General features: G+C 71.9%; 51 protein-coding genes, 1 tRNA gene and 1 riboswitch (1 of these 53 only partly in view). Of the genes, 26 read left to right on the top strand and 26 right to left on the bottom strand.

Features of this window, described 5'->3' with window-relative positions; all coding sequences use genetic code 11:
- Nucleotides 1–93 precede the first annotated feature (93 nt).
- On the top strand, nucleotides 94–1,344 hold the full coding sequence (locus ABZO31_RS15160) for a sensor histidine kinase (RefSeq protein WP_406861745.1): 1,251 nt from the start codon (nucleotides 94–96) through the stop codon (nucleotides 1,342–1,344).
- Nucleotides 1,341–2,021, top strand: coding sequence for a response regulator (locus ABZO31_RS15155; protein ID WP_406861744.1), 681 nt, complete (start codon nucleotides 1,341–1,343; stop codon nucleotides 2,019–2,021). The genes ABZO31_RS15160 and ABZO31_RS15155 overlap by 4 nt, the downstream gene beginning before the upstream one ends.
- Nucleotides 2,022–2,311: 290 nt before the next feature.
- Here the strand turns inward: ABZO31_RS15155 and ABZO31_RS15150 are convergent, their stop codons facing one another.
- Nucleotides 2,312–2,938 (bottom strand): DUF461 domain-containing protein, encoded by a 627-nt coding sequence (locus tag ABZO31_RS15150; RefSeq protein ID WP_406861743.1) that lies wholly within the window; start codon nucleotides 2,936–2,938, stop codon nucleotides 2,312–2,314.
- Between the two features lie 564 nt (nucleotides 2,939–3,502).
- Here ABZO31_RS15150 and ABZO31_RS15145 point away from each other — a divergent pair.
- From ABZO31_RS15145 to ABZO31_RS15120, 6 genes are all read left to right on the top strand, one after another.
- Nucleotides 3,503–3,985 carry a CarD family transcriptional regulator gene (locus tag ABZO31_RS15145; RefSeq protein ID WP_003953493.1) on the top strand — a complete coding sequence of 161 codons (483 nt, stop codon included), beginning with the start codon at nucleotides 3,503–3,505 and terminating at the stop codon, nucleotides 3,983–3,985.
- Between the two features lie 282 nt (nucleotides 3,986–4,267).
- Nucleotides 4,268–5,014 carry a 2-C-methyl-D-erythritol 4-phosphate cytidylyltransferase gene (ispD, locus tag ABZO31_RS15140; RefSeq protein WP_406861742.1) on the top strand — a complete coding sequence of 249 codons (747 nt, stop codon included), beginning with the start codon at nucleotides 4,268–4,270 and terminating at the stop codon, nucleotides 5,012–5,014.
- Entirely contained in the window at nucleotides 5,004–5,510 is a 507-nt protein-coding gene (ispF, locus tag ABZO31_RS15135) for a 2-C-methyl-D-erythritol 2,4-cyclodiphosphate synthase (RefSeq protein ID WP_406861741.1), read from the top strand. Before ispD ends, ispF begins: the two co-directional genes overlap by 11 nt.
- A gap of 199 nt (nucleotides 5,511–5,709) precedes the next feature.
- Nucleotides 5,710–7,113, top strand: coding sequence for a cysteine--tRNA ligase (gene cysS, locus ABZO31_RS15130; protein WP_406861740.1), 1,404 nt, complete (start codon nucleotides 5,710–5,712; stop codon nucleotides 7,111–7,113).
- A 108-nt stretch (nucleotides 7,114–7,221) separates the two neighbouring features.
- The gene (rlmB, locus tag ABZO31_RS15125; RefSeq protein WP_406861739.1) at nucleotides 7,222–8,184 is read left to right on the top strand and encodes a 23S rRNA (guanosine(2251)-2'-O)-methyltransferase RlmB; all 963 of its coding nucleotides are present in this window, start codon (nucleotides 7,222–7,224) and stop codon (nucleotides 8,182–8,184) included.
- 170 nt (nucleotides 8,185–8,354) lie between these two features.
- Nucleotides 8,355–9,899 (top strand): DoxX family protein, encoded by a 1,545-nt coding sequence (locus ABZO31_RS15120; protein ID WP_406861738.1) that lies wholly within the window; start codon nucleotides 8,355–8,357, stop codon nucleotides 9,897–9,899.
- Between the two features lie 209 nt (nucleotides 9,900–10,108).
- On the opposite strand, the gene ABZO31_RS15115 is transcribed toward ABZO31_RS15120, so the two are convergent.
- The 4 genes from ABZO31_RS15115 to ABZO31_RS15100 form a co-directional block, all read right to left on the bottom strand.
- Nucleotides 10,109–10,825, bottom strand: a complete 717-nt coding sequence (locus tag ABZO31_RS15115; protein WP_406861737.1) for a nucleotidyltransferase family protein — start codon at nucleotides 10,823–10,825, stop codon at nucleotides 10,109–10,111.
- A 93-nt stretch (nucleotides 10,826–10,918) separates the two neighbouring features.
- Entirely contained in the window at nucleotides 10,919–11,332 is a 414-nt protein-coding gene (locus ABZO31_RS15110) for a hypothetical protein (protein WP_406861736.1), read from the bottom strand.
- Between the two features lie 196 nt (nucleotides 11,333–11,528).
- Nucleotides 11,529–12,626, bottom strand: a complete 1,098-nt coding sequence (locus tag ABZO31_RS15105) for an ABC transporter ATP-binding protein (RefSeq protein WP_406861735.1) — start codon at nucleotides 12,624–12,626, stop codon at nucleotides 11,529–11,531.
- Between the two features lie 347 nt (nucleotides 12,627–12,973).
- Nucleotides 12,974–14,377 (bottom strand): RNA-guided endonuclease InsQ/TnpB family protein, encoded by a 1,404-nt coding sequence (locus ABZO31_RS15100; protein WP_406861734.1) that lies wholly within the window; start codon nucleotides 14,375–14,377, stop codon nucleotides 12,974–12,976.
- Between the two features lie 160 nt (nucleotides 14,378–14,537).
- On the opposite strand from ABZO31_RS15100, the gene ABZO31_RS15095 reads away from it, so the two are divergent.
- Both ABZO31_RS15095 and ABZO31_RS15090 read left to right on the top strand, forming a co-directional pair.
- Nucleotides 14,538–14,613: transfer RNA gene (locus tag ABZO31_RS15095), tRNA-Thr, on the top strand.
- A 92-nt stretch (nucleotides 14,614–14,705) separates the two neighbouring features.
- A complete protein-coding gene (locus ABZO31_RS15090) occupies nucleotides 14,706–16,814 on the top strand; it encodes a restriction endonuclease (RefSeq protein WP_406861733.1) in 2,109 nt (702 codons plus the stop codon).
- Between the two features lie 70 nt (nucleotides 16,815–16,884).
- On the opposite strand, the gene ABZO31_RS15085 is transcribed toward ABZO31_RS15090, so the two are convergent.
- Nucleotides 16,885–18,282 carry an NAD(P)/FAD-dependent oxidoreductase gene (locus ABZO31_RS15085; RefSeq protein WP_406861732.1) on the bottom strand — a complete coding sequence of 466 codons (1,398 nt, stop codon included), beginning with the start codon at nucleotides 18,280–18,282 and terminating at the stop codon, nucleotides 16,885–16,887.
- Between the two features lie 161 nt (nucleotides 18,283–18,443).
- Here ABZO31_RS15085 and ABZO31_RS15080 point away from each other — a divergent pair, with 161 nt between their 5' ends.
- A complete protein-coding gene (locus ABZO31_RS15080; RefSeq protein ID WP_406861731.1) occupies nucleotides 18,444–18,572 on the top strand; it encodes a hypothetical protein in 129 nt (42 codons plus the stop codon).
- Between the two features lie 25 nt (nucleotides 18,573–18,597).
- Nucleotides 18,598–19,077, top strand: coding sequence for a GNAT family N-acetyltransferase (locus ABZO31_RS15075; RefSeq protein ID WP_406861730.1), 480 nt, complete (start codon nucleotides 18,598–18,600; stop codon nucleotides 19,075–19,077).
- Nucleotides 19,078–19,160: 83 nt separating this feature from the next.
- Here the strand turns inward: ABZO31_RS15075 and ABZO31_RS15070 are convergent, their stop codons facing one another.
- The 6 genes from ABZO31_RS15070 to ABZO31_RS15045 form a co-directional block, all read right to left on the bottom strand.
- Nucleotides 19,161–20,144 (bottom strand): zinc-binding dehydrogenase, encoded by a 984-nt coding sequence (locus ABZO31_RS15070; protein ID WP_406861729.1) that lies wholly within the window; start codon nucleotides 20,142–20,144, stop codon nucleotides 19,161–19,163.
- 80 nt (nucleotides 20,145–20,224) lie between these two features.
- Nucleotides 20,225–21,421 carry an FAD-dependent oxidoreductase gene (locus ABZO31_RS15065; RefSeq protein WP_406861728.1) on the bottom strand — a complete coding sequence of 399 codons (1,197 nt, stop codon included), beginning with the start codon at nucleotides 21,419–21,421 and terminating at the stop codon, nucleotides 20,225–20,227.
- Nucleotides 21,422–21,786: 365 nt separating this feature from the next.
- Nucleotides 21,787–22,287: a hypothetical protein gene (locus ABZO31_RS15060; RefSeq protein WP_406865361.1), complete on the bottom strand. Its 501-nt coding sequence runs from the start codon at nucleotides 22,285–22,287 to the stop codon at nucleotides 21,787–21,789.
- A gap of 35 nt (nucleotides 22,288–22,322) precedes the next feature.
- Nucleotides 22,323–22,832 (bottom strand): hypothetical protein, encoded by a 510-nt coding sequence (locus ABZO31_RS15055; protein WP_406861727.1) that lies wholly within the window; start codon nucleotides 22,830–22,832, stop codon nucleotides 22,323–22,325.
- 92 nt (nucleotides 22,833–22,924) lie between these two features.
- On the bottom strand, nucleotides 22,925–23,554 hold the full coding sequence (locus ABZO31_RS15050; RefSeq protein WP_406861726.1) for a response regulator: 630 nt from the start codon (nucleotides 23,552–23,554) through the stop codon (nucleotides 22,925–22,927).
- Nucleotides 23,551–24,699 (bottom strand): sensor histidine kinase, encoded by a 1,149-nt coding sequence (locus ABZO31_RS15045; RefSeq protein WP_406861725.1) that lies wholly within the window; start codon nucleotides 24,697–24,699, stop codon nucleotides 23,551–23,553. Before ABZO31_RS15045 ends, ABZO31_RS15050 begins: the two co-directional genes overlap by 4 nt.
- Before the next feature lie 246 nt (nucleotides 24,700–24,945).
- Here ABZO31_RS15045 and ABZO31_RS15040 point away from each other — a divergent pair, with 246 nt between their 5' ends.
- The 3 genes from ABZO31_RS15040 (at nucleotide 24,946) to ABZO31_RS15030 (ending at nucleotide 27,741) form a co-directional block, all read left to right on the top strand.
- On the top strand, nucleotides 24,946–25,488 hold the full coding sequence (locus tag ABZO31_RS15040) for a GlcG/HbpS family heme-binding protein (RefSeq protein WP_406861724.1): 543 nt from the start codon (nucleotides 24,946–24,948) through the stop codon (nucleotides 25,486–25,488).
- Nucleotides 25,489–25,645: 157 nt separating this feature from the next.
- The gene (locus tag ABZO31_RS15035) at nucleotides 25,646–26,248 is read left to right on the top strand and encodes an ankyrin repeat domain-containing protein (RefSeq protein ID WP_406861723.1); all 603 of its coding nucleotides are present in this window, start codon (nucleotides 25,646–25,648) and stop codon (nucleotides 26,246–26,248) included.
- 53 nt (nucleotides 26,249–26,301) lie between these two features.
- Nucleotides 26,302–27,741: a M1 family metallopeptidase gene (locus tag ABZO31_RS15030; protein ID WP_406861722.1), complete on the top strand. Its 1,440-nt coding sequence runs from the start codon at nucleotides 26,302–26,304 to the stop codon at nucleotides 27,739–27,741.
- Nucleotides 27,742–27,796: 55 nt separating this feature from the next.
- Here ABZO31_RS15030 and ABZO31_RS15025 read toward each other — a convergent pair whose 3' ends face one another.
- Nucleotides 27,797–28,372: a TerD family protein gene (locus tag ABZO31_RS15025; RefSeq protein WP_406861721.1), complete on the bottom strand. Its 576-nt coding sequence runs from the start codon at nucleotides 28,370–28,372 to the stop codon at nucleotides 27,797–27,799.
- A gap of 125 nt (nucleotides 28,373–28,497) precedes the next feature.
- On the opposite strand from ABZO31_RS15025, the gene arfB reads away from it, so the two are divergent.
- Nucleotides 28,498–28,923 carry an alternative ribosome rescue aminoacyl-tRNA hydrolase ArfB gene (gene arfB / locus ABZO31_RS15020; RefSeq protein ID WP_406861720.1) on the top strand — a complete coding sequence of 142 codons (426 nt, stop codon included), beginning with the start codon at nucleotides 28,498–28,500 and terminating at the stop codon, nucleotides 28,921–28,923.
- A 66-nt stretch (nucleotides 28,924–28,989) separates the two neighbouring features.
- Here arfB and ABZO31_RS15015 read toward each other — a convergent pair whose 3' ends face one another.
- Nucleotides 28,990–29,556 (bottom strand): flavin reductase family protein, encoded by a 567-nt coding sequence (locus tag ABZO31_RS15015; RefSeq protein WP_406861719.1) that lies wholly within the window; start codon nucleotides 29,554–29,556, stop codon nucleotides 28,990–28,992.
- Nucleotides 29,557–29,903: 347 nt separating this feature from the next.
- Here ABZO31_RS15015 and cdgB point away from each other — a divergent pair, with 347 nt between their 5' ends.
- Together cdgB and ABZO31_RS15005 are read left to right on the top strand one after the other, a co-directional pair.
- The gene (cdgB, locus tag ABZO31_RS15010) at nucleotides 29,904–31,655 is read left to right on the top strand and encodes a diguanylate cyclase CdgB (RefSeq protein ID WP_406861718.1); all 1,752 of its coding nucleotides are present in this window, start codon (nucleotides 29,904–29,906) and stop codon (nucleotides 31,653–31,655) included.
- Between the two features lie 121 nt (nucleotides 31,656–31,776).
- Entirely contained in the window at nucleotides 31,777–32,736 is a 960-nt protein-coding gene (locus ABZO31_RS15005; RefSeq protein ID WP_406861717.1) for a CBM35 domain-containing protein, read from the top strand.
- Between the two features lie 3 nt (nucleotides 32,737–32,739).
- Here ABZO31_RS15005 and ABZO31_RS15000 read toward each other — a convergent pair whose 3' ends face one another.
- From ABZO31_RS15000 to ABZO31_RS14980, 5 genes are all read right to left on the bottom strand, one after another.
- Nucleotides 32,740–33,582, bottom strand: a complete 843-nt coding sequence (locus tag ABZO31_RS15000) for a class II fructose-bisphosphate aldolase (RefSeq protein WP_406861716.1) — start codon at nucleotides 33,580–33,582, stop codon at nucleotides 32,740–32,742.
- 31 nt (nucleotides 33,583–33,613) lie between these two features.
- Entirely contained in the window at nucleotides 33,614–34,540 is a 927-nt protein-coding gene (locus ABZO31_RS14995; protein WP_406861715.1) for a 1-phosphofructokinase family hexose kinase, read from the bottom strand.
- Between the two features lie 101 nt (nucleotides 34,541–34,641).
- A complete protein-coding gene (gene nagA, locus ABZO31_RS14990; RefSeq protein ID WP_406861714.1) occupies nucleotides 34,642–35,787 on the bottom strand; it encodes an N-acetylglucosamine-6-phosphate deacetylase in 1,146 nt (381 codons plus the stop codon).
- Complete coding sequence (locus ABZO31_RS14985; protein WP_406861713.1) at nucleotides 35,787–36,761, bottom strand: ROK family protein; 975 nt, start codon at nucleotides 36,759–36,761, stop codon at nucleotides 35,787–35,789. The genes nagA and ABZO31_RS14985 overlap by 1 nt, the downstream gene beginning before the upstream one ends.
- Before the next feature lie 97 nt (nucleotides 36,762–36,858).
- On the bottom strand, nucleotides 36,859–37,749 hold the full coding sequence (locus tag ABZO31_RS14980) for an SIS domain-containing protein (RefSeq protein WP_406861712.1): 891 nt from the start codon (nucleotides 37,747–37,749) through the stop codon (nucleotides 36,859–36,861).
- Nucleotides 37,750–37,887: 138 nt separating this feature from the next.
- Here ABZO31_RS14980 and ABZO31_RS14975 point away from each other — a divergent pair, with 138 nt between their 5' ends.
- Genes ABZO31_RS14975 through otsB form a run of 3 tightly spaced genes read left to right on the top strand, consistent with a single transcriptional unit; the run spans nucleotide 37,888 to nucleotide 40,300 of the window.
- Entirely contained in the window at nucleotides 37,888–39,156 is a 1,269-nt protein-coding gene (locus tag ABZO31_RS14975) for an ABC transporter substrate-binding protein (RefSeq protein WP_406861711.1), read from the top strand.
- Nucleotides 39,157–39,178: 22 nt separating this feature from the next.
- Nucleotides 39,179–39,415, top strand: coding sequence for a DUF3263 domain-containing protein (locus ABZO31_RS14970; RefSeq protein ID WP_406861710.1), 237 nt, complete (start codon nucleotides 39,179–39,181; stop codon nucleotides 39,413–39,415).
- A gap of 45 nt (nucleotides 39,416–39,460) precedes the next feature.
- Nucleotides 39,461–40,300, top strand: a complete 840-nt coding sequence (gene otsB / locus ABZO31_RS14965) for a trehalose-phosphatase (RefSeq protein WP_406861709.1) — start codon at nucleotides 39,461–39,463, stop codon at nucleotides 40,298–40,300.
- On the opposite strand, the gene ABZO31_RS14960 is transcribed toward otsB, so the two are convergent.
- From ABZO31_RS14960 to ABZO31_RS14945, 4 genes are all read right to left on the bottom strand, one after another.
- Nucleotides 40,301–42,589, bottom strand: a complete 2,289-nt coding sequence (locus ABZO31_RS14960) for an immune inhibitor A domain-containing protein (protein ID WP_406861708.1) — start codon at nucleotides 42,587–42,589, stop codon at nucleotides 40,301–40,303.
- 209 nt (nucleotides 42,590–42,798) lie between these two features.
- Nucleotides 42,799–44,172: an alpha,alpha-trehalose-phosphate synthase (UDP-forming) gene (locus tag ABZO31_RS14955; RefSeq protein ID WP_406861707.1), complete on the bottom strand. Its 1,374-nt coding sequence runs from the start codon at nucleotides 44,170–44,172 to the stop codon at nucleotides 42,799–42,801.
- A gap of 64 nt (nucleotides 44,173–44,236) precedes the next feature.
- Nucleotides 44,237–44,392, bottom strand: a complete 156-nt coding sequence (locus ABZO31_RS14950) for a hypothetical protein (RefSeq protein WP_406861706.1) — start codon at nucleotides 44,390–44,392, stop codon at nucleotides 44,237–44,239.
- Between the two features lie 53 nt (nucleotides 44,393–44,445).
- Nucleotides 44,446–45,396, bottom strand: a complete 951-nt coding sequence (locus tag ABZO31_RS14945) for a glucosyl-3-phosphoglycerate synthase (RefSeq protein ID WP_406861705.1) — start codon at nucleotides 45,394–45,396, stop codon at nucleotides 44,446–44,448.
- A 146-nt stretch (nucleotides 45,397–45,542) separates the two neighbouring features.
- Nucleotides 45,543–45,691: riboswitch (SAM riboswitch) on the top strand.
- A gap of 17 nt (nucleotides 45,692–45,708) precedes the next feature.
- Between ABZO31_RS14945 and thrC the strand changes: the two genes are divergently transcribed.
- The 4 genes from thrC to groL all read left to right on the top strand — a co-directional run bounded on the left by thrC (nucleotide 45,709) and on the right by groL (nucleotide 49,923).
- Nucleotides 45,709–46,998 carry a threonine synthase gene (thrC, locus tag ABZO31_RS14940; protein WP_406861704.1) on the top strand — a complete coding sequence of 430 codons (1,290 nt, stop codon included), beginning with the start codon at nucleotides 45,709–45,711 and terminating at the stop codon, nucleotides 46,996–46,998.
- Nucleotides 46,999–47,028: 30 nt separating this feature from the next.
- Complete coding sequence (locus tag ABZO31_RS14935) at nucleotides 47,029–47,304, top strand: MoaD/ThiS family protein (protein ID WP_406861703.1); 276 nt, start codon at nucleotides 47,029–47,031, stop codon at nucleotides 47,302–47,304.
- A 415-nt stretch (nucleotides 47,305–47,719) separates the two neighbouring features.
- The gene (locus ABZO31_RS14930) at nucleotides 47,720–47,923 is read left to right on the top strand and encodes a cold-shock protein (protein ID WP_005315736.1); all 204 of its coding nucleotides are present in this window, start codon (nucleotides 47,720–47,722) and stop codon (nucleotides 47,921–47,923) included.
- A gap of 377 nt (nucleotides 47,924–48,300) precedes the next feature.
- Entirely contained in the window at nucleotides 48,301–49,923 is a 1,623-nt protein-coding gene (groL, locus tag ABZO31_RS14925; RefSeq protein WP_406861702.1) for a chaperonin GroEL, read from the top strand.
- 92 nt (nucleotides 49,924–50,015) lie between these two features.
- Here the strand turns inward: groL and ABZO31_RS14920 are convergent, their stop codons facing one another.
- On the bottom strand, nucleotides 50,016–51,638 hold the full coding sequence (locus tag ABZO31_RS14920; RefSeq protein ID WP_406861701.1) for a hypothetical protein: 1,623 nt from the start codon (nucleotides 51,636–51,638) through the stop codon (nucleotides 50,016–50,018).
- Entirely contained in the window at nucleotides 51,628–53,283 is a 1,656-nt protein-coding gene (locus ABZO31_RS14915; protein WP_406861700.1) for a hypothetical protein, read from the bottom strand. The genes ABZO31_RS14920 and ABZO31_RS14915 overlap by 11 nt, the downstream gene beginning before the upstream one ends.
- A 194-nt stretch (nucleotides 53,284–53,477) precedes the next feature.
- On the opposite strand from ABZO31_RS14915, the gene ABZO31_RS14910 reads away from it, so the two are divergent.
- The gene (locus ABZO31_RS14910) at nucleotides 53,478–54,041 is read left to right on the top strand and encodes a GNAT family N-acetyltransferase (protein ID WP_406861699.1); all 564 of its coding nucleotides are present in this window, start codon (nucleotides 53,478–53,480) and stop codon (nucleotides 54,039–54,041) included.
- Nucleotides 54,042–54,080: 39 nt separating this feature from the next.
- On the opposite strand, the gene ABZO31_RS14905 is transcribed toward ABZO31_RS14910, so the two are convergent.
- A protein-coding gene (locus ABZO31_RS14905) for a protein kinase domain-containing protein (RefSeq protein ID WP_406861698.1) crosses the window boundary here: on the bottom strand, nucleotides 54,081–55,059 show its 3' portion. It continues 878 nt past the right edge of the window; the window shows 979 of its 1,857 coding nt (coding positions 879–1,857); its start codon lies beyond the right edge, outside the window — the gene reads right to left on this strand; the stop codon is at nucleotides 54,081–54,083.

The raw sequence follows: 55,059 nt of genomic DNA, 5'->3' as shown, positions 1-55,059 counted from the left end.
GACCGTCCCCACGGTGAACTCTGGGCGACGACTGTTCGAGCAGCCACTCGGACGGCTGGGAGAGTGTCCGCGACCCCGCATAACCTGGATGGCATGGACGTGAACGCGGCGGTCGCCGCATTGGCTGCGATCGCCGGTGTCTGCACCGGCGTGATCGCCATGCTGGCGTTCCGCTGGAGCGAACGCGACCAGGCACGCCCGACCCGTACCTCCCTGCACACCGACGCGGTCCTGCCGCCCGGTGTGGACACGGTGCTGTCGGTGCTCCGCTCCTCCGCCGTCGTCCTCGACGAGAGCGACTCCGTCGTCAAGGCAAGCTCCGCGGCGTACGCCCTGGGGCTGGTCCGCGGCGGCAAGCTCGCCGTCGAGCCCATGCTCAACATGGCCCGCGACACCCGCAGGGACGGCGAGATACGGCAGGTCGAGCTGGACCTGCCGAGACGCGGCACCGGACGCGGCGAGGCGCTCGCCGTCTCCGCCCGCGTCGCCCCCCTGGGCTCCCGCCTGGTCCTGCTGCTCGTCGAGGACCTGACGGAGGCCCGCCGCATCGAAGCCGTGCGCCGTGACTTCGTCGCCAACGTGAGTCACGAGCTCAAGACTCCGGTCGGTGCGCTCTCCCTGCTCTCCGAGGCCGTCATGGACGCCTCGGACGACCCCGAGGCGGTCACCCGCTTCGCCGGCCGCATGCAGATCGAGGCGACCCGGCTGACCAATCTGGTCCAGGAGCTCATCGACCTCTCGCGGGTGCAGGACGACGACCCGCTGGACGACGCCGAGCCGGTCCGGGTGGACGAGCTGGTCGCCGAGGCGATCGACCGCTCCCGGCACACCGCGACCACGAAGCAGATCACCGTGGCGTCCGGAGGAAGTGCCGGGCTGCACGTCTGGGGCCACCGCGGGCAGCTCGCCGCGGCCCTGGGCAACCTCGTCGAGAACGCCGTCAACTACTCACCGGCGCGGACCCGGGTCGGTATCGCCGCCCGCCGCGTCACCGCACCCGGCGGAGACCTGATCGAGATAGCCGTGACCGACCAGGGCATCGGCATCTCGGAGAAGGACCGCGAGCGGATCTTCGAACGCTTCTACCGGGTCGACCCGGCCCGCTCCCGTGCCACCGGCGGCACGGGTCTGGGCCTGGCCATCGTCAAGCACGTGGCCGCCTCGCACGGCGGGGAGGTCACGGTCTGGAGCACCGAGGGTCAGGGCTCCACCTTCACCCTGCGACTGCCCGAGGCGGGTTCCGTACGGAACCGCGACGACTCCGACGCGGACAGCGCCGGCGACGTCGACCACGCCCCCGACACCACCACCGAACCACTCCCTGCCCCGGAGGTCCTTCCGTGACCCGAGTGCTTGTCGTCGAGGATGAGGAATCCTTCAGCGACGCCCTGTCGTACATGCTCCGCAAAGAGGGCTTCGAGGTCGCCGTGGCGACCACCGGGCCCGACGGACTCGACGAGTTCGAGCGCAACGGGGCCGACCTCGTCCTCCTCGACCTGATGCTGCCGGGTCTGCCCGGTACGGAGGTCTGCCGCCAGCTGCGCGGGCGCTCCAACGTCCCGGTCATCATGGTGACGGCCAAGGACAGCGAGATCGACAAGGTCGTCGGCCTGGAGATAGGAGCCGACGACTACGTGACCAAGCCCTTCTCCTCGCGGGAGCTGGTCGCCCGCATCCGCGCGGTGCTGCGCCGCCGCGGGGAGCCGGAGGAGGTCACCCCCGCCGCCCTGGAGGCCGGCCCGGTCCGCATGGACGTCGACCGCCATGTGGTGACGGTCGCCGGCGGCAAGGTCGACCTGCCGCTGAAGGAGTTCGACCTCCTGGAGATGCTGCTGCGCAACGCGGGCCGCGTCCTCACCCGCATGCAGCTCATCGACCGCGTCTGGGGCGCCGACTACGTCGGCGACACCAAGACCCTCGACGTCCACGTCAAGCGCCTCCGCGCCAAGATCGAGCCGGACCCGGGCGCGCCCCGGTACCTGGTGACGGTGCGGGGTCTCGGCTACAAGTTCGAGCCGTAAAGAGCGGGGAGCGCCCCGGTCGGCGGACGGAGTCCGGCGCAGCGTCCCGATGCCTGGGAGGCCCCTCGGGGCCGAGCGGTGCGAGGGGCGCACGCGGGACCGGGCTCGAACCGGACCCGGGCGCGCCGCGCTGCCTGGTGACGGTGCGGGGCCTGGGCTACACGTTCGAGCGGTGAGGAGCGGCTCGCCCCGGTCGGCGGATCGGGCGCGAGGCTCGTGCGTATGCGGCTCGTGCGTATGCGAAAGGGCGCCCTGCCGGATTGCTCCGGCGGGGCGCCCTTTCGCGTGTGTCAGTGACCCGCGCCGTGGCCGGCGTCGCCCGTGGGCTCGCCGGTCTCGGGGGCCGTCGGCTCGCCGGTGGGCTTCTGCGTGGGCTTGCCCGGCTTCGCCGGCGGGGCCGGGATCTCCGTCGGGCCGTAGCCCTCGAAGTAGCTCGTCGCCGGGACGACGAACGCCTGCAGGCCGACGTCGCCGGTCTTGCTGAGCTTGAAGACGACCTCCTGCACGTCGCCGTTCTTGCGCTCCGGCACGCCCTTCTGGATCACGGCGGTCGCGTTGCCCTCGCCGCCGATGACGACCGAGCCGCCGGCCGGTACGACGACCGGGCCCGCGCCCTTGGCGGGGGTCAGCTTCACCGTGGCCGCGGTGCCCGGCAGGGTGATCGACTCGAGGGTCTGCTGCCCCTGACCGTTGTTGAAGATCGTCGCCGAGACGACCGCGGGACCCCGTCGGCCGGACTCGGGCTGGGTGATCACCAGCACGTTCTGGATCTGGACGTCCTCGACCGTGACGGCCGCGTTGTCCGGCTTGACGCCGAGGGTCTGCGCGTTGTTGCCAGCGCCGCAGGCGGTCAGCGAGGCGATCGAGATCACGATGGCGGTGGCGGCGAGGGCGCCGCGTCGAAGGCTGCGGCTCACGGCGGCGGCAACTCCTAGGACGTACGGACGGGCTAAGGAACAGCTAAGGGTGTGTCAGCGCGCTTAGGTTACCGAGCCTCACTCTCGGTCCCGCACCCGACCCGCCCCTTCCGCCCCCGACGTCCCACGGGGGACCCCTTCGGACCGGCGCCCCGGCCCGCCCGGCCGCGTTCGGGATTCGCCTCCCGTTCACATATCCGCCTTGATCAATTCGCCATTTCCGCAGGAAATCCCGGAAGCCCCCGTGATCAATTCAGGAAAGTGTCACGGGCACCCCCGTACGAGTGAGCGATCCTCGAACGGAGCGCGCGGAGATCGGTACACTGAACCGGACAAACCTGGGCATCCCTCGCCTCTTCCGGGCTTCCGGGCAGCTGTGACACGCGCGTTTCTCTCCGTTCACACAGCCCGTCCGACCTGCGAATACCGCCCTCCGGAAGCCCGCCGCAGCACGTTCGCGTCGCTGTTGTCAAGCCCCGAGATATGCCCTGACCTGCGAAAACGCCATTCAGAAGAAGCCGTATCCGTGTTACCCTGGATAGCCACGGAAGGGGTACCTGTCACATGACGTTCAAGGTTGGCGACACCGTGGTCTATCCCCATCACGGGGCCGCGCTGATCGAGGCCATCGAAACTCGCCAGATCAAAGGCGTGGACAAGACCTACTTGGTGCTCAAGGTCGCTCAGGGCGACCTGACGGTTCGTGTGCCGGCGGACAATGCGGAGTTCGTCGGTGTGCGTGACGTAGTCGGTCAGGACGGGCTGGACCGGGTCTTCGAGGTGCTGCGTGCACCGTACGCCGAGGAGCCGACCAACTGGTCCCGTCGCTACAAGGCAAATCTCGAGAAGCTCGCCTCCGGCGATGTCATCAAGGTCGCCGAAGTAGTGCGCGACCTGTGGCGCCGGGAGCGCGAGCGCGGTCTTTCCGCAGGCGAGAAGCGCATGCTCGCCAAGGCTCGCCAGATCCTGGTGAGCGAGCTGGCCCTCGCGGAGAACACGAACGAGGACAAGGCCGAGGCTCTCCTCGACGAGGTCCTCGCGTCCTGACGCGATCGCGATATCAATGCCGCGGTGCCCGCTGACGCTCTGTGAGCTGTGACTCACAGTGCCGTCGCCGGGCACTGCGGCATGTTCGTCTCCTGAAACACCCCCACCACACTCGGCCTCATGCCGCCCACTCGTCCCGTGGAGCGCATGCGTACGCACGGCGCCGGCGCGACCTCACCTGACCAAGTCGTCACGGAAAGGGCCCGGTCAAGGCGTCGCGCCCGGCACGATGGAGGCCATACCCACAAGGGCCGAGGAAACAAACCTGCCGGAGTGCAACCGATGTCAGACGAAACGCGTCCTCTCCGCACCGCCGCCGTGATTCCCGCGGCCGGCCGGGGCGTCAGGCTCGGCCCCGGGGCCCCCAAGGCGCTCCGCGCGCTGAACGGCACCCCCATGCTCGTCCACGCCGTCCGCGCCATGGCCGCCTCCCGCGCCGTCTCGCTGGTCGTCGTGGTCGCCCCCGCCGACGGCGTCGGCGAGGTCAAGCGCCTCCTCGACGAGCACGCCCTGCCCTCCCGCACCGACTACCTGGTCGTCCCCGGCGGCGACGCCCGCCAGGAGTCCGTACGGCTCGGGCTCGAGGCGCTGCCCGAGGGCATCGACATCGTCCTCGTCCACGACGCCGCCCGCCCCCTCGTCCCGGTCGACACGGTCGACGCCGTCGTCGAGGCGGTCCGTGACGGCGCCGTCGCCGTCGTCCCCGCGCTGCCGCTGGCCGACACCGTCAAGGAGGTCGAGCCGACCGCGCCCGGCGAACCCGAGCCCGTCGTCGCCACCCCCGAGCGCGCCCGGCTGCGCGCCGTCCAGACCCCCCAGGGCTTCGACCACGACACGCTGGTCAACGCCCACGCCACCATCGCCCTCGCCGGCGACGGCGCCACCGACGACGCCGGCATGGTCGAACGCCTCGGCGCGCCCGTCGTCGTCGTGCCCGGCCACGAAGAGGCCTTCAAGGTGACCCGCCCCCTCGACCTCGTCCTCGCCGAGGCCGTACTCGCCCGCAGGAGGGCCAACGATGGCTTCTGAGAACCACGCGCTGCCGCTGATCCCCCGTACCGGCATCGGCACCGACGTCCACGCCTTCGAGCGGGGCCGCGAACTGTGGTGCGCGGGGCTGCTCTGGGACGGTGAGGAGTACGGGCTCGCTGGGCACTCCGACGGCGACGTCGCCGCCCACGCCGCCTGCGACGCGCTCTTCTCCGCCGCCGGCGTCGGCGACCTCGGCGCCCACTTCGGCACCTCCCGCCCCGAGTGGTCCGGCGCCGCCGGCGTCACCCTGCTCGCCGAGGCCGCCCGCATCGTCCGCGCCGAGGGCTACGAGATCGGCAACATCGCCGTCCAGGTCATCGGCGTCCGCCCCAAGATCGGCAAGCGCCGCGACGAGGCCCAGAAGGTGCTCAGCGAGGCCGCCGGCGCGCCCGTCTCCGTCTCCGGCACCACCACCGACGGGCTCGGCCTCACCGGCCGCGCCGAGGGCCTGGCCGCCATCGCCACCGCACTGGTGTACACCGCCCCGCGGTAGCGGGCCGTGCGTGTACGGGCAGCCGGCTCGTACACGTACGAGCAGCCTGCCCGTACACGTAAGGGCGGTCGGCTCGTACGCGTAAGGGCGGTGTGCCCGTACGCGCATCGGGTAGCCAACCTGACACGTTCCGAAAAAGTCGCCCCGCGAACCGGGAATCGGGCGCGGGGCACTCACACGCGCCCACTACCCTGGAGTGGTGACCATTCGCCTGTACGACACCAGCGCCCGGCAGATCCGCGACTTCACCCCGCTCAAGCCGGGCCATGTCTCGATCTACCTCTGTGGCGCCACCGTGCAGAGCGCCCCGCACATCGGCCACATCCGTTCGGGCCTGAACTTCGACATCATGCGCCGCTGGTTCGCCTACCGCGGCTACGACGTCACCTTCGTCCGCAACGTCACCGACATCGACGACAAGATCATCACCAAGTCCGTCGACCAGGGCCGCCCCTGGTGGTCCATCGGCTACGAGAACGAGCGGGCCTTCAACACCGGCTACGACGCCCTCGGCTGCCTGCCGCCCACCTACGAGCCGCGGGCCACCGGCCATGTCACCGAGATGGTCGAGATGATGCGCGGCCTCATCGAGCGCGGCCACGCCTACGAGGCCGACGGCAGCGTCTACTTCGACGTCCGCTCGTTCCCCGACTACCTGTCGCTGTCCAACCAGGACATCGACGACCTGCGCCAGCCCACCGAGGAAGGCATCACCGGCAAGCGCGACCCCCGCGACTTCGCCATGTGGAAGGCCACCAAGCCCGGCGAGCCCGACTGGGAGACCCCCTGGGGCCGCGGCCGCCCCGGCTGGCACCTCGAGTGCTCCGCCATGGCGCACAAGTACCTCGGCTCCGCCTTCGACATCCACGGCGGCGGCCTCGACCTGATCTTCCCGCACCACGAGAACGAGATCGCCCAGGCCAAGGCCTTCGGCGACGACTTCGCCCAGTACTGGGTGCACAACGCCTGGGTCACCATGAGCGGCGAGAAGATGTCCAAGTCGCTCGGCAACTCCGTGCTCATCGAGGAGATGGTCAAGCGCTGGCGCCCCGTCGTCCTGCGCTACTACCTCGGCACCCCGCACTACCGCTCCATGATCGAGTACAGCGAGGAGGCGCTGCAGGAGGCCGAGGCGGCGTACGCCCGCATCGAGGGCTTCATCCAGCGCGTCGTCGAGAAGGCCGGCGAGGTCGCCCCCGCCGACGAGGTCCCGACCGCCTTCGCCGAGGCCATGGACGACGACCTCGGCGTCCCCCAGGCCCTCGCCGTCCTGCACACCACCGTCCGCCAGGGCAACAGCGCCCTGGCCGCCGACGACAAGGAAGCCGCAGTCGCCCGGCTCGCCGAGGTCCGCGCCATGCTCGGCGTCCTCGGCCTCGACCCGCTCGACCCGCACTGGGCCGGCGAGGCCGACCGCGGCGCCGGCGCCGAACTCCACGGCGTCGTCGACAGCCTCGTACGCCTCGTGCTCCAGCAGCGCGAATCCGCCCGCGAGCGCAAGGACTGGGCCACCGCGGACGCCATCCGCGACCAGCTCAACCAGTCCGGGCTCGCCATCGAGGACAGCCCCGACGGCCCTCGCTGGTCGATCGCCCACCGCTGATGATGTGCCGCCCGGGTCCCCGGGCGGCACACTTCAATTGCAGACTTCGTACGCGCGCGCCACGCGCCGTACGCCCGCAGCAGTACGCAGTAGAGGAAACAGGTAGTCATGGCCGGGAACAGCCAGCGCAGGAACCGCCGCACGTCCAACAAGAAGGGCGCGACGGTCGGCAGCGGTGGCCAGCGGCGCAAGGGCCTGGAGGGCAAGGGCCCCACGCCGCCCGCCTCCGCCCGCAAGGGACACAAGAAGAACCGCATCGCCAACGCCCAGGCCAAGCAGGCCGCCCACCGCCGCCCCGCCCCGCGCCGCGGCGGCCCCAAGGGCAGCAGCGAGATGGTCGTCGGCCGCAACCCCGTCTACGAGGCCCTGCGTGACGGCGTCCCCGCGGTCACCCTGTACGTCCAGCAGTTCATCGACAACGACGAGCGCGTCCGTGACGTCCTCAAGCTCGCCGGCGAGCGCGGCAACATCAACCTGATGGAGGCCCCCCGCCCCGAGCTCGACCGGATGACCGGCGGCCTCAACCACCAGGGCCTCGTCCTGCAGGTCCCGCCCTACGAGTACGCGCACCCCGAGGACCTCACCGAGGCCGCGTACGACAACGGCGAGGACCCCCTGATCGTCGCCCTCGACGGCGTCACCGACCCGCGCAACCTCGGCGCGATCGTCCGCTCCACCTCCGCCTTCGGCGGCCACGGCGTGGTCATCCCCGAGCGCCGCGCCGCCGGCATGACCGCCGGCGCCTGGAAGTCCTCCGCCGGCACCGCCGCCCGCACTCCCGTCGCCAAGGTCACCAACCTGACCCGCGCCCTGGAGGGCTTCCAGAAGGACGGCCTGACCGTCGTCGGCCTCGCCGCCGACGGCGAGCACACCGTCGAGGACCTCGAGGCCCTGGACGGCCCCGTCGTCATCGTCATCGGCAGCGAGGGCAAGGGCCTCGGCCGCCTCGTCGGCGAGACCTGCGACTACCGCGTCCGCATCTCCATGCCCGGCGGAGCCGAGTCCCTCAACGCCGGCGTCGCCGCCGGCATCGTCCTCTACGAGGTCGCGCGCCGCCGCAACACCCGCTGACGCAGCGCATCGCACCGCACCGCACGGCGTCACACCGCACACCCCGGACCGGGCCCGGCTCTCTGAGCTGGGCCCTTTCCGTACTTCCCGCCCATACCCGCCGATCTTGACGGGTCTCGGACATTCATCGGCCGTCAAGGCAGTGTCCTAAACCCACATCACTCGGTTAGATGAGTGTGGACACAAGAACTCCCCGGCCGGGATTCGACGATCAGCCCGCGCTGAGCATGATCAAAGTGGATTCCGACCCCGCGCAGGTCATCGTGAACCACGCCAGCTTCCGCGTCCGGCTCGGCCCCGCCCAGCAGCCCCGGTTCGCCGTCCCCCGCGCCGCCGCGGCCGGCGCCGCACGACGACGCACCCCCGTCGTATGGACCGGCAAATCCTCCCCGGGCGCCACCGGACTCCTCCAGGCCGTACGGGAATCCTCCGTCTCCACGCTCGAACCCCCGGACACCGGCGCCACCCAGACCATCCCGCGCATCGACCAGACGATGCCCACCCCCATCGTCCCCGCCGCCCCGCTGCTGCCCCCCATGCGGCGCGCGGAAGGCGCGTACGACGAGGTCTACGAGACGGAACCGGCCCGCGGCGGATACGGCGACGGCGACTACAGCGACTACAGCGACTACGGCAACCACGACAACCACGGCGACGGCACCGACGAACGCGCCCGCCGCCACGCCGCCGATCCCCTCCGGCACGCCTACTACCCCGGCCGCCGCATGAACCTCGGCGTGGTGCTCCTCCCGCTCCGCGTCTTCCTCGGCTTCATCTCCATCTACGCCGGCATGGGCAAACTCTGCGACCCCGTCTACTTCGACGGCGGCGAACGCGGCTCCATGGTCAAGTGGCTCAACTCGCTCCACCCCTGGGGCCTCGCCGAACCCCTGCGCGACTTCGCCCTCGCCCACCCCGTCGGCGCCGGCCTCACCGTCGCCTTCCTCCAGGTCGTCGTCGGCGTCCTCACCGTCCTCGGCCTCTGGCAGCGCGTCGCCGCCGTCGTCGGCGCCCTGCTCTCCGCCGCGCTGATCCTCACCGTCAGCTGGAAGACCGTCCCCGTCTACGACGCGCCCGACATCATCTACCTCGCCGCCTGGTCCCCCCTGATCATCGCCGGCGCCCCCGTCTACTCCATCGACGGCCGCCTCGCCGGCGAAGCCTGGCGCACCCTCGGACCCCGCTCCGAACTCTGGGACCTCCGCCGTCGCGTCCTGCGCCGCGGCGCCGTCGTCACCGCCGTCGTCATCGGCCTGACCCTCCTCATCGGCTCCATGCTCGGCGGCGCCGTCCGCTCCACCGAGATGGTCACCGTCCCCGGGCGCGACGACGACCCCATCAACCACCTCCCCGGCCAGCCGCTCCCGCCCGAGCCCGGCGAGCGCAGCCCCTCCCGGACCGCCGAGTCCCGCCCCTCGCCCTCCCGCACGGGCGGCGAGGGCACCGAGGACGACGACGAGCCGAAGGGCGAGTCCTCCCCCTCCGAGACCGTCCGCGAGTCCGGCTCCGTCGAGCAGCGCCCCACCGCCACCCAGGGCTCCGGCGACGACGCGCCCGGCCAGTCCGGCCCGGCCGACCCCCCGCCGCCCCCGCCCGGCCCCACCGGCACCGGCGGCGCCGGCGACGGCGGCTCCTCCGACGGCGGCGGCAACGAGGAGGGCGGCTCGTCCTCCGGCGCGGGCAACAGGAACCCGATCGGCGGGCTCCTGGGCTGAGCCCGGCACGAAGAGGGGCGGCGCACCTGCCGGGTGCGCCGCCCCTCTCGTACGTACGGGACTCGGGTACGGGACGCAGGTACGGGACTCAAAGGCACCCCGTCTCCGTACCTGCCTCCCGTCCCGTACGTGCCTCAGGTACCCGTCCCCGTACGTGCCTCAGGTACGCGTCTCCGTACGTGCCTCAGGTACGCGTCTCCGTACGTGCCTCAGGTACGCGTCCCCGCCAGCTCCTTCGCCGCCTCCGTGAGGTCCTTGGCGGTGTCGATCGCCCGCCAGTACGCGCCCTGCGGCAGCGGATAGCCGGCGAGCCGCCGCTCCCGGGCCAGCCGGGGGAACGTGGTGCGTTCGTGGTCCCCGCGCTCCGGGAGCTGGTCGGTGAAGTCCGCGGAGAAGACGTACACGCCCGCGTTGATGAGGTACGGGGAGGGCGGTGCCTCGATGAAGTCCGTGATGTGACCGAAGGCGTCGGTCTCGACGGCGCCCCACGGGATGCGGGGGCGGGCCAGGGCCAGGGTGGCGGTGGCGTCCCGCTCGGCGTGGAACTCGGCCATGTCACGCAGCGAGAAGCGGGTCCAGATGTCGCCGTTGGTGGCGTACCAGGGCTGCCCCGGCTCGGGGAGATGCGCGGCGGCGTACTTGAGGCCGCCGCCGCGGCCCAGCGGCTCCGACTCGACGACCGTGGTCACCCGGAGCGGCAGCTCGGCGCTCTCCAGCCAGTCCTGGAGCACCTCGGCGAGATGGCCGCAGGACACGACGGCGTCGGTGACGCCCTCGGAGGCCAGCCAGGAAAGCTGATGGCCGATGATCGGGGTCCCGGTGCCCGGGATCTCGACCATCGGCTTGGGGCGGTCGTCGGTGTAGGGGCGCAGACGCGAGCCCTGGCCACCCGCCAGGACCACCGCCTGCGTCGGAGAGGTATGCATACGGCGAACGATATGCGCCCCCTCGCGGAGGGACGGGGACGGCGCTCAGGGGGCGCCGCGGGAGGCCGCTCGGGAGCCGGCCTGCGGGGCGGCTCAGGAGGCGGCCATGACGCCGGTCGCGAAGGACGTGTCGCAGACCGGGCGCGAGAAGGACTGGGCGCGCGTGGGGCCGTACTGCTTCACGGCGGCGCGGCCGAGGGCGCGGGCGATGTCCATGCAGTGCCTGGCGAGCGACGGACGCGCCTCGACCTCGCGCTGCAAGTGGGTCAGCGCCGTCCCGGGGTCCTTCTGCTGAAGCTCTGCGAGCAGCCGGTCGCGCAGAATATCCTGCGGCGCACGGGACTTGGCGGGCGTCGAGACGTCCGCGGAGGACGCGCTCAGCATCTGGGTCCCCTGGGCCTGTCCGGCCCACGGAACGGCGGACACCGCGAGCGTTCCGGAGAGCACCAGGACGACGGGCAGGACGAGTGCGAGAGAGCGGCCGATGCGGCGGGCTGTGTGGGTCACGGAGCGAGCGTAGCGGCCGGTAGTGATATGGCGACATTTAGTCACTCTCGCGGGGGACGGTTCGAGGTGGTTTTTCGAATCCCGTGTTGACGCGCGGCGGCGGGATCGCCCGGTATTCGTCGACTCGGGCGGAAACGCACGGCGGCCCCGCACCTGCAACAGGTACGGGGCCGGGTGCGGCTGTCGCTCGGGCGGGTCAGTCGCTGAGACGCTCGCCCGTGGAGGTCGAGAACACGTGGATCTCGCCCGCGCGCGGTACGACGTGCAGCTCGGAGCCCTTCTCCGGGACGTTGCGGCCGCCGACGCGGACCACGAGGTCCTTGTCCGCGCCGCCGACACGCGCGGAGCCGTACACGTAACCGTCGGCGCCGAGCTCCTCGACGACGTTCACGGAGACGGCCAGCCCCTCGTCGCTGTCCGCACCGGACACGTCGAAGTGCTCGGGACGGACGCCGACGGTGACGGTCTTGTCGCCGTTGGCGGACGCGGCGGAGAGCGCGTCGCGCGAGACGGGGACGACGCTGTTGCCGAACTTGACGCCGCCGTCGGTGATCGGCACCTCGACGAGGTTCATGGCGGGGGAGCCGATGAAGCCGGCGACGAAGAGGTTGGCGGGCTTGTCGTACATGTTGCGCGGCGTGTCGACCTGCTGGAGCAGACCGTCCTTGAGCACGGCCACCCGGTCGCCCATGGTCATGGCCTCGACCTGGTCGTGCGTGACGTAGACGGTGGTGATCCCGAGCCGGCGCTGCAGCGACGCGATCTGCGTACGGGTCGACACACGGAGCTTGGCGTCCAGGTTGGACAGCGGCTCGTCCATGAGGAACACCTGCGGCTCACGCACGATGGCCCGGCCCATGGCGACACGCTGGCGCTGACCGCCGGAGAGCGCCTTGGGCTTGCGGTCCAGGTACTCGGTGAGGTCGAGGATCTTCGCGGCCTCTTCGACCTTCTGCCGGATGGTGCCCTTGTCGACGCCCGCGATCTTGAGCGCGAAGCCCATGTTCTGGGCGACGGTCATGTGCGGGTACAGCGCGTAGTTCTGGAACACCATCGCGATGTCCCGGTCCTTCGGCGGCAGGTGGGTGACGTCACGGTCGCCGATCCGAATGGACCCGCCGTTGACGTCCTCGAGCCCCGCGAGCATGCGGAGCGAGGTGGACTTGCCGCAGCCGGACGGCCCGACGAGCACGAGGAACTCGCCGTCCTCGATCTCAATGTCGAGCTGGTCGACGGCAGGCTTGGTGCCACCCGGGTAGAGCCGGGTGGCCTTGTCAAAGGTGACAGTGGCCATGGTGATGCGTCCCTTCACCGGCAGGAACGTGCCGGACGATCCGTTGTAAAGGAAGATGGGTCTAGTCCACCGCAGTGAACTCTCGGTGACGGTACCTGGCCGGTGTCCGATCTGTCAGTAGGGGAGGGGCGTGAAATTCGTCGGGAGCCGGCTCGGCGGAGGAGCCAGAGCACTCCACTTGTGGCTTCTGCCTGCACGGTCAGAGCCACGTTTTTTGACCTTGCGCAAGCTTCCTGCTTCAACACCCATCGCCTGTCCAGAGCACCGCTGAGGGGCACAAGGAACAGGTCTTACGCGGGCTCCACAGGCATTCCGGCCGACGGCCCGTCGGTCCGTGGTGCTGCTCCCTAGGCGGCGATCAAGACGTCCGGCAGTTCTGACGCCTTGATCAGAGCAGGCACGGCCCTGCCTGGCGGCAGCGCCGCTGCCACCAGCCAGTACAGCCGCATCCCCTCGTCTCGCAGGTTCACGGCCGCGTTGTGGTCCCGGCCGTGAATCGCGCCGCACTCCGCGCAGACCCACTCCCGGACCGACACATCCAGGCGCGGTCCCTTCGCGTGGCAGGCCGAGCAGCGGCGGGTCGACGGAAACCACCGGTCCACGATCACCAGGGTCCGCCCGTACCACTCACACTTGTAGCGCAGCTGACGCAGCAGCTCACCCCAGGCCGCATCCCTGATGGCCTGGTTCAGCTTTGCCTTCCGCCGGCGCCCTTTGCCTCGAGCCGGGCGCATGAGATTTGCGATCGGAAGATCCTCCACCACGAGCACTTGGTTCTCGCGCACGAGGCGGGTGGTGAACTGATCCAGGAGATCTCTCCGTACGTCACCGATGAGCGCGTACAGGCGGGCGATGCGCTTGCGCGCCTTCCCCCGGTTCTTCGACCCCTTCTGTTTGCGGTGCAGCTGCCGCTGCCGACGAGCCAGTTCCTCTCCGTGTTTTCTCAGCAGCCGCGGATGTTCCAGCACCGACCCGTCGTCCATCGTGACCAAGGCCGCCAGACCGAGATCAAGACCCACGGCCTTCGGCGCGTACGTGCCGGGGAGGAACACCGGCTGCAGTGGCTCGATGCGTTCCTCGACCAGTACGGAGAGGAAGAACCGCCCCGCTCTGTCCCGCGTGACATTCAGACGTACCGGTACCTGCCCGGCCGGCAGAGGGCGGGACCAGCGGATGTCGAGCGGCACAGTCTGCTTCGCCAGCGTCACCAGACCCGTCCCCGGCCGCTCCGGATCCTCCACCCACTTGAAGCCTGTCCGGACGTAGATCGCAGAGTCCCGCGACCGCCCCTTCTTCTTCCGCTTCGGGTACTTCGCGGACTTCCTGAAGAAGCGTGAGAACGCACCGTCCAGATGCCGCAGCGCCTGCTGCAGCACCGTCGACGAGACCTCACGCAGCCACTCCCGTCCCTCCTCCCGCTTCCACCCCGTGAGAGCCCGACAGGTCTCCGCGAATCCGACGGACACTCTGTGCTGCTCCCACGCGCCGGCACGGAGGGCCAGCCCCTCGTTGTAGACCCAGCGGCAGGCCCCGAAGGTCTTGGTCAGCTGCTCGGCCTGGTCGGGGGTGGGGTAGAAGCGGTAGCGGTAGGTCCGTTGCTGGGTTCCCGGGTCCTGGCGCCGCTGCTTCATGGCTCCGGAGGCGCGGCCGTGTCGCTCATGCCGGTCGGCGATGCCCAGCGTCACGCGCTTCACCCGCTTCGCCTCAGCGCCGATCACACGCCGCGGTATCTCCTCCGACGGCTCCGCCATGGCCCCTCCCCGCCCTGCTGTCCGATATCCGGACCTGCACTTCAGTCCGGTCAACGAACGTGTGGGCAGGTGGTTACGGGGGGTCGTGAATTCTTCGCTGGCGACTCACGGGGCTGTGTACAGTGGGAGAGCTTCCTGCGTGCGAGCGCGGCTGAGGCGTGCCTCCTTAGCTCAGTCCGGCCCAGAGCGATGTACTTGTAATACATAGGTCGTCGGTTCGAATCCGACAGGGGGCTCTGTGAAACGTGTGTCCCGGATCACTCTGATCCGGGACACTTGTGCGTTACGGGGGCGTATGTGTGGGGTGTTCTGGGGAGGGGTGCGGCCGGTGAGTCGGCGTTCCAGTGGGTTGATCGGTGCATGGGCCGAGGCGCAGCGGGTGGCGCAGCGGGAGCGGGAGGGGCAGCTGCAGGCGGTGTTGCGGCAGCAGCGGGATGCGGAGCGTGCGCAGCGGGCGCATGAGCGTGATGTGGCGCGGATGCAGCGGGAGCAGCGGGCGGCGTATCGGCAGCATCGGGATGCGGATGCGTTGCGGCGGACGCGGGAGCTGGACGAGCGGGTGGCGTTGCTGGAGGGGTTGTTGGCGTCGGGGTGTGCGGCGCCGGTGTTCTCGGTGGATTCGTTGCGGCGGTCGGAGGAGTTGGAGCCGTTTGCGCCTGGGCGGTTGGCGGTGCCGGTGCCGATGCCGGATCAGCGGTCGTATCAGGCGCAGGGGGGTTGGACGCCGGCTGGGCGGGCGCAGGCGGAGCAGCAGGCGCGGGCGCGTTTTGAGCAGGACTGGTATGCGGCGCAGGCGGCTGAGGCGCAGCGGCAGGAGCAGTTGGCGGCGTATCGGGCACAGTACGAGGCGTGGGCTGCAGGGCGGCTTGCGGAGGTGCGGGCGCACAACAGTGGTATTGCCGGGATGGTGGAGTCGCTGCGGTCTGGGGATGCCGAGACGGTGGTGGAGTTCTTCTCGGCGGTGTTGTACGCGTCGACCGCGTGGCCTGAGGGGTTTCCGCGGGAGGTGTCGGCGGCGTACGACCGGTCGGCTCGGGGGTTGGTGCTGGACTGGGATTTGCCGGGGTACGAGGTGGTGCCGGCGGCCAAGGGGATCAAGTATCTGCCCAGTACGGATCAGGAGCGGGAAGTGGCGCGGCCGGTGACGCAGCGGCGGGCGCTGTATCGGGATGTGCTGGCGCAGAGTGTGTTGTTGGCGGTGCGTGAGTTGTTTGCCGCGGATCCGTTCGGTGTTCTGCAGGGTGTGGCGTTGAACGGTTTCGTCGGCGGTGTGGATCCGGCGACGGGGGTGGCGTCGCGGGTGTGTGTGGCGTCGGTGATGGTGGAGCGTGGGGTTTTCGACGGGCTGAACCTGGAGTTGGTCAGCGCCGTGGAGTGTGTGACGGGCGCCTTGTCGGGGCGGTTGTCGGCGAAGCCTGATGAGCGGGTGGCGGTGGTGCCGTTGCTGACGCCGGAGCAGGTGGGGTCGGGTGTGGTGTCGCATGGTGAGGGTGCGGAGCCGGACTTGTTGTCGATGGATCCGATTGCGTTCGAGGGGTTGGTTGCTGAGTTGTTCCGGGCGCGGGGGCTGCAGGCGGTGACGACGCGTCGGTCGAATGACGGCGGGGTTGACGTGGAGGCGTTGGATCCGGATCCGATCAGTGGTGGTTCGATCATCGTGCAGGCGAAGCGGTATCGGAACACGGTGCCGCCGAGTGCGGTGCGGGATCTGTACGGGACGGTGCAGGGGGCGGGGGCGAACAAGGGGGTGTTGGTGACGACGTCGGGTTTTGGTCCGGGGTCGTACACGTTCGCCAATGGCAAGCCGCTGACGTTGATCTCGGGTGCGGAGTTGGTGGATCTGCTGCATCAGCATGGGCTGCGGGGGCGGCTCGGCGGCGGTGCGGGTGCGGGTGTGGGGGTTCCTGCTCAGGCGTCGGGGCGTGGGCCTGTGGCTCCTCCGGAGGCTGAGGACGACTTCAGTGTGCTGGGGATGGTGTGGTCGGGGCCGGTGGCCTTGGACGTGTGTGCGCTGGTGTGTGAGGGGGACCGGGTGTTGGGGGACGAGTTCTTCGTCTTCTTCAACAATCCGGGGACGCCTGATGGCGCGGTGAGGATGGTGCCGGCGGTGTCGGGGGATCGGGCGGCGGTGCGGGTGGGTTTCGACGCGCTGCCGGCGCGGGCGGATCGGTTGGTGCTGGTGGCGGCCGTGGATCCCGAGGTGAATCCTGATGCGGATCTGTCGGGGTTCGTGGATGCGGGGATCAGGCTTCGGGACGATTCGGGCGTGGAGTTGGATCAGTTGGTGGTGTCGGACGGGCGTCCTGGGGAGACGGCGTTGGTGTTGGGGTCGTTCCGGCGGCGGGCGAGTGGGGACTGGGATTTCGTGCTGGGCGGTAAGGGGTATCGGGGTGGGTTGGGGGAGTTGGTGGGGGACTTCGGGATCGAGGTGGAGTAGTCCCGGCTGGTGAGGTGGGTGGGGTGAGGGGCCCGGGTTTCTGGAACCCGGGCCTTTTGCGTTTCCGGGGTCAGCGGCCGTTGAGGTGGTCGGCGAGGCGGGCGAGGGGGGCGGTGGTGGGGGTGTGGGTAGTGGATTCCTGGCGGTCGGCGGTGCGGTAGGCGGCGTACATGGCCTGGACGCCGAGCCAGCGGAGGGGTTCGGGTTCCCATTTGCGGACCTTGTGGTCGACCCAGGGGAGGGTCGTGAGGTCGGTGGGGCCGCCCTGGCCGGAGTCCTGCTGGATGAGGTCGCGGAGGGTGCGGGCGGCGAGGTTGGCGGTGGCGACGCCGGAGCCGACGTAGCCGCCGGCCCAGCCGAGGCCGGTGGAGCGGTCGAGGGTGACGGTGGCGCACCAGTCGCGGGGGACGCCGAGGACGCCGGACCAGGCGTGGGCGATGCCGATGCCGGCGAGTTGGGGGAAGAGGGTGGTGAGGATGTCCCGGAGGGCGTCGATCGTCTTCTCTTGCGTGCGGCCGTCGTTGTCGGTCTTCGAGCCGTAGCGGTAGGGGACGCCTCGGCCGCCGAGGGCGATGCGGCCGTCGGCGGTGCGCTGGGCGTACATGTAGGCGTGGGCCATGTCGCCGAGGGTTTCCAGGCCGGTCCAGCCGATCTCGTCCCAGAGGGCGTCGGGGAGGGGGTCGGTGGCGATCATGGAGGAGTTCATGGGGAGCCAGGTGCGGCGCTGGCCGGTGAGGGAGGCGGTGAAGCCTTCGGTGCAGCGCAGTACGTAGGGGGCGCGGACGGTGCCGTAGGGGGTGACGGCGTGTTTGGGCTTGATCTCGGTGACCGGGGTGGATTCGTGGATCGTCACGCCGAGGGCTTCTACTGCTGCCGCCAGGCCCTTCGCCAGTTTCGCCGGGTGGAGGCGGGCGCCGTGGGGGGTCCAGCTGGAGCCGACGGCGCCGAAGACGCGGATGCGTTCGGCGGTTTCGCGGGCGCCGAGGAGTTCGCGTTCCTTCTCGCCGAAGGCGAGTTCGCGGGCGTGGAACTCCTTGAGGCGGGTCAGTTGGGCGGGGGTGAGGGCGACTTCGAGGACGCCGCCGCGGTGGATGTCGGCGTCGATGCCTTCGGTGGCGCAGACGTCGATGACCTCGGTGACGGTGTGGTTCATGGCCTGCTGGAGGCGGGCGGCGGGTTCGTGGCCGTGGACCCGGGCGTGGCGGTCGCGGCCGGCGATGCCGTTGTAGAGCCAGCCGCCGTTGCGGCCGGAGGCGCCGTATCCGCAGAACTTGGCTTCGAGGACGGTGATGTTGAGGAAGGGGACGGCCTTCTTGAGGTAGTACGCGGTCCACAGGCCGGTGTAGCCGCCGCCGACGATGCAGACGTCGGCCGTGGTGTCCCCGGGCAGCGGTTCGCGGGGTGCGGGGGTGCCTTCCTGTGCGTACCAGAAGGAGATGCCGCCGTTGACCGTGGCCGTGGTGCTCATGGTGTTCCTCGTGAGCCGGGGGAGGGTGGAGTTGCTGGTGCCTAGCATTCTGGTGTGATCCGGATTCCGGAAGAGCCGGTGGAGACGCAGGTTGGGTTCAAGGGGGCTGCGGGGCGGGCTTTTGTCGACCGTGAGCGGGGCGGGCGTGGACGCTCGGGCGGGTGCTGCAGAACGCGTTGTGGGACGCCGAGGACGCCGAGGACGCCGAGGACGCCGAGGACGGGGAGAACGGGGAGGCCGTGCTGGACGCGGTACAGGTGTCCATCGCGCGGACGCTGCTGGCACGGTAGGCGGTCGGGGACTCATGCTGATCCCATGATTCGTACGGCTACACCTGCAGATGTTCCTGTCATTCACGCGATGGTCCGTGAGCTCGCGGAGTACGAGAAGGCGCTCGACGAGGCGCGGGCGACGGAGGCGCAGCTTCACGAGGCGCTGTTCGGGGAGCGGCCGGCGGCGTTCGCGCACATCGCGGAGACCGCGGAGGGGGAGGTCGCGGGGTTCTGTCTGTGGTTCCTCAACTTCTCGACGTGGCGGGGGGTGCACGGGATCTATCTCGAGGACCTGTACGTGCGTCCGGAGCACCGGGGCGGCGGGTACGGGAAGGCGTTGCTGACGCAGTTGGCGCGGATCTGCGTGGAGCGCGGGTACGAGCGGCTGGAGTGGTCGGTCCTCGACTGGAACGCGCCGTCGATCGCGTTCTACGAGTCGCTGGGCGCGCGGCCGCAGGACGAGTGGACGGTGTACCGGCTGACGGACGGGGCGTTGGGGGCTTTGGGGGCGGGGGGAGAGTAGGTCCTCGAGTCCTCTGTTCGTGGTGGTCGGGAGCGGCCCGGTTCCGTCGGCGGACCGGGCCGCTCTCGTTTCTCCTGCTGCCCCTACGGGATCAGGACGACCTTTCCCGTGGTGCCGCGGGTCTCCAGGGCTCGGTGGGCGGCGGCAGCCTCGGCGAGGGGGAAGGGGTGGACGGCGGGGCGGAGGCGGCCGGTGGCGGCTTCGGCGAGGGAGCGGGTCTCGAGGGCGCGGAGGCCGCCGGCCTTGTCGAGCATCTGCGGGCCGAGGGGGGTGACGGAGGTGATGCCGTGGGTGGCGAGTTCCTCGTCGGTGAAGGTGAGGGGGGCGGCGTCGGGGGCCCAGCCGTAGGCGAGGTGGGTGCCGCCGGGGCCGAGGAGGTCGACGGCGGCGCGGGCGGTGTCGCCGGCGACGGCGTCGAAGACGGTGGTGGCGGTGCGGTCGCCGAGGAACTCCCGTACGCGGGCGGGCCAGTCGGGGAGGGTGTAGTCGACGGCGAGGTCGGCGCCGTTGTCGCGGACGCGGGCGGTCTTGGCGGGGCCGCCGGCGAGGCCGATGACGGTGGCGCCGGCGTTCTTGGCGTACTGGACGAGGAGGGTGCCGATGCCGCCGGCGGCGGCGGTGACGATCGCGACGGTGTCGGGGCCGGGTTCGGCGAACTGGAGGACGCCGAGGGTGGTACGGCCGGTGCCGATCATGGCGACGGCCTCTGCGGGGCCGAGGTCGTCGGGGAGCGGGTGGAGGCGGTCGGCGTCGGTGACGGCGGCCTCGGCGTAGCCGCCGGGGGCGTAGCCGAGGTGGGCGACGACGCGGCGGCCGAGCCAGGTGGGGTCGGTGCCTTCGCCGAGGGCGTCGACGGTGCCGGCGACCTCGCGGCCGGGGACGGTGGGGAGTTCGGGGGCGGGGAAGGGGCCGCCGGTGTCGCCGCGGCGCAGGGAGGTGTCGACGACGTGGACCCCGGCCGCGGCGACGGCGATGCGGACCTGGCCGGGGCCGGGGGTGGGGGTGTCGGTCTCCTCGTAGGTGAGGTTCTCGGCGGGGCCGAAGGCGTGGAGGCGGATGGCGTGCATGGTGGGCTCTCCCTGCGTGGACGGGGCGCTTCTTGTCGGTGAGCCCAGCCTTCACCCTCAAGCAAAGTTGAGGTCAAGCCTCACGCTGCCAGAGGGGTGCCGGCGTGCTTGAGGGCGAGCGAGACGGCCTCGATGGCGCTGTTGAAGGAGACCTCGGAGAGCACACCGGGCGCCGCGACCTGGTCGCCGACGAGGTAGACGCCCTCGCCGCGGTCGATGGCGGGCCGGTCGCGCCAGGTGGTGCCGGGGCGGTCGACCGCGCCGGTACGGCCGGACGCGACGGCCTCGCGGCGCCAGACGGTGCGCTCGCGCCAGCCGGGGAAGCCGAGGTCGAGGAGGCGTTCGGCGTGGGCGACGCCGTCGGCCTTGGAGCCCTTGGGGCCGATCGGCAGCTGGGCCTGGATGAGCTGTTGGCCGGCCGGGGCGAGGCCGGGGTCCTGGGCGGTGAAGCGTTCCACCCAGCCGGGCGCGTCGAGGTCGGAGATCACGAACGGGTCGCCCTTGCGGGTGCGCAGCGCCAGGTCGAGGAGGACGGTACGGCCGCTCTCCCAGGTCAGGCCGGGTTCGCCGAGGAGGCGGGCGGCCGCGGGGAGGGAGGTGGCGAGGACGACGGGGCCGTCGGGCAGGGAGTCGACGCGGGAGCCGACCTCGATGTGGACGCCGAGGTTCCAGGCGCGGGCGGCCATCCGCTCGATGAGCTGTCCCCAGCCGCCGCGGATGTAGTGCGCCTCGGGCGGCAGGGAGGCGGCGCGGTGCAGCCGCTCCTGGACGAAGCGGGCGGAGAGCGCGCCGGGGTCGTGGTGGAAGAGCGCGACGCCGCTGTAGTGGGCGGCGACGCGGGCGGTGTCGGGGCCGGCGACGCGGCCGGCCCAGGTGAGGAAGTCGACGTCGACGGGTGCCTGTTCGGGGGTCCGGAGGGTCTGCCGGAGGAAGCCGAGCGGCGGCGTGCGGCGCAGGGCGCCGTTGCGGTGGAACCGGAAGCGGGCGGCTTCGAGCGGGGGCAGCGTGGCGAGCGGTCCGAGCAGGTCGCGCTGCTTGAGCCAGGTCCAGTGGGGTCCGCCGTTGTAGATGGCGTGGGGGCCTTCGTTGGTCTTGTACGGGCCTTCGGCCGTCCGCGCCCGCCCGCCGAGCGTGTCGTGCGCCTCGTGCAGGGTGACGCGGGCGCCGGCCTCGGCGGCGGTGATGGCGGCGGTGAGTCCGGCGAAGCCGCCGCCGACGACGGTGAGGTTCTGCTGCATGGCTGCTGTCCCTTCACGGATCCCTGAGGTGTCACGCATACGACGGCCGAGGCGGCGCGGTTCGTGACATCGGGGGCGTTGTCAGTGGTGCACGTCACACTGAGTGGTGCTGGGTGAAGTGACGACCGGGAGGACGTGGCCGGGGCCCGCGGCGAAGCGGGGCGGTCGGCCGGCGTCGGGGCGGGGGGTTCCGGGACGGCCGGGGTGGTCCGGGACGCTCGGGGTGCATCCGCTCGCGGCGCGGTGCGGTACCCGCCGCGAGGCCGGGTGGCGCGTCGGGCCGGGGGCCCTGCGCGGTGATCGGGGCGGCGGGCCCTCGGCGGGGGCTGCCGGGAGGGAAGGCGTACGGCGCGGGGGTGCCGGGCACGGCAGGGGCGGTTCGGGGAAGGAGGAGGCGCAGCCCGTCAGGGGAGGCGGGGGAAGCGGGACTGGAGGGTCCAGATCGCGGGGTTGTCGGCGAGGCCCTCGTGCATGTCGGTGAGGTCGGCGAGGAGGTCGTGGAGGAAGTCGCGGGACTCGCGGCGCAGTGCGGCGTGGTTGAAGGTGAGCGGGGCCTCGTCGCCGGGCATCCAGTCGGCCTCGACGTCGACCCAGCCGAAGCGGCGCTCGAAGAGCATCCGGTCGGTGGACTCGGTGAAGTCGATCTCGGCGTACTGGGGCTGGGAGGCGCGGCTGCCGCGCGGGTCGCGGTCGAGCTGCTCGACGATGTCGCACAGCGCCCAGGCGAAGTCCAGCACCGGGACCCATCCCCAGGCTGTGGACACCTCGCGGTCCGCCTTCGTGTCGGCGAGGTACACGTCGCCGCAGAACAGGTCGTGGCGCAGGGCGTGGACGTCCGCGCGGCGGTAGTCCGTCTGCGGCGGGTCCGGGAAGCGGCGGGAGAGGGAGTAGCCGATGTCGAGCACGTAGTCGATGGTGTCACGGCCGGGACGGGGGTGTGTCACGGCCGTCGCCGGCGCCGGGCGGCGACGCCGTGGTGGCGGGCGTAGGCGGCCGTCGCCACGGCCAGCAGCGGGCCGGTGGCGGCCAGCGGGGCGTACGTGGCGAGGAGAAGGGGGCGTCCCGAGGAGGACAGGTGCGGGTCGGGGGCGACGAAGAAGAACAGCAGCACCTGGCTCAGGCAGAACAGGGTGACCAGCGCGGCCAGGACCCGCCCGGTACGCACCGCCGTGCGGGGGGCCCGGACGCGGAGCCGGCCGGTGGCCACCAGCAGCGGGAGCAGCGCCGCGCACTCCTGCAGGACGGTGAGGCCGGCGACGTACGCGACGCCCCAGCCGGGGATCGCGTACACGTCGCGCAGCACCTCCGTGCTGTACCCGACGGGCAGTTGCGCCGCCATCGCCAGGCGCCACAGCCCGGACGGCACGCTGCACAGGGCGAGCAGGCGGGCGGCCCGGCGGGCGGTGCGCAGGTGGTCCGGGGCGAGGGTGAGCTGCGGTGTCGTCGGCATGCCATCAGACTGGCCGCCCCCGATGCCCCGGTCCTCGGCCTGCGCGGCGGACCTCCTCCGCCGTGCGGCGGAGGGGCCCTCCTGCCGCCGCGCTACGGCAGCAGCCGCTTCTCCTTCGCCACCGCCACCGCGCCGGCGCGGGTGTCCACGCCGAGCTTGGCGTAGATGCGGCCCAGGTGGGTCTTCACCGTGGCCTCGCTGATGAACAGGGCGCGGGCGATCTCCCGGTTGCCGAGGCCCTGGGCGAGCTGCGCCAGGATGTCTCGCTCGCGGTCCGTCAGCGAGGGGCCGGCCGCGCCGCGCATCCGGTCCATGACCCTGCTGGCCACCGGCGCCGACAGGGTCGTACGGCCCTGTGCCGCCGAGCGGATCGCGGAGAACAGCTCCTCGGGGCGCTCCGCCTTCAGCAGGTAGCCGGTCGCGCCCGCCTCGATCGCCCGCGTGATGTCGGCGTCCGTGTCGTACGTCGTCAGGACGAGGACGTGCACCTCCGGCGAGGCGATCCGCCGTGTCGCCTCCACGCCGTCGATGCCCGCGCCCAGCTGCAGGTCCATCAGCACCACGTCCGGCTTCAGCTTCGCGGCCATCGCGACCGCCTCCTCGCCGCTGCCGGCCTCGCCGACGACCTCGATGCCGTCGGCGCTGCCGAGCAGCGCGAGCAGGCCGGCGCGGACCACGACGTGGTCGTCGCAGAGCAGAATGCGTACGGAATCCGAAGTCACTCTTGCGTCTCCAAGGGGATCGCGGCGGACAGGACGGTGCCCTCGCCGGGGGCCGACTCAATGGTGAGCGCGCCGCCGAGCTGGCGCACCCGCGCCCGCATCGCGGGCAGGCCGTGCCCGCGCACGCCCGCCGTGCCGGTGCGGGACGGTTCGAAGCCGCGGCCGTCGTCGGCGATGTCGAGGACGACCTGGTCGTCGAGGTACGTGAGGGTCAGCGCGGCCGAGGTGGCCGCGGCGTGCTCGCGGACGTTCGCCAGGGCGCCCTGCGCGATCCGCAGCAGCGCCGACTGCACCCGCTCCGGTACGGGGACGGGCGCCCCGTCCACCCGGAAGCCGGCCGACTCGCGGGCGGCGAGCAGCCGCAGCGCCTCCTCCAGGCCGCCGCCCTCCGCGAGGTCGGCGGGCGCGAGGTCGTGCACGAAGCGGCGGGCCTCGGCGAGGTTGTGTTCGGCGATCGACTCGGCGGTACGGACGTGCCGGCGCGCGGTGTCCGGGTCGCTGTCCCAGGTGCGGTCCGCGGCCTGGAGCAGCATCTGCTGGCTGGACAGGCCCTGCGCGAGGGTGTCGTGGATCTCCATCGACAGGCGCTGGCGCTCCGCGAGCGTGCCCTCGCGGCGTTCGATCGCGGCGAGTTCGCGGCGGGTGCGGATCAGGTCGTTGATCAGGGCCCGCTGCCGGTCCGCCTGCCGCTGGGCGTGCACGAACACCGCCGTGGCGATGGCCGCCACGGCGGGCGGCGCGACCAGCAGGTTCGGGTCCCAGCCGCCGAGGTCGACCTGCGCGGCGACCACGAACACGGTGAGCAGGGTGACCAGGACGAGCGCGGCGCGCGGCGGCAGCGTGCGCAGCCCGGTGTAGAAGAGCGGCACGGCGCACCACGCGAAGCTCGGCGCGAGCACCACGAGCACCACCCACACCGCGACCACCGTCACCAGCCAGGCGATCCGCCGCGGCGTCGCGCGGGTGCCGAGCACCGGGCCCAGCAGGTACAGCGAGGCCAGCACCCCGCTCAGCGCGATGATCCACGCGCTGCGGTCCTCCCACGGGTGCCGCAGCAGGAAGCGGACGAGCGAGGCGCCGAGCAGCAGGAAGAACGCGAGGTGCATGACGCGCGCCAGCCAACGGGCGTCCGGGTCGTGCTCCATCGTCCACCTTCCGTTGCCACGGGACCACCTCTGACCTGGTGGTACAGGTCCATGGTGGCCCCGGGGGACCAGTGCGGCATCAGCCGATCGGTTGACCCCGGTGTCAGCCGTCCCGCGCGCCGACGGCAGCCGGTCCGAGGACCGTACGGGGCGGTCTGCGGCACCAGCATGGAGGACGAAGCGAACGACATCCCGCCGCTGAGAAGCCGAGGACCCGAGGTCCTGAGGACTCGAAGGAGACCCACCATGAAGAAGAAGCTCTGGATCGGTGCCGCCACCGCCGCCGTCGTCGCCGCCGGTACCTTCGGCGCCGTCTCCGCGAACGCCTCCGCCCCGGCTGCCGCCCCCGCCGTCGCGATGAAGGCCGACGTCGCCAACGACAACCTCGTGCAGAGCACGCACCTGACGATCGAGGCCGCGACCGAGGCCGCGCAGGCCGCGCTCGACGCCGCCGAGAAGGAGAACCAGCGGGTCTCCGTCGCGGTCGTCGACCGCAACGGCAACACCATCGTGACCCTGCGCGGCGACGGCGCCGGCCCGCAGTCGTACGAGTCCGCCGAGAAGAAGGCGTACACCGCCGTCTCCTGGAACGCCCCCACCTCCGAGCTGGTCAAGCGCCTGGAGAACGCCCCGAACCTGAAGGACATCCCGGGCACCCTGTTCCTCGGCGGCGGCGCCCCGGTGCAGGTCAAGGGCGCGCCGATCGCCGGCATCGGCGTGGCCGGCGCCCCGAGCGGCGACCTGGACGAGAAGTTCGCCCGTGCGGGCGTCGCCGCCCTCGACAAGTAAGCGGGACGGCGCGATGACCCCGGTGGCGTCCCGGCCCCCCGAACGGGGCGCCACCGGCCTTCTCGTACGGCTGCGGGGACACGCACGCACACGGACACGCACACGGACACGCACACGGACACGCACCCGAACCACCGGGCGGAGGACGAGGACGGCCATGGCCCCCACCCCCAGGAACCAGCGGCTGCTCGACGCCGCCCGCCGCGGCGACACCGACGGCGTCCGCACCGCACTCGCCGACGGCGCCGCCGTCGAGACCCGCGACGAGGAGCTGCGCTCCCCGCTGCTGCTCGCCGCCCTCGGCGACCATGTGGACGCCGCCCGTGTCCTGGTCGACGCGGGCGCGGACCCGGACGCGCAGGACAGCCGGCACGACAGCCCGTGGCTGGTCACCGGTGTGACCGGCAGCGTCGCGATGCTGCGGGTGCTGCTGCCCGCCGGACCCGACCTGACGCTGCGGAACCGCTTCGGCGGGATCGCGCTGATCCCCGCCTGCGAGCGCGGGCACGTCGAGTACGTGCGGGCGCTCCTCGCGGAGACCGCGATCGACGTCGACCACGTCAACGACCTGGGCTGGACGGCCCTGCTCGAGGCCGTGATCCTCGGCGACGGGGGCCTCGCCCACGCGGAGACCGTCGAGCTGCTGCTCGCCCACGGCGCGACGCCCGACCTGCCGGACGGCGACGGCGTCACCCCCCTCGCGCACGCGGAGCGCCGCGGCTTCACCACCCTCGCCGCCCTGCTGCGGGACGCCGCCTGACCCCGCCGGCCGCCGGCACGCGCCCGCCGCGCCCGCGTGCCTAAGATCGGCGGGTGGAACCCCGTACCGCCCCCCGCCCGCGCCGGATCACCGCGCGGGCGGCGCCCGTCGCCGCGGCACTGCTGCTCGTGGCCGGCTGCAGCGGGGTCGGGGTGGAGGGAACGCCCGGTGCGGCCGGGCTGCGCGATCCGTACTTCCCGAAGCTCGGCAACGGCGGGTACGACGTACGGCACTACGCCCTGAACATCGCCTACGACCCGCGGACACGGCGCATCGAGGCCACCGCCGACATCACCGCCGCCGCGACGCAGAACCTCAGCGCCTTCAACCTCGACCTGGCCGGCCTCACGGTCCGCAGCGCCGCCGTCGACGGCGCAACGGCGTCCTACCGGCGGGCGGGCAAGGAGCTGACGGTCCGGCCGCGCGAGGAGCTCGGCAAGGGCACGGTCTTCCGGACGCGGCTCGTCTACGCGGGGGTCCCGGAGACGATCACCGACCCGGACGGTTCCGAGGAGGGCTGGCTGCCCACCGCCGACGGCGCGCTCGCGGTCGGCGAACCCACCGGCTCCATGGCCTGGTTCCCCGGCAACCACCACCCGTCCGACAAGGCCACGTACACCGTCACGCTCAGCGTCCCCGCCGGGCTGAAGGCCGTCTCCAACGGCCGCCTGGTCTCCGAGCGCACCGCGAACGGCCGGACCACCGCCGTCTGGAACGCGCCCGAGCCGATGGCCAGTTACCTCGCCACCGTAGCCATCGGCGCGTACCGGACGACGACCGGCACCGTCCGCGCCGGGAAGCCCGCCGACGCTCCCGCCGTGCCCGTGCTCAGCGTGATCGACCCGGCCGCCGCCGACGCCGAGGCGGACGGGCTGCTCGCCCGGATCCCCGAACTCCTGGACTGGGAGGCCGAGAACTTCGGCCCGTACCCGTTCTCCGCCGCCGGCGCGATCGTCGACCGGCCCGGCGACCTCGGCTACGCCCTGGAGACCCAGACCCGCCCGGTGTTCCCGCGCACCGCGTTCGACGCCCCGACCCTCGTCCACGAGCTCGCCCACCAGTGGTACGGCAACTCCGTCACGCCCGAGACCTGGCGGGACATGTGGCTCAACGAGGGCTTCGCCACGTACGCGGAGTGGCTGTACGCGGAGGACTTCGAGGACGTCCCGGCGCAGGACAGCTTCACCGAGGCCTTCGACGACGACGCCAACTGGGCCTTCCCGCCCGCCGATCCGCCGGAGGCGGAGAACATCTCGGACGCGCCGGTGTACGGGCGGGGCGCGATGGTGCTGCACAAGGTGCGGCAGGCGGTCGGCGACGACGCGTTCTTCGAGATCCTGCGCGGCTGGCCGGCGAAGTACCGCTACGCCAACGCCTCCACCGACGACTTCACGGCGTACGTGGAGGACGTGGCGGGCGAGGACGCGCAGGACGACCTGGACGAGGTGTGGGACGTGTGGCTGTACGGGGACGGGAAGCCGGACGGCCCCTGAGACGGAAGGGCCCCGGTGCCGACGCACCGGGGCCCCGCCGTCACGCGTGGCGGTGTCAGATGCTTACGCCGAAGTCGCGGGCGATGCCCTCGAGGCCGGAGGCGTAGCCCTGGCCGACGGCGCGGAACTTCCACTCCTGGCCGTTGCGGTAGAGCTCGCCGAAGACCATGGCGGTCTCGACGGCCGCGTCCTCGCTCAGGTCGTAGCGGGCGATCTCGGCGCCGCCGGCCTGGTTGATGATGCGGATGTACGCGTTGCGCACCTGGCCGAAGTTCTGCGAGCGGGAGACCGCGTCGTAGATGGAGACCGGGAAGACGATCTTGTCGACGTTCGGCGGCAGCTGGGCCAGGTTGACGTTGATCTGCTCGTCGTCGCCGCCGCCCTCGCCGGTGCGGTTGTCACCGGTGTGCACGATGGTCTGGTCCGGCGTGGCCTTGTTGTTGAAGAACACGAAGTGCGCGTCGGAGGCGACCCGGCCCGCGGCGTCGACGCCGATGGCGGACGCGTCGAGGTCGAAGTCGGTGCCGGTGGTCGTGCGGACGTCCCAGCCGAGGCCCACGGTGACGGCGGTCAGACCGGGCGCCTCCTTGGTGAGGGAGACGTTGCCGCCCTTGGACAGGCTTACAGCCATGGGATGTCCCTTTCTTCGTGATGTCGTCACACGGGATAACGCGAACGGCCCCGCGCCGGTTCCCTGGACATCGTTCCAGGAAAACAGGGTGACGTACGCGGGCGGCTGCGGGGAACATGGAGGGCATGTCCGGTCCTCACGTCATCCGCGGTTCGGTCCTCCTGCCGGAGGCCGAGCTGGTCTGGCGTTTCTCGAGGTCGTCCGGGCCGGGCGGACAGCACGTCAACACCAGTGACTCGCAGGTCGAACTGCGTTTCGACCTCGCGGCGACGACGGCGCTGCCGCCGGTGTGGAAGGAGCGGGCGCTGGAGCGGCTCGCGTCCCGGCTGGTCGGCGGGGTGCTGACCGTACGGGCCTCCGAGCACCGCTCGCAGTGGCGCAACCGCGAGACGGCGGCCGTGCGGCTGGCCGCGCTGCTCGCCGAGGCCACCGCGCCGCCGCCGAAGCCGCGGCGGGCCACGAAGATCCCGCGCGGCATCAACGAGCGCCGGCTGCGGGAGAAGAAGCAGCGCGCGGAGACCAAGCGCGGCCGCCAGGGCCGGGACTGGTAGACCGCGAGGCGCCGGGCCCGGGGCGGGCAGCTCCGCCAGGGTCTGGACGGGCGGTTCCGCCCGGCCTCAGCCCAGGTGGCGGTAGCGGCCGCGGAAGTACGTCAGCGGGCCGCCGTCCGACGTCGGCAGCGCCGCCGTCAGCACCCGGCCGATGACCAGCGTGTGGTCGCCCGCGACCACCCGGTTCTCCGTCCGGCACTCGAGCGTCGCCAGTGCCCCGCCCATCAGTGGCGCGCCACTGACCTCCCCGCGGGTCCACGGCACGCCCGCGAACAGCAGCCGGTCGCTGACCCGGCCCTTCATGGCGAACCGGCCCGCGACGTGCCGCTGGCTCTCCGACAGCAGCGACACCGCCCAGTTCGGCACCTCCGCGAGCAGGTCGTCCATCCGGGAGCCGTTGCGCAGGCTCACCAGGACCAGCGGCGGGTCGAGCGAGACCGACATGAAGGCGGTGGCCGTCATGCCGACGTCCTCGCCGCGCGGGCCGTCGTCCGGGTCGTGCGCGGTCACCAGGACCACGCCGGAGGCCAGCCGGGACATGGCCGCCCGGAACTCGTCGTCGCTCACCCCCTCAGCATGGGGGATGCCGGGGGCGGGAGCGGCGGTACGCGGGGCGGTGGTCGTCTGCAACACACCCGCACGCTAGCTCCGCCCCGCAGGCCGGGGCATCGGGCCAGGGGACCAGCCGGGTCCTAGGACTCCGGCCCCTGGCATATGACGCGCCGGGGTGCAAACCGGCGCGCCGCTCGCCCACCCGATCCCGCACCCTTTGTTCAATTTGCGTTGCTGAAGACCGCGAGCACTTCCGTACCCACGGTTACATCCTGTGGGGTCATTTGTGACTTGAGTCACAGAGCCCAGGAATTGTTGACCCTGTGTACCGGGTGCACAGCTCGCTGTGATTCAGTGGCGGAGACAATGCAGCACGAGTGCCGATGAGAACCCTGGAGTTGCTGTCGAGGTCTCGGGGAGAGCGAGCGATGGAGACCGAGTCGGAGCCGTACGTCCGTCTTGCGACCCTGCGGCAGCTGCACCAGGTCGTGGCCGACCTCAACACAGCCCGCAGCCTGGCGGACACCCTGCAGACCGTCGCCGAAGGCATCGTCCGCGGCCTCAACTATGAGCTGGCCTGCGTCAATCTCGTCCGCGCCGACGGAGACCTGGTCGTCGCCGCCTTCGCCGGCAGTCCCGCCGCCGAGGCCCTGATCACCGGCCGGGTCGGCTCCCGCGCCTCCTGGGACCGCCGCCTCACCATGGGCGAGGCATGGGGTGACCTGCGGTTCATACCGCACACCGAGGGCTGGGTGCTCATGGAGGACGACGTCCCCCAGTGGCACACCGACGGACCCGCCCCCCGCTTCGAGGACGAGTGGCACCCGCAGGACCGCCTCTACGCCCCCATGTACTCCCCCAGGCTCGGCTCCGCTCGCCCGGGGGGACCCCCACCCGGCAGCGGCCGCGAGCTCCTCGGCGTCATCTCGGTCGACCGGCCGCGCAACGGACGCCACCCGGGCCCCTGGGGCCGGGAAGCCCTGCAGATGTACGCCTCCCAGTCGGCGATTGCGATCAGCAACGCCCGGCTGCGAGCAAACATGCAGCGGGCCCTGGTCCGGCTCGAACGCGAGCAGCAGGCGCTGCGGGCCAGCGAGGAGTCGTTCCGGCAGGCCTTCGAGTACGCGCCCTCCGGCATGGCGATCGCCGAACTCGGCGGCGACCAGCACGGCCGGCTGCTCCGCACCAACGACGCGCTGTGCCGGCTGCTCGGCCGGCCCGCCTCCGTCATGCGCCGCTACTCCTTCGCCGACCTCGTCCACCCCGAGGACGTCGGCACCCTGCTGCGCACCTCCGCCGAGGGCGGCCGCGCCGAGCTGCGGCTCGCCCGCCGCGACGGCACGTACGTCTGGGTCTCGCTGCGGAACTCCGTCGTCGCCGACACCGCCGACGGGCCGCGCTTCCTGCTCACCCACGTCGAGGACATCGAGGAACGCAAGCGGCACGAGCTCCAGCTCGCCCACCGCGCCTCCCACGACGCGCTCACCGGCCTGCCCAACAGCGCCGAACTGCGCGCCCGGCTCAGCGCCCGCCTCTGCGAGCGCCCCGGCGGGGTGCGCGCCACGTACGAGCCGCCGGCGTACGACGGCCAGAGCGGTTACGACGGGCAGGGCGGCGGCGGATACGACGAGTCCGGCTACGACGCGTACGGCGGCGGTGGCGGTGGCCGGCCCGAGCACGGTTTCCGCTCCGACGGCTACGACTTCGACCCGCCCGGCGGCGGCCCCTACGACCACCACGTGCACACCGTCGCGCCCGCCGGGGGAGACGTCGACGACGGCACCAAGGGGCTCGCGGTCCTCTTCTGCGACCTCGACGGCTTCAAGTCCATCAACGACCGCTTCGGGCACCACACCGGCGACGCCGTCCTCATCGAGGTCGCCCGCCGGCTCACCACCGGGGTGCGCGACGGGGACACCGTCGCGCGGCTCGGCGGCGACGAGTTCGTGGTGCTCGCCGACGGGCTCGGCGCGGCCGACGCCGCCGACCTCGCGGTACGGCTGCGGAACGCGATCATCCCGCCCATCCGGGTGGACGGCCGGGCCGTACGGGTGGGCGCGAGTTTCGGCATCGGCTGGGCCGAGTGCGGCATGACCGTCGAGGAAGTGCTGAACTCCGCCGACCAGCGGATGTACATCGAGAAACGGTCCCGCGCGAAGGTGCACCGCCGGGCCGGATAGTAAGCCGAACGCCCCGTGAACGAGGTTCGTACTAGTCAAGGACCGCACCGGAGGGTGGCCCGTTCGGGGTAGGCTCGGCCGGTCGGCGACGGCTGGCGAGCATGGGATAGGAGTGACGGGGATGGCTGCCGGTACCAGCGGCGCGAACACGCCCGAGGACGACGATCCGTTCGGCTACCTGTACGAGGACGGCCAGGCGTCGGGCGCCCAGCCGCCCCGCTCGGGCGGCTACGGCTACCCCGGGCCGGCCGCGCAGCCAGGCGTCCCGAGGACGTCGTACAACCAGGTCAGAACCGTCGGCGAGCGTCAGTACGGCGGCCACGGGCCGGCCTCGCAGCAGCAGCCGTACGGCCAGCCGAACGCGCAGTACGCCGCGCCCGAGACGTACCCCGGCGGCGCACCCACCCGCCAGTCCCCGATCCCGCCGCAGCGCGGCGGCGGGCACGGCGGCGGGGGCGGCCGCGGGCCGAACACCAACGGCCTGCTGATCGGCGCGATCGCGGTCGTCGCGGTCGTGGTGATCGGTATCACCGTGGCGATTGTCACCAACGGCGACGAGAACGAGGACCCGACGGCCGGCGGCGGGACGCCGTCCACCGCGCCGACCGCCGTCCAGGAGTCCCCGACCGGCGAACCCAAGGACGACGAGACCCCCCAGCAGCTCCCCCAGCAGGACGCCGCCACGCTCAAGCTCGGCGGCTCCGCGGCCCTCGCCAAGGACATCAAGGGCGCGGAGGGCGCGGACGGTGCGTACGTGACCGGGTTCAACGCGCTCGGCTCGTCGGTGACCTGGCAGGCCGAGGTGGAGAAGGCCGGGCGGTACTACCTGTCGGTGCGGTACGCGATCCCCGCGAAGGACGCCAACGCGACGCTGTCGGTCAACGACAAGGCGAACAGCAACCCGATCGGCCTGAAGAACTTCATCCACTCCTCGGACCCGAACTGGGAGAAGAACTGGCAGACCACCTGGGCGCCGGTCGATCTCAAGGACGGCATGAACACGATCAAGATCTCGTGCGAGCAGGGCAACCAGTGCGACGCGATCTTCGACTGGCTGAAGATCACGGAGAAGAAGCCCTGAGCCTCACATGAGGCGCAGGAAGCCCGCGACCGTCTCGGCCATGGCGTCGCGGGCCCCGGTCAGGTACTTGCGGGGGTCGACGCCCTCGGGGTTCTCGGTCAGGTGGGTGCGGACGGCCGCGGTGTAGGCCGTGTTGAGGGCCGTGCCTACGTTGATCTTCGTCATGCCGGCGGTGACGGCCGCGCGGATCTCCTCGTCCGGGACGCCGGAGGAGCCGTGCAGGACCAGGGGGACCGGGACGGCGGTGTGCAGGGCGGCGATCAGGGTGTGGTCGAGGGTCGCGGTGCGTTCGGTCATCGCGTGGGAGGAGCCCACGGCGACGGCGAGGGCGTCGACGCCGGTGTCGGCGACGTAGGCGGCGGCCTCGGACGGGTCCGTACGGACGCCGGGGGCGTGGGCGTCGAGCGGCGGTTCGCCCTCCTTGCCGCCGACCCGGCCGAGTTCGGCCTCCACCCAGATGCCGCGTTCGTGGCCCCAGCGGACCGCGTCGGCGGTCGCCTTGACGTTGTCGCCGTAACTCAGCCGTGAGGCGTCGAACATGACGCTGCCGAAGCCCTCCGCGTGCGCCTGCCGCAGCAGTTCGACGGACTCGACGTGGTCGAGGTGCAGCGCGAGCGGCGCGGACGAGGCGCGGGCCACGGCGGTCGCGGCGGCGGCGAGCGGGGCGAGCCGGTTGCCGTGGAACTTCACGGCGTTCTCGGAGACTTGGAGGATCGCGGGCCGGCCGGCGCGTTCCGCCCCGGCGGCGACCGCCTCCACGTGCTCGAGCGTGATCACGTTGAACGCGGCGAGTCCCTGGCGGACGGCGGCCGCGGTCATCAGTTCGGCGGTGCGGACGAGGGGCATGCGGGTGGCTCCCTTGACGACGCTTCGGTTCCTACGCTGCTGGGGCCTGGGCCTGGACGGCTACCTCGGGGAGCAGTTGCTCGTACCGCTCCTTCTCGAACTCGCCGGCCACCGGCGACAGCACCGACGCCGTCGACAACGCGACCGCCCGCGACAGGCGGTCGGGCCAGGGGAGTCGGTCGACGAGGGCGGAGAGGAGACCGGCGACGGCCGAGTCGCCCGCGCCCGTCGGGTTGCCCTTGACCGTGGTGGGCGGGGCCGCCTGCCACAGGCCCGCCGCGGTGACCGCGAGCAGGCCCGCGGGGCCGAGGGACGCGACGACCGCGTGCGCCCCGCGCCGCCGTGCGTCGCGCGCGGCACGCTCCGGCTCGCGGGCGCCGGTCAGTTGGGCCAGCTCGTCCGCGTTGGGCTTGACGATGTCGGGGCGGGCCGCGATGCCCCGCCGCAGGGGTTCCCCACTGGTGTCGAGCAGCACGGGGACCCCGACGCCGCGCGCCGTGCGGATGAGTTCCGCGTACGCGCCCACGTGGATGCCCGGCGGCAGGCTGCCGCACAGGGCCACCGCGTCGGCGGCGGGCAGGAGTTCGTTGTACTGCGCGACGAACGCCGCCCACTCCTGCGGGGTGACCTGCGGGCCCGGCTCGTTCAGCTGCGTCGTGTCGCCCGTCGCGTCGTCGACGACGGCGAGGGTGCGCCGCGTGTTGCCGCCGATCGGGACCAGCGCGTCGCGCACCGGGCAGCGGGCCAGCAGGTTGCGCAGCACCGCGCCGTTGGGGCCGCCGGCGAAGCCGGTGACGACGGTGTCGTGGCCGAGTGCCCCGAGCACCCTGGCGACGTTGACGCCCTTGCCGCCCGGGCGCTCCAGGACCTGGGTGACGCGGTGCGAGGCGTGCGGGGTCAGGGCGGGCACGCGGTACGTCAGATCGAGCGCGGTGTTGAGCGTGACCGTGAGAATCACCCGCCGCACCCCCCTGGTAAGCGCTTGTCGTCCTGCCCGAGTCCTGTTTCGCGTCCTGATCATGCCAAACAGACGGCGGTCAGCCCAGACCCCTGACGAAGTCAGCCCAGTTGGGGGTCCACCACCCACGCGCCGTGCCGCATCACGCCCCTGAGCTCGAAGTCCTCGTCCAGGACCACCAGGTCGGCGTCCTTGCCGGGCTCCAGCGAGCCGACCCGGTCGTACAGGCCGAGCAGCCGGGCCGGGTTGGCGGAGATCGCCTGCACGGCGGACTCGACGGGCAGCCCGTCGACGGTCACCGCCCGCTTGAACGCCCGGTCGAGGGTCAGCGTGGAGCCCGCGATGGAGCCGCCCTCGACGAGCCGGGCGACGCTGTCCTTCACCTCGACCTCCAGCGTGCCGAGCATGTAGCGGCCGTCGCCGAAGCCGGCCGCGTCCATGGCGTCGGTGATGAACGCGACGCGTTCCGGGCCCGCGTGGTGGAACGCCAGCTCCAGGGCGGCGGGGTGGAGGTGGGTGCCGTCGTTGATGAGCTCGACGGTGATCCGCTCGTCCTCCAGGAGCGCCGCGATCGGGCCGGGGGTGCGGTGGCCGAGGGCGGGCATGGCGTTGTACAGGTGCGTGGCGACGGTCGCGCCGGCGTCGATGGCCTCGACGGTCTGCTCGTACGTGGCGTCGGTGTGGCCGATCGCCGCGACGACGCCGTGCTCGGCGAGCAGCCGTACGGAGTCGAGGCCGCCGGGCAGTTCGGTGGCGAGGGTGACCATCCGGGCCTGGCCGCGGGCCGCGTCGAGGAGCTTGCGGACCTCGGCGGGGTCGGGGTCGCGCAGCAGGCTCTCGTCGTGGGCGCCCTTGCGGCAGGGGGAGATGAACGGGCCCTCGAAGTGGATGCCGGCGACGTCGCCCTGCTCGGCGAGCTCGGAGAGCAGTCCGGCGCGCCGGGAGAGGAAGTCCATGTCGCCGGTGACGAACGAGGCGACGGTGGTCGTGGTGCCGTGCAGGCGGTGGGTGTGGACGCCCTTGAGGACCTCGTCGACGGTGCCGGAGGTGAAGGACGCGCCGCCGCCGCCGTGGTTGTGCATGTCGACGAAGCCGGGCACGAGCCAGTGACCGGAGAGGTCGAGGGCGGGGGTGTCGGCGGGCGCCGAGCCCGCGATGCGGCCGCCTTCGACGATCACGCGTCCGTTCTCGACGATACCGGTGGGCAGCACGACGCGTGCGCCGGCGAGAACCTTGCGATCGGCCATCAGGCGGAGACCTCCGGGTCGTGGGGGGTTGCGTGGGGGTTTTCAGTTGAATTGTCGGCGGCGAGGAGGTCCCAGGCGAGGAGGCCCGCGCCGAGGCAGCCGGCGGTGTCGCCCAGGGCCGCCGGGACGACGGCGGGCAGCTTCTGGAAGGTGACCCGCTCCTCGACGGCGGTCCGCAGTGGTGCGAAGAGGGTCTCGCCGGCCTCGGCGAGCCCGCCGCCGATGATGAGGGTGCGGGGGTCGAGCAGGGTGAGCGCGGTGACCAGGCCGTCGGCGAGGGCGTCGACGGCGGTCTGCCAGACGCGTACGGCGGCGGGGTCGCCGGACTCGACGGCCTTGGCGCAGTCGGCTGCGTCGGCGTCCGGGTCGCCGGAGGCCGTGGCCCAGGCGGCCGAGACGGCGGAGGCGGAGGCGTACCGCTCCAGGCAGCCGCGCTGGCCGCAGCCGCAGGGCTCGCCGCCGGGGCGGACGACGATGTGGCCGATCTCGCCGGCGTAGCCGTGCGCGCCGGCCTCGATGCGGTCGCCGATGCCGATGGCGCCGGCGATGCCGGTGCCGAGCGGCACGAAGAGGAACCGGTCGGCGCCGTTGCCGGCGCCGATGCGGCCCTCGGCGAGGCCGCCGGTGCGCACGTCGTGGCCGAGGGCGACGGGCAGCCCGCCGAGGCGCTCGCTGAGCAGGGCGCGCAGCGGGACGTCGCGCCAGCCGAGGTTGGCGGCGTACACGGCGATGCCGCGGTCGGCGTCGACGATGCCGGGGACGGCGACGCCGGCCGCGGAGGCGGCGGTGCCGTAGCGCTGCAGGCCGTAGTCGCGCAGCTCGGCGGCGAAGCCGAGGATGGACTCGACCACGGCCTCGGCCCCGCGCTTGCGCCCGGTGGCGCGCCGGGCCTCGTACAGCAGCGTGCCGTCCGCCCCGACGAGGGCGGCCTTCATCCCGGTGCCGCCCACATCGAGGGCGATGACGTGTCTCACGGTCCCAGTCTGACCCGGAGGACCCCAACAGGTCTAGTCCACTGCCCGATATTGTTGCGCTGCCATACAAATCCTGGCGAGCGCACCGGACTCCTGTTCAGCCCAGGATCACGCTGCGCGTCAGGTTGCGCGGGCGGTCCGGGTCGTGGCCCTGGGCCTCGGCCAGGGCCACCGCGAGGCGCTGGGCGCGGATCAGGTCGGCCATCGGGTCCAGCGGGGAGCCCAGCAGCGTGCCGCCCGCCCGGGCCACGTCGCCGGCCAGGCCCTCCGGGACCTCGCCGAACGCCCAGGTCACGCGGCCGGGGGCGGCGATGGCGATGGGGCCGTGGCGGTACTCCATCGACGGGTACGCCTCCGTCCACGCCCCGGCCGCCTCCCGCATCTTCAGCGCAGCCTCCAGCGCGAGGCCGTACGTCCAGCCGCGGCCCAGGAACGTCCACTGCTCGGCCTCGAGCGCCGCCTCCGGCAGTGGCTCCGTGACGGCCAGCTCCGCGTCCACCGCCGCCTCGGCGACCGGCTTCAGGCCCGGTACGTCCCCGAGCCCGGCCCGCAGGAAGGCCAGCGCCGTCGTGGCGAACCGCGTCTGGACCACCGACTCCTCGTCCGCCCAGTCGAGCACCGCGAGCGTGTCCGCCGCGTCCATGACCGGCGTCTCCGGGTCCGCGGTGAGCGCGAGCGTCGGCACCCGGCCCTTCAGCGCGGCCAGCAGCTCCAGCACCTCCGTCGTCGTCCCCGACCGGGTGATCGCGACCACCCGGTCGTACGCGCGGCCCGTCGGGAACTCCGAGGAGGCGAACGCGTCCGTCTCGCCCTGCCCCGCCCCCTCCCGCAGCGCGGCGTACGCGAGCGCCATGAACCACGACGTGCCGCAGCCCGTCACGGCGACCCGCTCGCCCGGTTCCGGCAGGCCCTCGAAGGCCGCCGCCGCCTCCGCGGCGCGGCGCCAGCAGGCGGGCTGGGTGGCTGTCTCGGCAGCGGTACGGGACATGTGAGTCGGCTCCTCCGGAAGGGGCGGTCGCGCCTCTGGCGTGCGTACGTTGCGCTAGATACCCAAGTGGTGTAGACCTCATCCCTCCCGATAAGGGAAAATCGCAGCTCAACGACGAGTGAAGGTGGGGACAACGCTGTGCAGCGGCGATTGCTTGGAGTGACCGCGGCCGTCGCCGCCCTGGGGCTGACCGCCACGCTGGCCGGCTGCGGAGCGACCGGCGCGAAGGGCGACGTGACCCTCACGCTCGTCGCCGCCGACTACGACCTCGTCGGCGGCGACTCGACCGAGAAGTACTGGGCCGGCCTCACCGCCGCGTACGAGGCGAAGCACCCCGGCGTCGACATCGATGTCCGGATCGAGTCCTGGGACGACGTCGACCGCGTCGTGGCCGAACTCGCCGACGCCGGCCGGGCCCCCGACATCGCCCAGATCGGCGCGTACGCCGACCACGCCGCCCGCGACCGGCTCTACACCGCCGACGAGCTGCTCTCCGTCCCCGTCCAGGCCAACTTCCTCGGCCCGCTGATCTCCGCCGGCGAGATGAAGCGCGTCCAGTACGGGATGCCGTTCGTCGCCTCCACGCGGCTGCTCTTCTACAACAAGAGGCTCTTCGCCGACGCCGGCATAGCCGAGGCGCCCACCACCTGGGACGAACTCGCCGCCGCCGCGAGGAAACTGAAGCGGGAGAAGGTGCCCTACCCCTTCGCCCTGCCGCTCGGGCCCGAGGAGGCCCAGGCCGAGACCATGATGTGGCTGCTCGCCGGCGGCAACGGCTACACCGACGACGGCGGCCGCTACGTCATCGACTCCGACGCCAACGTCAGCACCTTCCGCTGGCTGAAGGACGAGCTGGTCGACAAGGGCCTCACCGGTCCCGTCGCACCCGGCAAGCTCAACCGCAAGGCCGCCTTCGCCGCCTTCTCGCGCGGCGAGGTCGGCATGCTCAACGGCCACCCCTCCCTGATGAAGGAGGCCGCCAAGCAGGGCGTCGACGTCGGCATGGTCCCGCTGCCCGGCCGCGACCAGGAACCCCGCGCCTCCATGGGCGTCGCCGACTGGATCATGGCCTTCAAGCAGAACGGCCACCGCAAGGAGATCGGCGAGTTCCTCAACTTCGTCTTCGACGACGCGAACGTGCTCAAGTTCGCGGGGGAGAACGGCCTCCTGCCGTCCACCGTCAGCGCCTCCGTCGCCATGGGGTCCGACCCCGAACACGCCGCCCTCGCCCCGTTCCTGAGGGCGCTGCCGAACTCCCGGCTCTACCCGGTCGGCAAGACGTCCTGGGCGCAGGTCAGCGAGCAGGTCAAGAAGAACATCGGCCGGGCCGTCGACCCGGCCGGCTCGCCCGACGCGGTGCTGTCCACGATCGGGCGCGAGGCGACGACCGCGGAGGACGCCGAGTAGGGCCGACGAATAGGTTGGTCGTATGAACGACGAATCGGAGCTCGGCGAGCGGGAGCGCGCGGTGCTCGCCCTGGAGCGCCGCTCCTGGCCGGGACCCGGCGCCAAGGAACGCGCGGTGCGCGAGCAGCTCGGGCTGTCCCCGGTCCGGTACTACCAGCTGCTCAACGCGCTGCTCGACGATCCGCGCGCCCTCGTGCACGACCCGGTGACCGTCAACCGGCTGCGCCGCGTGCGCGCCGAGCGTGAGCGGCGCCGCTGAACCGCGCCGCTGACGCGGACGCGGAGCGTCGGTAGGGTCGGGTACATGGTCAGCAGCCTGCCGCACCCGACCACGTCCGCCGGCCGCGACGGTCTGGCCGCGCTTCTCGCGCGTCCGGCGAAGGCCGTCGTCGCCCTCGACTTCGACGGGACGCTCGCCGAGATCGTCCCCGACCCCGAGCAGGCCCGCGCCCATCCCGGCGTGGTGCCCGCCCTCGTCGCACTCGCCCCGCACGTCGGCTCGGTGGCCGTGGTCACCGGCCGGCCCGCCGGGGTCGCCGTCCGCCACGGTGGCTTCGCCGGGGTGCCCGGCCTGGAGCATCTGGTCGTCCTCGGCCACTACGGCGCCGAGCGCTGGGACGCCGCCTCCGGCACCGTCACCGCCACCGCCGTGCCCCCGGGCGTCGCCGCCGTACGGGCCGAGCTGCCCGGCTTCCTGGACGGCGCCGGCGCCTGGCCCGGCACCTGGATCGAGGAGAAGGGCCGCGCGGTCGCCGTGCACACCCGGCGCGCCGCGGACCCGCAGGGCGCGTTCGAGGCGCTGAAGGGACCGCTGGGCGAACTGGCCGCCCGCCACGGCCTGGTCCTGGAGCCGGGCCGGATGGTCCTGGAGCTGCGCCCGCCCGGGATGGACAAGGGCATGGCGCTGGCGGAGCACGTGCGGGCCACGGGCGCGGAGTCGGTGCTGTACGCGGGCGACGACCTGGGCGACCTGCCCGCCTACGCCGCCGTGGAGAAGCTCCGCTCGAACGGGGTCCCGGGCCTGCTGGTGTGCAGCGGCGCGGAGGTCCCGGAACTGGCGGAACGGGCCGACCTGTCGGTGGCCGGCCCGTCCGCGGTGGTGGACCTCCTCGCGCGGCTCGCGGAGGAGGTCAGTACGCCGTGATCAGTTCGCGGCCGGGTTGGCCACGGTGATCCGCAGGTCGTCGCCGGCGTCGTCGGTGACGGTGACCTTCACGCCGTGGCCCGCGACCTTGACGCTCGCCTGGGCGGCCGCCGGGTCGTAGTAGGCGTTCGGGTCGGTGTCGTCGAAGACGGGGATGCCGGGGACGGAGGGGGCGCAGGCCGCCTTCGTCTCGACGGCCTGACCCTTGCCCTTGCCGACCAGCACCTCCTTGTGGAGGCAGGTCGCGTCCGTGGCCTCCAGGCCGAAGGTCGCGTCGAAGGGCTGGCGGCGGTTGGTCGGCGCGGTGCCGTCGTCGAACCGGAACGGCGTCGGGCGGGCGTCGACGGCCATGGCCGAGCCGCCGCCGGGGTGCGCGCTGACGTTGTTGTCGTCGAAGGACCGGTCGACGTACCAGACCAGCATGCCGTTCTGGAAGCGGAAGTACTCGACCCAGTCCGGGGCGGTGATGCCCTTGCTGAACTGGTACGGGCCCTCCGCCAGCAGCGCGTCGCTGCCGACGTACTCGCGGTTCTCCACCAGGTAGTACCGCGGGTAGGTGGCGGTCTCCGTGCCGGTGGAGATCTTCCAGCGGCCGGTCGCCGTCCAGGCGCCGGCGCCCTGCTCGACGTCGTCGGTGGCGAGCGTCGTGCCGCCGGAGCTCAGCGTGATGTCGTCCAGGAACGCGCCGGCGAAGTGCACGCCGCCGTCGGTCTGGTAGCGGAAGCGGAACAGCGACGGCCGGTCGCCGGCGTCGTACGCGTAGCGCAGGGTCGTCCACTTGCCGGCCGAGGAGCCGTCGACAGCAGCGCCGGCGCGCTGCCAGTTCGCGCCGCCGTCGAGGGAGTACTCGGCGAACAGGTAGTCGTAGTCGGCCTCGATCTCGTGCCAGGCCCTGGCCTGGACGGTGATCCTGGAGGCGGCCGGGACGGAGCGGGTCAGGGACTGGTTGAGGCCGTCCGCGGAGCCGGTCCACCAGGCGTGCGAGCCGGAGGAGGGGGTCGTGTACGTGGTGCTGGTGGTCTTGTCGGGCAGGGCGACGCGGACCGCCTGCTCCTTGCCGTCGGTCTGGAACTGGGCCGGGTTGAGCGTGTACGTGCCCGTCGTTCCGAGCGGCGCGTCGGCGTAGTCCAGCCAGCCGAGGAACAGCTTCTCCTCGGCGCCCATCAGGCCCGGGTGGGTGCCGATGCCCTCGTTCGCGGTCGCGCCGTGGCCGAGCCAGGAGCCGGAGCTCATCAGGGTCCAGAAGGCGGTGGAGTTCTCGCCGCCGCCCGTGTCGTAGTAGTCGGGCAGGCCGAGGTCGTGGCCGAACTCGTGGCAGAAGACGCCGAGTCCGCCGTTCTCGCCCTCGGTGGTGTAGTCGCCGAGCCAGTACTTCGACTGGCCGATGCGGGCGCCGCCGGCCTTGTTCTGGGTGCCGGACACGTCGGGGCCGGTCAGGCCGTAGTCGTCGCCGTTGACGTACCAGCGGTGCGACCAGATGGCGTCCTCGCCCTGGGCGCCGCCGCCGGCGTCCTCGCCCATGCCGGCGTGCACGGCCTGGAAGTGGTCGATGTAGCCGTCGGACTCGTCGAAGTTCCCGTCGTGGTCCCAGTCGTTGCGGTCCCAGACGTCGAACTGGGCGAGGTACGCGTCGATCTCGGCGGGCGTCTTGCCGGCCGCGAGCTGGGCGTCCCACCAGGCGTTGCCGGTGTCCTGGACGAAGGCCCAGGAGCCGCCGTTGTCCTCGATCGCGTTGTCGCCGTAGGAGGAGGCGTTGCCGGGGACCTTGACCCAGTCCTCGACGGTGTTGGTGACCGAGTAGCGGCCGCCGGACAGCTCCTCGTAGTACGTCTTCATGGACTCGCCGGAGCCGTTGAAGAGGTTCTCGTAGTAGGACTTCGAGAAGTCGGCGGTCCAGGCGTTGGAGTTGTCCTTCGTCCGGTCCGGCTCCGGGATCGCGTTGTGCGCGGGTCCGGGGACGGTGCCGTACTTGCCGGACGCCTGGTCGCCGAACTCGGAGAGGATGGTGAGGATCTTCTCGGAGCGGACGGTGGTCGTCTCCACGAACTTGCCGGGGGCGACCTCGACGACGCCGTCGGCGTTCGCCCTGGCCTTGCCCTTGGCGACCTTGTCGATCGCCTGCTCGCGCAGTTCGGTGCGCTGCTTGGTGAGCGGTCCGGGGCGGTTGTCGGCGCGGTGGTGCGGTGCGGGGCCCTTGGCTCCCGGCGCGGACGATTCCCAGGTCTCCTGCGCGGCGGCCGGGGTGAGCCCCGCGGCGAGGAGAGCGGTGAGCGCCGACCCTAGGGTCATGCCCACGACAATCTTTCTCACGAGCGTCCCTTCGCATGCATGTGTGTGCCGCATGGTTCGCGTGGTTCCGTTTGAGGCTTACGGATCGCCTGGGGGAACGATCGCGGCAGAGTCTGACACGGGAAGGACCACGAAGAGGAGAGGGCGGAGCCGAAGATTCTGCGGCATCCCCCGTCCGCCGCGCGGCCCTGCGACCGCGCGGGCGGAAGCTACTCCTCCGGCAGCGCCCGCAGAGCCTCCAGCTGCTTGCGGAACCACTGCTGCGGGGGCAACGCGGTCGCCGCGGCGGCCAGCCGCTTGGTGCGCTCGGCCCGCTCCGCCGACGGCATCGACAGGGCCTGATGCAGGGCCTCGGCCGTGGCGGTCACGTCGTACGGGTTCACCGTCAGCGCGTCCTCGCGCAGCTCCTCGTACGCGCCCGCACCGTCCGACAGGACCAGCGCGCAGCCCGCCTCGGAGACCACCGGTATCTCCTTGGCCACCAGGTTCATGCCGTCCCGCACGGGGTTGACCAGGGCCACGTCGGCCATCCGGTACACCGCGAGCGAGCGCGTGAAGTCGTCCCGCACGGAGACCAGCACCGGCTGCCAGTCCGGCGTGCCGAACTCCGCGTTGATCTCCTCCGCCAGCTCCGTCACCGCCGCGGTGTACGAGCGGTACGCCTCCAGGTCCTGCCGCGAGGGGTACGCTGAGGCCAGGTGGACCACCCGGCCGCGCCACTCGGGGTGGACCATCAGCAGCTCCCGGTAGGCCAGCAGGCCGCGCAGGATGTTCTTGGACAGCTCCGTGCGGTCGACCCGCGCGATCGTCCGCCGGCCGCCGGTCTCCTCGCGCAGCCGGGCCAGCCGCTCGTCCACCGCCGGCCGGTACGCCAGCGCCCGCAGATCCTCGCCGTCGACACCGAGCGGGTACACCCGCACCCGGGCCGTGCGCCCCTCGTCGTCGAGGCGCGAGCCCGACACGAACGCCTGCGCCCACGACCAGGTGTGGAACCCCAGCTCGTCCGCCCCGAGCATGCCCCGCACCAGCTCCTCGCGGACGTCCTGCGGCAGCATCCGCAGGGAGTCCGGCGACGCCCACGGCGTGTGCGTGAAGTGGCCGATCCGCAGGTCGGGGCGGAGCTCCCGCAGCTGCCCCGGCACCAGCGCCAGGTGGTAGTCCTGCACCAGCACGCAGGCGCCGTCCTCCGCCGCCTCGGCCAGCGCCTCGGCGAAGGCGCGGTTGTACGCCCGGTACGACGCCCAGCGGCGGCGGAACTCCGCGTCGAAGACGGGCTCGCGCGGCACGTCGTACAGGTGGTGGTGGAGGAACCACAGCACCGAGTTCGCGATCCCGTTGTACGCGTCGTCGTACACGCCCGGGTCGATGTCCAGCATCCGGACGCCCGGCTCCGCGACGCCCCGCCGCACCGCCTCGCGGTCGCCGTCGCCCAGCGCCGCGCAGACCCACAGGCTGTCCTCCGCCGCGACCGCGCTCAGGCCGGACACCAGCCCGCCGCCGCCCCGCCGGGCGTCGAGCGTGCCGTCGTCCCGGCGGACGTAGCTGACCGGACCGCGGTTGGAGGCGACGAGAACAGTGGCCATGTGGCGAACCTAGCCCGTCCCGGAACCGCTCAAACGTACGCCCGGACAGGGTGGCGACAACCCGTCACCGGTCCCGCCGCGCCCGGGCCGCCGCCCGCGCCACGACGCCCGTCGCGCCCAGGGCGAGCAGCAGCCCGCCGAGCAGCCACAGACGCTCCCCGCCGTGCCCGGAGGATGCCGCGCCGAGCAGCTCCCCCTCCAGCGTCACTTCATGGATCAACTGTGTAAATCGCATGAAAACGGAATCTAGTCACCCGGCCGCGCCCGGCCCGGCTACGCCACGCGCCTGCGCGCGTACTCCGCGATCTCCGCCATCGGCGGCCGCTCCTCGGTGTCCACCGGGTACGTCCGCGGCACGAACCCCGCCCCACCGTCCGCGGCCCGCTCGAACTGCGTCAGCTCCGGCCGTACGAGGTGCCCGCGCGACAGCCGCACCTGCGCCGTCCGGTAGATCGCCGCCGCCATCCGGCCCAGCGCCTGACCGCCCTGGTGACGGTGCTTGCGCACCCCCACGTCCACCTGCGCCAGCGCGTCCAGGCCCACCGTGTGCAGCGCGTCCACCAGGAGCCCCAGCTCCACCCCGTACCCCACCGGGAACGGCAGCCGCTCCAGGAGCGTGCGCCGCGCCGCGTACTCGCCGCCCAGCGGCTGCACGAAGCCGGCCAGCTGTGGCCAGTGCAGGTTCAGCAGCGGCCGCGCCACCAGCTCCGTCACCCGGCCGCCCTGGCCGGGAGCGTCGCCCAGCGGCCGGTCGTACATCGCCTTGACGAACTCCACGTCCGGGTCCGTGAGCAGCGGCCCCACGATCCCCGAGACGAAGTCCGCCGAGAAGTCCCGCAGGTCCGCGTCCACGAAACAGACCACGTCACCGCTGGTCGCGAGCAGCGAGCGCCACAGCACCTCGCCCTTGCCCGGCAGCGCCGGGATCCGCGGCAGGACCGCGTCCCGCGCCACCACCCGCGCCCCGGCCGCCGCGGCGACCTCCGCCGTCCGGTCCGTGGACCCGGAGTCCACCACCACCAGCTCGTCGACCAGCGGCACCGCCTCCGACATCAGCTCGCGGCGGATGACCGACACGATGTCGCCGACCGTGGCCTCCTCGTCGAGCGCCGGCAGCACCACGCTCACCGTCGTCCCACGCTTGGCCGCCAGGATCTGCTCCATCGGACGGTCGGCCACCGACCAGGAGCGCCTGCCCAGCCAGCGCTCCACTTCATCCAGCACGTCGGTTACTCCCCAGTTGCTGCGGTCTGTGATCCATCTCGCGGTTCGGACGACTATCTCAACCGCCCGTGCCTTCGGTTACAGTCTTGAACAACGCAGCGGCCCGGTGCATGTCGGGGTCCCGACCGCGTTCCACAATCGAATACCGCTCATCCAGAGGGGCAGAGGGATACGGCCCGTTGAAGCCCCGGCAACCCTCCAGTCGGTTCTCCTGCGCGATCGCGCCGCGAGGCTCCCGGCTAGGGAAGGTGCCAAATCCGTCTCATGGCGAGATGCGCCATGAGGAAGATGAGGAGAAAGGGCCTCGCCTCCATGGCTGTACAGACGGTTGCAACCACCCAGAATTCGGTCGATCTCGGTCCCGCGACCGGCCTCTCCTGCCGCGAGTGCGGCGAGCGGTTCGCGCTCGGCCCGATCTTCGCCTGTGAGCTGTGTTTCGGCCCGCTCGAAGTCGCGTACGACCTTCCCACCGGTGACCCCGAGGCGCTGCGCAAGCAGATCGAGGCCGGCCCCGCCAACATCTGGCGCTACGCCCCGCTGCTGCCCGTCCCGACGGACGTCGCCGTGAAGCCCAATCTGAACCCCGGCTGGACCAAGCTCGTCCAGGCCGACAACCTCGCCGCCGCGCTCGGTGTCGAGCCGGGCAAGCTGTTCGTCAAGGACGACTCCGGAAACCCGACGCACTCCTTCAAGGACCGCGTCGTCGCCCAGGCCCTCGAGGCCGCCCGCGCCTTCGGCTTCACCACCCTGTCCTGCTCCTCCACCGGCAACCTGGCCGGCGCCGTCGGCGCCGCGGCCGCCCGCGCCGGCTTCCGCTCCTGCGTGTTCATCCCGCACGACCTCGAGCAGGGCAAGGTCGTCATGGCCGCGGTCTACGGCGGCGAACTCGTCGGCATCGAGGGCAACTACGACGACGTCAACCGCTTCTGCTCCGAGCTCATCGGCGACCCGCTGGGCGAGGGCTGGGGCTTCGTCAACGTCAACCTGCGGCCGTACTACGCCGAGGGCTCCAAGACCCTCGCGTACGAGATCTGCGAGCAGCTCGGCTGGCAGCTGCCCGACCAGCTGGTCATCCCGATCGCCTCCGGCTCCCAGCTCACCAAGATCGACAAGGGTCTGCAGGAGCTCATCAAGCTCGGCCTCGTCGAGGACAAGCCGTACAAGATCTTCGGCGCCCAGGCCGAGGGCTGCTCCCCGGTCTCCGTCGCCTTCAAGGCCGGCCACGACGTCGTACGGCCCCAGAAGCCGAACACGATCGCCAAGTCCCTCGCCATCGGCAACCCGGCCGACGGCCCGTACGTCCTCGACATCGCCCGCCGCACGGGCGGCGCCGTGGAGGACGTGAACGACGAGCAGGTCGTGGACGCCATCAAGCTGCTCGCCCGCACCGAGGGCATCTTCGCCGAGACCGCGGGCGGCGTGACCGTCGGCGTGACGAAGAAGCTCGTCGAGGCCGGCGTCCTCGACCCCACGCTGACGACGGTGGTCCTCAACACCGGCGACGGCCTCAAGACCCTCGACGCGGTCGCCGAGACCTCTCAGGCCACCGCCGTCATCCGCCCGAGCCTGGACGCGTTCCGCGACGCCGGCCTGGCCCACTGAGCCGACTGAAGCGACGACAAGGGAGAAGCCATGAGCGTCAACGTCCGCATCCCCACCATCCTCCGCACCTACACGGGCGGGCAGTCCGAGGTCCCGGCCGAGGGCACCACCCTGGGTGAGGTCATCGCCGACCTGGAGAAGAACCACACGGGCATCGCCGCCCGCGTCCTCGACGACCAGGGCAAGCTTCGCCGCTTCGTCAACGTGTACGTCAACGACGACGACGTCCGCTTCGAGCAGGGCCTGGAGACGGCGACGCCGGACGGTGCGGGCGTCTCGATCATCCCGGCCGTCGCCGGAGGCTGACCGTCGAGCGCAGTGCCGGCGGCTGCCGAGTTACCCGCGGTATCCGAATTGCCCCTTCTGGTGAAGAACCGGAGGGGGCAATTCTGCATGGTTGAGCGCGGTAGAGTTGGGGAAGTCCCCTCCGCTGCTCGTGCCAGACGCATATGAGAATGCGCCCGCACGCGACAAGAAGCAGCCAAAATACCTGAGCATTGTGTACTTTTTGCGCCCTTTTCCGGGCCTGATTTGCCCCGGAAATCAAGGAAATCTCCGCAATTCTCCTTTACGGCTCGCTCAGATTTCTCGTCCGATTGACCTGTTGCAGAGGGCAGTTGGGCAGATACATTCAGCCGCGGTCGACGCGTTCCGGCGCAGGGTCTGACCCGGGTTCGCGAAGTGCGGATCCGCGCAAGGGCCAGTAATAGGGGAGTTAGGCATGGCTCAGGGCACCGTCAAGTGGTTCAACGCGGAGAAGGGCTACGGCTTCATCGCGGTCGACGGTGGTGCGGATGTTTTCGTCCACTACAGCGCGATTCAGATGGACGGCTACCGCACCCTCGAGGAGGGGCAGCGGGTCGAGTTCGAGATCTCGCAGGGCCAGAAGGGCCCGCAGGCCGACATGGTCAAGCTCGCCGTCTGACTGCGGCGCGATCGGCCACCGACGCACTTCGTTCGAGGGGCCCGCATCCACCTGGATGCGGGCCCCTCGCGCGTGTGCCGGCGCGTGTACCGGACGGCGGCGACAGCGTGCCCGATCCCCGGAAGACGCTTGCGCCCACCCGTCACCCGACCACCACCCCTTGTGCGACGTCCCTTCGGGACGGCCTTGCACTCTCCTGGGTCGAGTGCTAATCATTGGCGTTAGCACTCTCCCAGTGAGAGTGCTTACGAGGATCGGGCAGACGAGGTCCGCAGGCCGGGCGGGGCAAGGAACCGCACGGCACGCAGACCGTCCGTCGCGGGCGTCGGCGCGGTCCTGGAGCGTTATCCACCCCATGTCCGGGAGGACCACTTCACATGGCCAAGATCATCGCGTTCGACGAGGAGGCCCGGCGCGGTCTCGAGCGCGGCATGAACCAGCTCGCTGACGCCGTCAAGGTCACCCTCGGCCCCAAGGGCCGTAACGTCGTCCTCGAGAAGAAGTGGGGCGCCCCCACGATCACCAACGATGGTGTCTCCATCGCCAAGGAGATCGAGCTCGAGGACCCGTACGAGAAGATCGGCGCCGAGCTGGTCAAGGAAGTCGCCAAGAAGACGGACGACGTCGCCGGCGACGGTACGACCACCGCGACCGTTCTCGCCCAGGCGCTCGTCCGCGAGGGCCTGCGCAACGTGGCGGCCGGCGCCAACCCGATGGCCCTGAAGCGCGGTATCGAGAAGGCCGTCGAGGCCGTCTCCGGCGCGCTGCTCGACCAGGCCAAGGAGGTCGAGACCAAGGAGCAGATCGCCTCCACCGCCTCCATCTCCGCCGCCGACACCCAGATCGGCGAGCTCATCGCCGAGGCCATGGACAAGGTCGGCAAGGAAGGCGTCATCACCGTCGAGGAGTCCCAGACCTTCGGTCTGGAGCTGGAGCTCACCGAGGGTATGCGCTTCGACAAGGGCTACATCTCGGCGTACTTCGCCACCGACATGGAGCGTATGGAGGCCTCGCTCGAGGACCCGTACATCCTCATCGCCAACTCCAAGATCGGCAACGTGAAGGACCTCCTTCCGCTGCTCGAGAAGGTCATGCAGTCCGGCAAGCCGCTGCTGATCATCGCCGAGGACGTCGAGGGCGAGGCCCTGTCGACCCTGGTCGTCAACAAGATCCGCGGCACCTTCAAGTCCGTCGCCGTCAAGGCGCCGGGCTTCGGCGACCGCCGCAAGGCCATGCTGAACGACATCGCCATCCTCACCGGCGGCACGGTCATCTCCGAGGAGGTCGGCCTCAAGCTCGAGAACGCCGGCGTCGACCTGCTGGGCCGCGCCCGCAAGGTCGTCATCACCAAGGACGAGACCACCATCGTCGACGGTGCCGGTGACAGCGAGCAGGTCGCGGGCCGCGTGAACCAGATCCGCGCCGAGATCGAGAACTCGGACTCGGACTACGACCGCGAGAAGCTCCAGGAGCGCCTCGCGAAGCTGGCCGGCGGCGTGGCCGTCATCAAGGCCGGCGCCGCGACCGAGGTCGAGCTCAAGGAGCGCAAGCACCGCATCGAGGACGCCGTTCGCAACGCGAAGGCGGCCGTCGAGGAGGGCATCGTCGCCGGCGGTGGCGTCGCCCTGCTGCAGGCCTCCGAGGTCTTCGAGAAGCTGGAGCTGGACGGTGACGAGGCCACCGGTGCCGCCGCCGTCAAGCTGGCGCTCGAGGCCCCGCTGAAGCAGATCTCCGTGAACGCCGGCCTCGAGGGTGGCGTCATCGTGGAGAAGGTGCGCAACCTGCCCGTCGGCCACGGCCTGAACGCCGCCACCGGCGAGTACGTCGACATGATCGCCGAGGGCATCATCGACCCGGCGAAGGTCACGCGCTCCGCGCTGCAGAACGCGGCCTCCATCGCCGCGCTGTTCCTCACCACCGAGGCCGTCATCGCCGACAAGCCGGAGAAGGCCGCCGCGGCCGCCCCGGGCGGCATGCCGGGCGGTGACATGGACTTCTGATCCGCTCGCGGATCGGCCGTTCCCGAAGCAGTACGCGAAGGGCGGCACCCCCACCGGGGGTGCCGCCCTTCGGCGTGTTCAGCGGGCGCGCGTCACAGCACGTCGACGTCGTCCGGCGTCGCCGTGGAGTTGAAGTGCGTGGCGTCACCCATGTACCGGATCAGGTAGCGCCCGTCCACGGTCGCCGTCGTCCGGAACGAACACAGGCCGTTCGTCGCCGACTTGGAGGTGCCGAGCAGCTTCCACGTCGTCTGCCCCTTCGGCAGGAACCACAGCCCCACCGCCTGCCCGCCGTACGGCTTCCACACCCCCGACACGACCTGCTGCAGCCCGCCGGTCACCGTCACCACCGCGCCCTTGCGCACCGGCTCCGGCGCCGCGTTCAGCGAGATGACGCGGGTCTGGGTACGGGAGAGGCGGACGACCGGGCCGAAGCTCTCGGCCATGGTGTCGGTGGCGGGGTGGTGGACGCGGAACCAGCCGCCGGTGCTGCTGCGGCCGGTGACGCTGAACGGGTACCCGCCGGGGGAGGCGTCGCCGGTGCCGATCACCTTCCAGCCCGTGCGGCCGTCCGCGGAGTACTCCAGCAGCATCTGCTGGGTCTCGGACCCCTGGAAGCCGAAGGTGTACTGCAGCTTGCCCGTCAGCGTGACCGTCGTGTCGGCCGCGAGGGTGCCGCGCACGTCCTCGATGTGGGACTCGCCCGGCATGGCCACCTGACCGCCGGCGCTTCCGCTGAGGAACACATCGGTCGGCGCCACGTACCAGCTGCCCCCGTACTGCCCCGGCGCACCCTTGAAGAGGGCGCTGTAGCGGCCGTCGGCGTCGGTGGTCGCCAGCCGCACCATCCCGCCGACGTTGACCCGCACCTCGGTGCCGGCGATCGGTGTACCGCCGTCCGTGGCGATCACGCGGCCGCTGAGGGTGAAGGGCTCACCGGGCAGGACACGGGTCTTGTCCGCCGCGCCGGTCACCGTCACCGGGCGGGCCGTGACGCCGTAGACGCCGTCCTGCCGCGTCAGGGAGCCGTGGACCTCTTCGCTGTCCTCCGAGAAGGCGAGGCCGTACAGGCTGGAGGCGGTGGTCAGCCGGTAGGGCTCGGCGGCGAACGAGCCGTCCGCGGCCACGGCGACCGACTGCGCCGACTCCACGGGGTGGGTGACCGAGACCCGTACCGTACGGCCCGCCAGCGGGACCGCGTCGCCGGAGCCGGGCTGAATGCCCGTCAGCCTGCCCGCCGGGCGGGCGACCGGGTCGCTCCACGACGGGTTCCCGACCTCGAACGTCGCCTCCGGCCGGAGCGTGAAGTCCAGCGTTCCCGCGTCCCGCCGGGTGAGCTTGTTGCCCTTGCTGTCCTCGGCGGTGACGTCGATCGCGTACCGGCCGAGGTCGGGGATCTGCCCGCCGTCCTCGGTCAGCTTCAGCGGGGTCTCGGCGGGCAGCCGGTACCAGCCCGCCGCCTCCGCCGCGGTCAGCGCGGGCAGTTCGACGAGGACCTGGTCGCCCTTGCGGATCGTCGCCGAGACGGAGGTGACCGTGCCGTCCGGCGCGTCGGTCCAGGCCGAGACCTGGAACGCGCCGCGCTGGTGGTCGAACGTGGTGGCCCGGCCGATGCCGACGGTCGGGGTGTCCGCGGCGAGGGCCGGGGCGGCGCCCGCGGTCAGGGCGAGCACGGTCGCGGCCGCGGTCAGGGAGTTCCTGAGATCAGCGCGCATCGATGTACACCGCCTTCGTCTCGCTGTAGAAGTAGCCGGTCAGCGGCTGGGTGACCATCGCCCAGGACCCGTCGCCGTAGTTGGTGGCGGTGAACCGGAAGCCGCCGTTCGTCGCGGTCTTGATGTTCTTCTTGACCCAGTACCACTGGCTCTCGCCGCGCGGCTTGAAGATCAGCGTCACGTACTGGCCGCCCATCGGCTTCCAGACCCCGGAGACCTGCTTCTGCACGGCGCCGGACACGGTCATCGTGCCGTTCGTGGTGGGGCGGGTGGGGCTGATCGTGAAGGAGGAGAACCGGGTCGGGATGCGGGTCTGGAAGACCGGCTTCGACACCGCCGTGACGTACCGGTCGGTCTCGGCGTGCACGACGCGGTAGTACGCGCGGACCCAGCCGTTCACCGAGATGTCGAACGGGCAGCTGGACGTGCCGCTGTACGAGGTCTGGCTCCAGCGCAGGCTGCGCCAGGTCAGGCCGTCCAGCGAGTACTGGATCGCGACGGGCTCGGACCCGCACTCGACGGCGCTGAACCTGCCGGTGGCCCGGACCGTGCCGTACGGGTCGATCGCGATCTTGACGTCGGTGAAGGCGGCGGCCCGGGGAACGGCGATGCTGCCGCGTGCGTACGGCAGCTCGCGCAGGTAGACCGAGGGCCGGACGTGGGTGAACACGTCGGTCGTGACGGTCGCCTTCGCGGGATACGCGAAGGTACCGTCGGCGGCCACGTCCGCGCCCCCCATCGGGCGGTCCACGACGTGGTCCCAGTAGTTCGGGTAGTCCGGCGACGAGACGACGGGCGCGCCGGTGAACGGCTGCCAGCCGTCGTTGGTGAGGCGTTCGACGCGGCCCGTGACGTTGACGCTCTGGCCCTGGCGGACGCGGAACTTGTCGAGGGCGGCGTTGATCCGGTACCTGGTCTCCTCGGCGCCGACGGTCTTGCGGACCTGGTGCGTGGCGTCGGGGTCGGTGTCGGCTGCCGGTTCGACCACGGTGGCGGTGGCGCTGCCGACCCGCGCGTTCGGCGTGAAGGGCACGGAGAACGCGCCGCCGTCGCCGGTGACGGCGGTGGCCTGGGCCGAGGAGCTCGGCCCGTCCTGCAGGGCCAGCGTGACCTTCACCTTGGTCCCGGCCCGCGCGGGTCCGCGCGTGCCGGTCGACGGGTCGAAGGTCGTCGCCTTGCCGGAGAGCACCACCTGGCGGTGGTCCCAGTCCGTCGTCGTGCGGTCGAAGGCGGTCTCGGCGACGCCCGTGTGGAGCTTGTACGCGAAGGTGCCGCCGGTCCAGTGCTGAACCGTTCCGCCGGGCAGCCGGTACTCGACGGAGACCGGGTACGTGCCGAAGGCGGTGCCCTCGGGCAGCCGGACGGCCGCGGCGGTGGCCCAGCCCTCGCGGGCGTCGGTGGCCCAGTCGTAGTCGTGCCAGGTCAGCTCGTCGGTGGCGAACAGCACGGGGGCGTCCGCGGCGGTGGACGCGTGGACGTTCACCTTCACCCAGAGCGCGCCGGACGGCAGCCCGATGTCGAGCCGCCCGTCGTCGAGCGTGGTGGTACGGGTGACCGTCGCGGTCTCCGCGTGGACCGCGGGCGCCGCGACGAGGGCGGGAGCAGCGACCCCCGCCGAAAGGACGAACACGGCCGCGGCACGCACGAGGGCATGCGGCGGCCTGCGCTTCGAGCGCAACAAGGGACCCCCCACAGGTCAGAAAGCGCGGCGCGCGTGTCGCGTCGGCCGCGTAGGGAGCACGATAGCGTGTGGGCTTGAACGTGTTCAATCAAGTTGGTCGCGGGGTCGGCGCGACGGGTGGGGGTGCCGCGGCCGGGGGTCTGCGCGATCCTGTTGGGGTGAGTGTGCTGAGTGAGCAGGGGCTGGTCGTGCCGCGGCTCGCGGCGGTCTCCGCGGCGGGCGAGGAGTTCGCGCTGCGCCGCTGGGAGCTGACCGACCTGCCCCTGGTGCGGGAGGCGTCCACGGACCCGTACATCCCGCTGATCACGACCGTCCCGCCGGAGTACAGCCGCGCGGAGGGCGAGGCGTTCGTCCACCGCCAGTGGGCCCGGGCGGAGCAGGGCACCGGCTACCCGTTCGTCGTGGAGCGCCGCTCCGACGCCCGCGCCGTCGGCGCGGTCGGACTGTGGCTGCGCGACCTGCCCGAGGGCCGGGGCACCCTCGGGTACTGGATCTCCCCGCGCTGCCGCGGCGCGGGCGCGGCCGGCGCGGCCCTGGGCGCGGTCGCCGACTGGGCGCAGCGCGAGCTGAACATCCCGCGGCTCCAGCTCTTCGTCGAACCCTGGAACACCGCCTCCTGCCGCACCGCCGAACGCGCGGGCTTCGTCCGCGAGGGCCTGCTGCACTCCTGGCAGGAGGTCGGCGGGGAGCGGAAGGACATGGTGCTGTACGGGAGGGCGTGAGCGGTTCGGGGGCTTCCCCGGGACGGGAGGGACGGCAGGTCAGGAGTCGCGCCACCGTTGGGTGGCGTCACCCGGGTCGCAGGGCTTGGAGCCGACGGCGTACCCGTCGCTCATGTACAGGCAGCGCTTCTCGGCGACGTTCTGCAGGAGCCTGCCACCGGACGTCGTCGCGTAGACCTTCCACAACTGGGCGTCGGAGCCGTTGCAGGGCTGGGAGTCCATGCCCGCGTAGCTCTGCGACACCAGGCAGCTGCCGGTGGCCTTGCTGACCACCTTGAACGTGGTTCCGGAGACCGGCTGGTACGTCCAGGTGTACGTCCACGTGGCGCCGTTCGTCGCCGGAGTCCCGCACACCCGCGACCAGACGGCCGTGCTGCCGCCGTAGCCCTCCTCCTCGGACAGGCACTGCCCGTTGGAGGCGTTCCGCATCAGATGGCTGCCCGAGGGCGCGGGCTGCTGTGCCGGAGGCTTCTGGACCGGGGGCTTCTCCGCGGCCGGCTTCCGGGCCGGAGTCGGGTCGCCGCCGCCCGAGGCCCCGGGGGCCGGCGCCGGTGCCGTGCCGCCGGCGGGCGGGCTGGTGACGGTACCGGGGGAGGCGCTGCCCGCGGCGGAGGGGGCGGGGGAGCCGTCGGGGCCGCGCGTGCCAGGGGGTGTCGGGCCGGCGGTGATCGAGGCCGTGCGGGACGAGGAGGGCTTGGGGCTCGCGTTCAGGTCCTGGACGTACGGGAGGAGCGCGACGGTCAGGGTGGTGCCCGCGCCGATGACGACCGGGACGGCGAAGACCAGCAGCCGCGACCGCTTGCGGGCGGGGGCCGGGGCGGGGGCGGGAGGCTTCGTGGCGCCGCCGTCCGCCGCGGGGACCGGCGGGGCCACCGGCTCCGGCTTCTCGTCCTCGTCCGGCAGGACCGGTGGCACGGCCGCGAAGGCCACCCGCTCGGCGATCCGCGCCGCCACGGCCGCCGGCCAGGGGGAGGCAGGAGTGCCGCCGAGCTGCAGCGTCGCCCCCGCGCGCTCGGCC

It is taken from the genome of Streptomyces solicamelliae (assembly GCF_045348655.1).
GTDB classification, from domain to species: Bacteria; Actinomycetota; Actinomycetes; order Streptomycetales; family Streptomycetaceae; genus Streptomyces; species Streptomyces solicamelliae.
This window is presented reverse-complemented; position numbering and strand designations above follow the sequence as displayed.

What these genes read in the sequence shown, in the direction of transcription:
- ABZO31_RS15160 (WP_406861745.1), top strand. Translation starts at nt 94, where the DNA reads ATGGACGTGAACGCGGCGGTCGCCGCATTGGCTGCGATCGCCGGTGTC.
- ABZO31_RS15145 (WP_003953493.1), top strand. Translation starts at nt 3,503, where the DNA reads ATGACGTTCAAGGTTGGCGACACCGTGGTCTATCCCCATCACGGGGCC.
- ispD (WP_406861742.1), top strand. Translation starts at nt 4,268, where the DNA reads ATGTCAGACGAAACGCGTCCTCTCCGCACCGCCGCCGTGATTCCCGCG.
- ispF (WP_406861741.1), top strand. Translation starts at nt 5,004, where the DNA reads ATGGCTTCTGAGAACCACGCGCTGCCGCTGATCCCCCGTACCGGCATC.
- rlmB (WP_406861739.1), top strand. Translation starts at nt 7,222, where the DNA reads ATGGCCGGGAACAGCCAGCGCAGGAACCGCCGCACGTCCAACAAGAAG.
- ABZO31_RS15120 (WP_406861738.1), top strand. Translation starts at nt 8,355, where the DNA reads ATGAGTGTGGACACAAGAACTCCCCGGCCGGGATTCGACGATCAGCCC.
- ABZO31_RS15115 (WP_406861737.1), bottom strand. Translation starts at nt 10,825, where the DNA reads ATGCATACCTCTCCGACGCAGGCGGTGGTCCTGGCGGGTGGCCAGGGC.
- ABZO31_RS15105 (WP_406861735.1), bottom strand. Translation starts at nt 12,626, where the DNA reads ATGGCCACTGTCACCTTTGACAAGGCCACCCGGCTCTACCCGGGTGGC.
- ABZO31_RS15100 (WP_406861734.1), bottom strand. Translation starts at nt 14,377, where the DNA reads ATGGCGGAGCCGTCGGAGGAGATACCGCGGCGTGTGATCGGCGCTGAG.
- ABZO31_RS15085 (WP_406861732.1), bottom strand. Translation starts at nt 18,282, where the DNA reads ATGAGCACCACGGCCACGGTCAACGGCGGCATCTCCTTCTGGTACGCA.
- ABZO31_RS15075 (WP_406861730.1), top strand. Translation starts at nt 18,598, where the DNA reads ATGATTCGTACGGCTACACCTGCAGATGTTCCTGTCATTCACGCGATG.
- ABZO31_RS15070 (WP_406861729.1), bottom strand. Translation starts at nt 20,144, where the DNA reads ATGCACGCCATCCGCCTCCACGCCTTCGGCCCCGCCGAGAACCTCACC.
- ABZO31_RS15065 (WP_406861728.1), bottom strand. Translation starts at nt 21,421, where the DNA reads ATGCGTGACACCTCAGGGATCCGTGAAGGGACAGCAGCCATGCAGCAG.
- ABZO31_RS15055 (WP_406861727.1), bottom strand. Translation starts at nt 22,832, where the DNA reads ATGCCGACGACACCGCAGCTCACCCTCGCCCCGGACCACCTGCGCACC.
- ABZO31_RS15045 (WP_406861725.1), bottom strand. Translation starts at nt 24,699, where the DNA reads ATGGAGCACGACCCGGACGCCCGTTGGCTGGCGCGCGTCATGCACCTC.
- ABZO31_RS15040 (WP_406861724.1), top strand. Translation starts at nt 24,946, where the DNA reads ATGAAGAAGAAGCTCTGGATCGGTGCCGCCACCGCCGCCGTCGTCGCC.
- ABZO31_RS15035 (WP_406861723.1), top strand. Translation starts at nt 25,646, where the DNA reads ATGGCCCCCACCCCCAGGAACCAGCGGCTGCTCGACGCCGCCCGCCGC.
- ABZO31_RS15025 (WP_406861721.1), bottom strand. Translation starts at nt 28,372, where the DNA reads ATGGCTGTAAGCCTGTCCAAGGGCGGCAACGTCTCCCTCACCAAGGAG.
- arfB (WP_406861720.1), top strand. Translation starts at nt 28,498, where the DNA reads ATGTCCGGTCCTCACGTCATCCGCGGTTCGGTCCTCCTGCCGGAGGCC.
- cdgB (WP_406861718.1), top strand. Translation starts at nt 29,904, where the DNA reads ATGGAGACCGAGTCGGAGCCGTACGTCCGTCTTGCGACCCTGCGGCAG.
- ABZO31_RS15005 (WP_406861717.1), top strand. Translation starts at nt 31,777, where the DNA reads ATGGCTGCCGGTACCAGCGGCGCGAACACGCCCGAGGACGACGATCCG.
- ABZO31_RS15000 (WP_406861716.1), bottom strand. Translation starts at nt 33,582, where the DNA reads ATGCCCCTCGTCCGCACCGCCGAACTGATGACCGCGGCCGCCGTCCGC.
- nagA (WP_406861714.1), bottom strand. Translation starts at nt 35,787, where the DNA reads ATGGCCGATCGCAAGGTTCTCGCCGGCGCACGCGTCGTGCTGCCCACC.
- ABZO31_RS14980 (WP_406861712.1), bottom strand. Translation starts at nt 37,749, where the DNA reads ATGTCCCGTACCGCTGCCGAGACAGCCACCCAGCCCGCCTGCTGGCGC.
- ABZO31_RS14970 (WP_406861710.1), top strand. Translation starts at nt 39,179, where the DNA reads ATGAACGACGAATCGGAGCTCGGCGAGCGGGAGCGCGCGGTGCTCGCC.
- otsB (WP_406861709.1), top strand. Translation starts at nt 39,461, where the DNA reads ATGGTCAGCAGCCTGCCGCACCCGACCACGTCCGCCGGCCGCGACGGT.
- ABZO31_RS14960 (WP_406861708.1), bottom strand. Translation starts at nt 42,589, where the DNA reads ATGACCCTAGGGTCGGCGCTCACCGCTCTCCTCGCCGCGGGGCTCACC.
- ABZO31_RS14955 (WP_406861707.1), bottom strand. Translation starts at nt 44,172, where the DNA reads ATGGCCACTGTTCTCGTCGCCTCCAACCGCGGTCCGGTCAGCTACGTC.
- thrC (WP_406861704.1), top strand. Translation starts at nt 45,709, where the DNA reads ATGGCTGTACAGACGGTTGCAACCACCCAGAATTCGGTCGATCTCGGT.
- ABZO31_RS14935 (WP_406861703.1), top strand. Translation starts at nt 47,029, where the DNA reads ATGAGCGTCAACGTCCGCATCCCCACCATCCTCCGCACCTACACGGGC.
- ABZO31_RS14930 (WP_005315736.1), top strand. Translation starts at nt 47,720, where the DNA reads ATGGCTCAGGGCACCGTCAAGTGGTTCAACGCGGAGAAGGGCTACGGC.
- groL (WP_406861702.1), top strand. Translation starts at nt 48,301, where the DNA reads ATGGCCAAGATCATCGCGTTCGACGAGGAGGCCCGGCGCGGTCTCGAG.
- ABZO31_RS14920 (WP_406861701.1), bottom strand. Translation starts at nt 51,638, where the DNA reads ATGCGCGCTGATCTCAGGAACTCCCTGACCGCGGCCGCGACCGTGCTC.